The following is a 55,855-nucleotide window of genomic DNA, read 5'->3' as shown; positions in this document are numbered from 1 at the left end:
CGTCTGGGTGGCCTGGCGGGACCTGCCGGCGTTGATGACCTCGGGCTGGGGGGCGCCGGTGTGAGCATCGATCACGACGGACCCCGTCTGTGGGCGTTGGCGGGGATGGAGACTCTGACGCCGGGTTGGATGATTTGCGGTGGAGTGCGCCCTCTCAGCTCTGGGGAGGCCTTTGGCTTTGCGCGGCTCCCCAGGGTGGGTTTAACCAAATTGCCAAATTTAACCTAGTAGGTTAGCGTGACTTCCATGGAAAAAAGGACTCCACATTGCAAGCTTTCCGTCGTGAAAGCCTTGGTCGAGGCAGGGAAAGTACGCTCAACCCTGTCTGCGCTGGCTGGCGCGGCATCGCTGGGCTTCGACTTTGAAGGGATGGTCGGGATTGTCATGGCGCTGGTCCCGGCAGACTTCTACAAGAGCATGACCACGCATGCCGATCACAGGGTTTGGCAAGACGTGTACAGGACTCATACGGAAGCTGGGGAGGTCTACCTGAAACTCACGATCATCGATGACGTGCTCATCCTGTCCTTCAAGGAGCTATGAACATGAAATGTCCATTCTGTGCGGCGGCGGAACTGGTGCATGACACACGCGATATGCCGCACACCTACAAGGGCGAGTCGACCACCATTCCGGCCGTCACCGGTGACTTCTGCCCGGCCTGTGGCGAGACGGTTCTCGATGCGGGCGAGTCGACCCGAGTCAGTGCGGCGATGCTGGCGTTCAACAAGCAGGTGAACGCATCGATCGTCGATCCGAGCTTTGTCGCCCGTGTTCGCAAGAAGCTTGCGCTCGACCAGCGTGAAGCTGCAGAGATTTTCGGTGGTGGTGTCAACGCATTCTCCCGCTACGAGAACGGCAAGACCAAACCGCCGTTGGCTCTGGTAAAGCTGCTCAAGCTGCTTGATCGTCACCCCGAGCTTTTGGACGAAGTCAGGATGACCTAGTCGTGCCGGCACGGTTGGAAGCGGTGTATCGCTGCACGCCCTGCCGAGGAGTCACACCGCGCAACGCTGTTCATCAAGAGAAACGCCGCGACTCCTGGTGGAGCGCGGCGCATCCGGGGAATGACGTCAGGGCTCAGCTGCCATAGACCTTCTGCGCCGGCACCGCTTCGGCCAGCAGGCGGTCGATCACCTCGCCCACTTCCTCCGGCTGGTAGCGGCCGCCCTTGTCGAATTCCGGGCCCTTGCGCCAGCCATCGGCAAGGGAGAGCTTGCCGCCCTCCACCTCGAACATGCGCCCGGTGACGCCCCGGGAGGCCTCCGAGCCCAGCCAGACCACCAGCGGCGCGACGTTCTCGGGGGCGAAGTGGTCGAAGCCGTCCTCGGGCTTCTTCATCACCTCGGCGAACACCGCTTCGGTCATGCCGGTGCGGGCGGCGGGGGCCAGGGCGTTGGCGGTGATGCCGTAGCGCGCCAGTTCGGCCGCCTGCACCAGCGTGAGGGAGGCGATGCCGCCCTTGGCGGCGGCGTAGTTGGACTGGCCGATGGAGCCCTGCAGGCCGGCGCCGGAGCTGGTGTTGATGATGCGCGCATTGACCGCGACGCCGCCCTTGGCCTGTTCGCGCCAGTACTTCACCGCATGGCTGGCGAGGCAGAAGTGGCCTTTCAGGTGCACGGCCATCACCGCGTCCCAGTCGGCTTCGGTGAGGCTGGCGAACATGCGGTCGCGGCAGATGCCGGCGTTGTTCACCAGCACGTGGAGGTCGCCGAAGGCCTCCAGGGCGGCGCGGACGATCTCGCCGGCGGCGGCGTAGTCGGTGATGTCGCCGTTGCTGGCGAGGGCCTGGCCACCGGCGGCGCGGATCTCGGCCACCACCGCCTCGGCGGCGGGCAGGTTGATGTCGTTGACCAGCACCCTGGCGCCTTCGGCGGCGAAGGCCAGGGCGTAGGCACGTCCCAGCCCGCCACCGGCGCCGGTGATGATGACGGAACGGTCTTGGCAGATTGGCATGGGGAGTTCTCCGATGAGTTCGTGTGGGGTTGGCTGCCCTCACCCCGGCCCTCTCCCGGAGGGAGAGGGGGGGCAGGTGGCTAGAGCCGCTCGATGATCGTCACGTTGGCCTGGCCACCGCCTTCGCACATGGTCTGCAGGCCGTAGCGCCCGCCGCTGCGCTCCAGTTCATGCAGCAGCGTGCACATCAGCCGGGTGCCGGTGGCGCCCAGGGGGTGGCCGAGGGCGATGGCGCCGCCGTTGACGTTGGTGCGGTCGGAGGGGTAGCCGGTTTCCTTGAGCCAGGCCATGGCCACCGAGGCGAAGGCTTCGTTGATCTCCACCCGGTCGATGTCGTCCAGCGTCATGCCGGCACGCTTCAAGGCGTACTCGGTGGCCGGGATGGGGGCGGTGAGCATCCAGATGGGGTCCTCGGCGCGCACGCTGAGGTGGTGGATGCGGGCGCGGGGCGTCAGCCCGTAGCGCTTGAGGGCCGCCTCGGAGACCACCAGCAGCGCGCTGGCGCCGTCGCAGGTCTGGCTGGAGACGGCGGCGGTGACGCGGTCGCAACCGAACAGGGGCTCCAGCTCGGCCATCTTGTCCAGGCTGGTCTGGCGCGGCGTCTCGTCATGCTCGACGCCGGCCAGGGGCAGGATCTCGCGGGCGAAGCGCCCCTCTTCGATGGCCCGCAGGGCACGCCGATGGGATTCCAGGGCGTAGGCCTCCAGGGCCTCGCGGGACAGGCCCCAGCGCTCGGCGATCCTCTGCGCGGAACGGAACTGGGTGGGCGGCTGCGGGCCGTAGCGCTTCACCCAGCCTTCGGAACCGGAGAAGGGGTCGCTGAAGCCCAGCGGTTCGGCGGCGGTCATGGCCGAGGAGATGGGGATCTGGGTCATGGTCTGCACGCCGCCGGCGATGACCACGTCCTGGGTGCCGCTCATCACCGCCTGGGCGGCGAAGTGCACGGCCTGCTGGGACGAGCCGCACTGGCGGTCGATGGTGGTGCCGGGCACGGCCTGGGACAGGCCGGCGGCCAGCCAGGCCGTGCGGGCGATGTCGCCGGCCAGGGGCCCGATGGTGTCGACGCAACCGAAGATCACGTCGTCGTAGTCCTCATCGGGGATGCCGTTGCGCGCCACCAGTTCGCGCAGCACGTGGGCGCCCAGGTCGGCGGCGTGGATATGGCTCAGGCCTCCCTTGCGGCGGCCGGTGGGCGTGCGCAGGGCGTCGACTATGTAGGCTTCGGGCATGGGTTGCTCCAGGTGAAAAAGTGGGTACGGCCACCCTCGCCCTTCTCCCAAGGGTAGAGGGGAGAACAGCGGCCCGTGCCGGACTCAAGCGCCGCACGAGCTGCTCCCTCTCCCTCCGGGAGAGGGTTGGGGTGAGGGGACTCCGGTCAGAAGGTATTGCCGGCGCCCGGCACGACCGCACCGGAGAACAGCGCCTGGCGGATACGTGCCTTGTGCCAGCCACGGTCGCCCCAGACCTTGTCCAGGGCCCAGGCGCGCTTCATGAACAGTTGCAGGTCCACCTCCCAGGTGTACCCCATGGCGCCGTGGGTCTGGATGGCGTTCTTCGCCCCCAGCAGCGCCGCTTCGGCGCAGGCGAGACGGGCATGGGAAACCTGCACGTCCTGCTCCGGCAGGCCCTGGGCGACGGCATGGGCGGCGCGGTAGAGCGGCCCCTTGGCGAACTCGATCTGCACCGCGACGTTGGCCATCAGGTGCTTCACGGCCTGGAAGGAGCCCACCGGCTTGCCGAACTGCTTGCGCTCGAAGCTGTAGTCCACCGCCAGGTCCACCATGCGCCTGGCCAGGCCCAGCATCTGTGCGGCGGTACCCAGGGCGCCCCGGTTGAAGGTGTCGGCCCAGAGCCGGCGGCCCTGTTCGGCATCGGCCACGCGGGTGGCGTCGCCCGGCGTCCAGTCGACGCGGAACAGCTGGCGGCTCGGGTCCACCGATGCATTGCGGGTCAGGCGTACCTGCTCGGGCGACAGGGCATGCACTTCATCGCCGCAGGGCAGGAGCAGCAAGTCCGCCACATGCGCGTCGGCCACCAGCGGATTGCCCGGCTGCCCGATGGCCAGACGCGCCTTGCCTTCGGCGATGCGAGTCAGCCATTCGCCCTTCAGGTCGAGCTGGCCGGGCAGGTCGACGAGCATGGGCACCCCCAGCAGCATGGTGTCCACCAGGGGCTCGGGAAGACCGGCGTAGCCGCATTCCTGGGCGAGCAGGATGAAATCCAGTTCGTTCATGTCCAGGCCGCCGAAACCATCGGGCACGGTGACGGCGGTCAGGCCCAGCTCGGTGAGCTGGCCCCAGAGCCGGTCGCAACGACCACTCTCGGTCTGCCACAGCTCGCGGATGCGCTCAGGGGTCACCTCGTTGGTGAGGAAGGCGCGCACGTTCTCTTCGAACAGCAGTTGGTCGTCGCTGAAGGTGAAGTCCATGGGCGCTCCTCAGGCTCGCGGCATGCCGAGCATGCGCTCGGCGATGATGTTGCGTTGGATCTCGTTGGTGCCGGCGTAGATGGGCCCGGCCTGGGCGAAGAGGAAGCCGTCCAGCCAGCGGCCGACGTCTCCCGCGTCCGGCGCCTCCGGCAGCAGCTCGCCGCGCAGGCCGAGGATCGACAGGGCCGTCTCGTGCATGCGCTGGTCGAGTTCGGACCAGAAGATCTTGTTGGTGGAGGATTCCGCGCCGATCTTGCCGCCCTTGAGCAGCCGCGAGGCGGTCATGTAGGTGTTCAGGGTGTAGGCCTCGGCGTCCAGCCAGGCGCGCATCACCGCTTCGCCGATGGCCGGGTCGCGGTCGGCGCTTTCGCGGTTGTCCTGGTAGAGCTGCACCAGGCGCCGCGCGGTTTCCTGGAAGCGCGCCGGCGAGCGCAGCATCAGGCCGCGCTCGAAGCCGGCGGTGGACATGGCCACGTGCCAACCCATGCCCTCGCCGCCGAGCACGTTCTCCACCGGCACCTTCACGTCGTCGAAGAAGATCTCGGCGAAACCGGGCAGGCCGTCCAGCTGGGGAATCGGCCGCACGGTGATGCCCGGGCTGTCGAGCGGCAGGAGGATGAAGGTGAGGCCGTGGTGGCGGCTGGAATGGGGGTCGCTGCGGAACAGCCCGAACAGCCAGTCGGCCCACACGGCGCGGGTGGACCAGGTCTTCTGGCCGTTGATCAGGTAGTGGTCGCCCCGGCGTTCGGCGCGGCAGCGAATGGCGGCCATGTCGGACCCGGCGTTGGGCTCGGACCAGCCCTGGGCCCAGATGTCCTCGCCCGTGGCCATCTTCGGCAGGAAACGCGCCTGCTGCTCCGGGGTGCCGAACTCCATGAGGGTCGGGCCGAGGAGGAAGATGCCGTTCTGGTTGACCCGTGCCGGCGCCCCGGCGCGGTAGTACTCCTCCTCGAAGATCAGCCATTCGATCAGGTCGCAGCCGCGTCCGCCCAGTTCCCTGGGCCAGGTGACCATGCCCCAGCGGCCCTCGTTCAGGCGCGCCTCCCAGGCGCGGTGCTGGGCGAAGCCTTGCTCGCAGTCGAAGGACTTCAGCGGTTCGGCCGGCACATTCGCCGCCAGCCAGGCGCGGGCTTCCTCGCGGAAGGCCTGTTGCTCGGGTGTGTAGGAGAGTTCCATGGCGGTTCAGCCCCTGAAGTTGGCGTCGCGCTTGTCGACGAAGGCGTCGCGGGCTTCCTGGGAATCCAGCGAGCGGTAGGCCTGCAGGGTGAAGCCCTGCTCCCAGCGGTACTTGTCCTCGAGGTCGCCGTCCTCGATGCCGGTCAGCGCCTCCTTGGCCAGGGCGATCATGGCCGGGCTCTTGGCGGCGATCTTCCGCGCAATGTCCAGGGCCGCCTCGCGCAGCTCGGACCTTGGCACCACACGCTCCACGGCCCCCAGGCGCCAGGCTTCGGCGGCGTCGATCATCTCGCCGGTGAAGTACATGTGGCGCACCTTCTGCACCGGGAACAGGCGCTGCAAGTGGGCGCCGCCGCCCATGGCGCCCCGGTCCACCTCGGGCACGCCGAAGCGCGCGCAGTCCGAGGCCACCAGGATATCGGCGGCCCCGCAGAGGCCGATGCCGCCGCCGAGGACGAAGCCGTGGACGGCGACGATCACCGGCTTGGGATTGCGGTGGACGGCGCGGAAGCTGTCGTAGTTGCCCTTGTTCACGGCGACGATCAGGTCCGGGTTGCCGGCCAGCTCCTTGATATCGACGCCGGCGCAGAAGCCCCGCCCCTCGGCGCGGATGACGATGACCCGGACCTCCGGCGAGGCGCCCAGGCGCTCCAGCTCCGTCGCGATGGCGGCCCAGCCACGGCTGTCGAAGGCGTTCACCGGCGGGTGGTCGAAAACCAGCTCGGCGATGCCGTTGTCCTGCGTTACATGAAATGGAGTGTTCATCCGGCTACCCCTGTCGTTATTCGATTCTTCGTCTGTCGGGTGCGCCACGCGCACCGGCTGTTGGCGCGCAGGGCGCACCCTACGAAGGCTCCGTTTGGCGGCACAGCGCGGCGAGGCATTGCTCGGCCTGCTGCACGATGGATTCGATGAGTTCGGCGCAGGCCGGCAGCCCGTCGATGGCGGCGGCGATCTGCCCGGCGGGCAGCACGCCCTCGGCCGGCTGCCCGTCGACCATGGCCTTCTGGATGACCATGGGGGCGTTGGCGGCCATCAGCGTCTGGGCGGCGCTGAGGCCGTCGTCGCCTCGCAGCCTGAACGCGCTGCCGAGCAGCTGGACGAGGCTGGCGCCGCTGTGACGGCGGTAGGCCAGTGCGCTGCGCAGGGCCAGCAGCAGGCGCCTGAGGCCGCCGGAACGCTCCAGGCCGTCCAGCAGTTCGTTGCGGATCATCCGTTGCGGCAGGCCGTCGATGGCGCGGCTGACGATGATCGCCGCCGGGTCGCGCACCTTCAGGTAGCGCTCCAGGGTGGCGGCCGGCACCGGGCTTTCCGCGCTCATCAGAAAACGCGTGCCCATGGCGATACCCTCGGCGCCCAGGGCGAGCGCGGACACCAGGCCACGGCCATCCTTGAAGCCACCGGCGGCCACCACCGGCACGTCGAGGGCGTCCACCACCTGGCCCAGCAGGATCGAGGTGGGCACCGAGCCGGTGTGGCCACCGCCCTCCCCGCCCTGCACGGTGACGACATCGGCGCCCATCTCCACGGCCTTGAGGGCGTGCTTGAGGGCGCCGACCGTGGGCATGCAGACGACGCCGGCATCCTTCAGCCGGCCGATCATGGCCTTGCCCGGCGAGCGGCTGTAGCTGACCGCGCGCACGCCGTGGCGGATCACCAGGTCGACGATCGCGTCGGCGTTGCTCTGGTACATGTGGAAATTCACGCCGAAGGGCCGATCGGTCAGCGCGCGGGTCTCGAGGATGGCCGCTTCCATGCGCCCGGGCTCGATGGTGGCGCCGGCGAGGAAGCCGAAGGCGCCGGCATTGCAGCTGGCGGCCACCAGGCGCGGTTCGGCGACCCAGCCCATGGCGGTCTGGACGATGGGGTAGCGGCAGCCCAGCAGGCGGGTCAGGCGGGTGTCGAGGGAGAACGCCATCACGCCTCCAGGGGGTTGCGCTGGGACTGGGCCATGGCCCGGGCGTCGTAGCCGCCCAGCTTGTCGCCGCTGACCAGCTCGTTATGGACATGGGCGAAGTGGTGCAGGCCGAACACCATGTCCATGGTGGCGCGCTTGCCCATCAGGTCCTCGGCGTTGTTCACCGCCTGCTTGGTCAGCTGCAGGCCGAGGCGCGGCATCTGCGCGATGCGCCGGGCGACGTCGAGGGTGACGTCCTCCAGCACATCGCGCGGGACCACCTTGTTGACCATGCCCATCTGCCAGGCGCGCTCGGCGCCCATGCGCTCGCCGAGGAAGAGGAACTCCTTGGCGATGCGCGGATTGAGTTCGTGGACGTGGGCGAAGTACTCGACGCCGGGGATGCCCATGCGCACCACCGGGTCGGAGAAGAAGGCGTCGTCCGACGCGATGATCAGGTCGCAGACCCAGGCCAGCATCAGGCCGCCGGCGATGCAGGCGCCCTGGACCATGGCGATGGTGGGCTTGGGCATGTCGCGCCAGCGCCGGCACATGCCCAGGTAGACCTCCTGTTCGCGGGCGTAGAGGAACTCACCGCCGGGCTTGTTCACATGGTCGTACCAGAGGCTGGCGCGGTCGAAGCTCTGGTGGATGTCCCGGCCCGGGGTGCCGATGTCGTGGCCGGCGGAGAAGTGCTTGCCGGCCCCCCGCAGGACGATGACCTTGACCTCGTCGTCGTCGCAGGCGCGCTTGAAGGCCGCGTCCAGCGCGTAGGTCATCCGCGAGTTCTGCGCGTTGTGGTATTCGGGCCGGTGCAGGGTGACCAGGGCCACGGGACCCTGTACCTCGTAGAGGACCGGGTTGTCGGTGTTATCGGCGTGCTCGTTCATGGCGCGGCTCCGTCTCACGGGACTTCAGGCGGTGGTGCAGTGCGGGGCGCGGACGCCCGGCGGGTTGTCCTTGAGCTGGGCGGCACGCAGGTTGTGCGGGTCCAGTTGCTGGATGAGGATCAGCTGTTCCAGGGTCGGCGCCGCCGTGGTGGGGATGGTCGCCGGGATGTGCAGCGGGAAGCCGGTGGCCGCCTGGACCTCGTCCGCCTCGACGCCCGGGTGCAGCGATCGGATGCGCACCTGGCGGTCCGGGCCGAGGAAGTCGAGGACGCAGAGGTCGGTGACGATCAGGCGGATGTCGATGTCGTCCAGGGACCAGCCACGGGCCAGGCGCGCCGGGTTGTAGCCCACCGAGGACACCAGGTCGACCTCGCCCTCGACGAACACGCGGGGGCTGTGGTTCGGCACCAGGAAGGAGTTGGCATGGCTGATGGAATTGCCCGGGAAGCCGCGCACGCCGAGCATCTGCGACTTCGGCCGGGCATGGTCGCCAACGCAGGAGATGTTGGCCTGGCCGTAGCGGTCCACCTGAACCGGCCCCACCAGGGCGTGGCGCTTGCCGCTCCAGACGTTGTCGAAGATGCGCGAGAAGCCCATCCAGCTGTCGAACCTGGGCCGGTAGTCGCCACGCGGCCCCAGGGGCACGGGTTCGGCGACCATGAAGGCCTCGGAGTCGGTCATCATCAGTTCGGCGTTGGTGTTGAGCATGGCCAGGGAGGCGGCCAGGCGCTGCAGCACGCCGATGCCGGTGGCGAGCACCTCGCCGTCGTCGCGGAAGGCCTCGGAGGCGGCGCAGATCATCAGCTCCGCCAGGCTGTAGGGTTGTTTCGTGGCAGTCATGTCAACGTCCTCAGAAAACCGGCAGCGGCAGGCGGCGGATGGCATCCAGCCCCCCGACGCGGGCGAGGTACTCGGCTTCGCCGCAGTTCACGTAGCGCTCCAGGTAGGCCTGCCAGCCATCCGCCTCGCTGGCGGAGGCGTTGTAGGCCTTGAAGTGGGCGACATCGAAGCCGTAGAGCGGCGCGCAGGACGAGGGGTGGGCCCCGCCCGGCAGGTGCACCACGGCGCTGGTGCGGTTGCGCTCCCAGAACACCTGGCGGGCACGGGCCGGGTCGTCGTGGAACCAGGCGCTGTCCACCAGCTCGTCGCAACTGACGTAGGCCTTGTCGGCCGCACGGACGAACAGGTCGTCCATGTAGTGGTCGGGGCCGGCGATCTGGCAGAGGCCCCGGGCGTCCGCGCGGTCCACGTGGACCAGGGCGGCGTCCAGCTTCAGGGCCGGCATGGCGACCCACTCGCGCTCGGGTTCGTAGGGCGAGGTGACCAGGCGCAGCTGCGGGTTGATCCGCAGCACGTCGGTGCCCAGGCCCACGCGGGTGGGGATGAAGGGCACGCCCATGGCGGCGGCCTTGAGCCCCAGCAGCAGCATGCCCTCGTCGATCTCCATCACCTCCACCTCGCCCGCCTGGCGGGCCTTGCGGAAGTAGGGTTCGAGGGGAATGAAGTCGAGGGAGACGAAGGCGTAGACCAGCTTGCGCACCTTGCCGGCGGCGCAGAGCATGCCGACGTCGGCGCCACCGTAGGCGACGACGGTCAGGTCCTTGAGGTCCGAGCGGAGGATCTCGCGGATCAGCGCCATGGGCTTGCGCCGGGGGCCCCAGCCACCGATGCCGAGGGTCATGCCGTCCCGCAGCTGGCCGACCATGTCGCCAGCGGTCATGCGTTTGTCCATCTGCAGCTCCTTATCGGCGACCGACGCTGAAATCGTGGCCCCAGTGGCTGACCACCGTGCTCTCGAAGGGGGTGTGCCGCGACCAGTCCATGACCTTGCCGCCGCAGCCGAACTCCAGGTCGAAGCCGCCCGGGGTCTGCATGTAGAAGCTGGTCATCTCGTCGTTGGTGTGGCGGCCCAGGGTGGCCGAGAGCTTCACGCCGCTGGCGTGCATGCGGTCGAGGGCGCGGCCGACATCGTCCAGCTCGCGGACCTCCACCATCAGGTGCACGCAACCGGAGGGCACCGGGCACTCGAAGAGCGCCAGGGAGTGGTGGCGGCCGTTGTTGCAGTGGAGGAAGTGGATGCGCTTCTCCGGCTCGGCCGGGTCGGGGGTGAAGCGCACCTTCATCAGGTCCGACAGGCCGAAGCCCATGACCCGCTCGTAGAAGTCCAGGCAGCGGTCGAAGGACGGCGCCGGCAGCACCGCGTGGCCCATGCCCAGGTCGCTGGTGACGAAGCCGGAGACGCCGGCCGGGGACACGAAGGGCGCGAAGTCCTGGCGTGGCCCCCAGAAGAGCTCATGGCGATTGCCGTCGGGATCGGCGAAGCGCGCCAGCTCCTGGACCTGGCGCTGCGCGGCCTCGGCGGCGCTGGCCCGGGTCACGGCCACATCGGCCTCGCCCAGCTCGGCGATGGCCCGCTCGAAGTCGGCCTTGCCGGCCACTTCCCAGCCACAGGCGCCATAGCCATCGCGGTCGGCCTTCTCCACCAGGATGCGGTAGGGGCGCGCATCCATCTTCAGGTAGAGCCGCTCCTCCGATTCGGCGCCCACCATCATGCCGAGCACGCCGGTGGCGTAGCCGCGCCAGCGCTTCAGGTCTGTCGAGGCCACGGTGACGTAGCCCAGCCCACGGATATCCATGCGGTTCTCCTCAGTGTCGTTATCACCGCGCACAGCGGGCGCGGAGCGTCATGGGAGGGATTAAATCGGTGGGCCCGGCGGGGGGCATCGTCCAATGGGACTAGCGCAAGAGGCGCGTCGGACAGGGGCTTTGGCCCTTGCCGAGGGCCTGTTCGAGACAAGCCGGCAGGGCATCGGGTGAGAGCCCTCCGTCCGCGTCCACGCCCTCATTCAAAAGTCGGACCAGAGCGCCCGAAAGTTCATCCGTTTTTTGTTTCTGGATTGTTTCCATGAAACCGGACAGAAACAACCAACTTACAGACCATTACAAACTTCAATACAGTTCATTACACGCACTGAAAACGAGCAAAAGAACAGGAATAATGCATGCCAATCATTGGCTTACAAACTCGCCATTTATCTTGAAGTTCGCCACTTGTCAGCACTTCAAAGATAGTGCTGGCCAACTTTCTCAAGCCCCTTAATATCCGCACTCGGGGGGATTACCAGGAACTTTAGAGGAAGAAACAATGAAATCCGCTATTACCACCACTGCCTTGTCCAGCCTGCTGTTTTCCGTTGTCGCATTCACGTCGTCGCAGGCATTCAGTGCAGCGCTTCAACCGGCAGACCAACAACCGCTCCTGATGCTGGCCGAAGGCGGCGGCGATCGCCTGCTCCAGTACCGCGAGCTGCAGGTGCGGGGCATGCAGACGCTCGATGACGAAAGCGAACGTTTCGCCCGGCTGGTCGAGGACAGCCCCACCGCCGCCGGCTCGACCGACGCCCAGCCGATCGCGGCCCCCGCTACCCGTCATCAGTCGCGCACGCCTTATCGGCAGGTGGATGACCGGCACTGATCCGCGACGGCGGGCGTGCCCCGGTGCCACGGACGGACAGGACAAAGCCCCGGCCTTGCGCCGGGGCTTTCGTTTGACCCGGGACCTGCCGCTTCAGCCCGCGCCGGCCAACCGGCGCAGGGCGTCCTTGGTGACCTTCCCGGCGGCATTGAGCGGCATGGCGTCCACCAGCAGCGCACGGCGGGGCACCTTGTAGTTGGCCATCTGCTCGCGGCACCAGGCCAGGAAGGCGCCGGTATCCACCCGCTGGCCCTGGGCGGGCAGCAGGAAGGCCATGGCCACTTCCCCCAGGCGCTCGTCGGGGATGCCGATGACGGCGGCCTGGGCCACGCCCGGATAGCGCAGGATGACCTGCTCGATCTCCGCCGGATACACGTTGAAGCCGCCGGTGATGAACATGTCCTTGAGCCGGTCGGTGATGCGCAGGTAGCCCGCTTCGTCCAGCACGCCGATGTCGCCGGTGTGCAGCCAGCCGTCGGCGTCGATGGCTTCGGCCGTGGCCCCGGGGTTGTTGAAGTAGCCCTTCATCAGGTTGTAGCCGCGCACCAGCAGCTCCCCCGGTTCGCCCGCCGGCACCGGGTTGCCGGCACCGTCCACGCAGCGCACTTCCACGTCCGGGAAGGCGCGACCGGAGGTGGTGGCGACCCGCTCGGCGGAGTCGCCCGGTCGGCAGATGGTGACGAAGCCGCAGGCCTCGGTCAGGCCGTAGGCGGTGACTATCGTCTCGAACCCCAGTTCGCTGCGCATGCGCCGGACCATGTCCACCGGGACCGAGGCGGCGCCCGTGACCGCCACGCGCAGGCTCGACAGGTCGTGGTCCTGGCGGTCCGGGTGACTGAGGATCGACTGGTACAGGGTCGGCGGGCCAGGCAGCACGGTGATGCGTTCGCGGGCGACCCGCTCCAGCATCACCGGCACATCGAACACCTGTTGCGGCAGGATGCAGCAGCCGCGCATCAGCGCCGCCAGCCAGCCGGCCTTGTAGCCGAAGCTGTGGAAGAAGGGATTGACGATCAGGTAGCGGTCGCCGGCCCTCAGGCCGACCATGGCGCTCCAGTCGCGGACGATCCGCAGGTTCTGGCCATGGGCGGTCATCACGCCCTTGGGTTTGCCGGTGGTGCCGGAGGTGAACAGCAGGTCCGACAGGCTGTGCTCATGGACCTCCCCCTCGCGCACCACGAGCTCCGCCGGGGAGACTTCGGCGCCGAGGGCGAGGAAGGCATCCCAGTCCAGGCAACCCGCCGCCTCGCCGCGCAGGCAGACGCGCCGACGCAGCTCCGGCAGCGCCTCGCCGGCCAGCAACGCCGGGTAATCGGTGCCCAGGAACTCACCGATGACGAATAACAGGCTGGCGCCGCTCTCGCGCAGGATGAAGGCGGCCTCGGCGCCCTTCATCCGCGTATTCAACGGCACCAGCACGGCGCCGACGCTTTGCAGTGCCACGGCGGCGACTATCCACTCCTGGATGTTCGGCGCCCAGATCGCCACCCGCTCGCCAGCCTCGATCTCCAGCGCCAGCAGGGCGCGGGCCGCCTGGCGACGCAACTGGTCGAGCTGGTGGTAGCTGATGCGGACGTGGTCGTCCTCGATGGCCATGGCGTCGCCGTAGCGGGTCGCGGCGGCAGCCAGCAGTTCAGGAATGGTGAGGGCGCTTTCCAGATTGGACATGGGCTTTTCTCGGGCGCGACGGGACGACGGCCGGGAGAACCCGACCGTGGGAATGACGGTGGATCAGGCCTGTGGGGGCGCGAAGCGGCGGCCGGCGGAGAACCCGCCGTCCACGGCGATCATCTGGCCGCTGACGAACGAGGCTTCGTCGGACGCGAGGAACAGGGCCACGTTGGCCACCTCGTCCGGCCGCCCGGCGCGGCACAGCATGTGCTGCGACGCGAAGTAGGCGTGGAACGCCTTCTGCTCCTTGACCATCTGCGTCATCGGCGTGTCGATCAGGCCGGGGCAGAGGCCGTTGACGCGGATGTTGGCGTACCCGTAGTCGATGGCCATGGAGCGGGTGAGCTGGCTGATCCCCCCCTTGGCGGTGTTGTACGCGGCGTTGCCGTCGCAACCCTGGAGACCGAAGATCGAGCCGAAGTTGATGATCGAGCCGCTGCGCTGGGCGAGCATCGTCGGCAGCGCGTGACGGCTGGTGAGCATGCTGCCGGTGAGGTGGACGTCCAGGACGCGGCGCCATTCCTCGGTGGTGGTTTCGGTGATGCTGCCGCGACTCGCGATACCGGCGGCGTTCACCAGGGCATCGATGCGCCCGAAGCGCCCCACCACCTCCTCCATCACCGCCTGCACGCGCGCCTCGTCGCGCACATCCAGGGTCATGAACAGCGGCGCCGGCTGCAGCCCTTCCAGGCTGGCGACAACCTCGGGGCGCGGCTCGCCCATGTCCAGCCCGACCACCTGGGCGCCTTCCTCGGCGAAACGGCGGACGCAGGCCAGGCCGATACCCGAAGCGCCGCCGGTGACGACCGCGACCTTGTTGGAGAGACGTGCCATGGGGAAACCTCGCTGATTGTTCTTCGAATGGGGTTTTCGCCGGAGTGTACATAAGCCGGGGGACGGGATGATCGTCCGTTGAGACTACGCCCGAGCCTCCCGCAGGATCCGGCGATCCGCCGGCACACAGCCCATCCCGCACCTTGAATTCCGCGCCCCTGATAGCTGCGGAGCGCCCCAAAAAAGGTTCTTCGCAGACTCTCGGGGAAGGGGCTTGCTCAAGCCGGACTGTCAGTCCGGTGTCAGGTTTTGTGGGGGCTCGGCTCATTGCCGCGCAGGCTGCGAGTTGCTGTTTCGCCCTCCCGGGCGAGTCCCTTGTGCGCCCAGCATGGGCGCCATCCTAGAGGTGAAAGTCCTCTCTTGAGCTGGCCACAGCGAATGAAGTGAAGCGCAACTGCATGAAGGCGACTGAGTGTGGGGAGGAAGCGTGGAGCGTAAACCGCGAGCCGAGGTACACGAACTGCATCTGAGGCGTTACCGGACAGGGCGAGCAGCCAAGGTACTGCGAAGCTCTTGTGGCCAAAGCCCGGTGACGTAAATGCAGCGGTTGTGCGGTGAAGGATGGCGTTCTTACCTGGGGAGATCTCGCCTTATGCCTGAAAGGGCAACGACGTAAGTTGGAGCGAGAAGTCAGCAGAGGCCGTAGTAGTTGCGCTGCAGCGAAGGGCCGAACGAGAAGGAGTGAGGTTCACCATGGCGATACAGCAGGCCTTGCATCAGATGCCCGGGAAACCGGGGCGGGACGGAGCTGCAACGGGTGAAGCCCGACGCGGGGCGTCCAGCGATGAAGCCGGCTGTCCGCGCCATGACCAGAACCACACGGGGTCAGGGCTTCTGCAAGAAGTCCTGACAAGAGAGAACCTGCAACTGGCGCTCAAGCGCGTTCGGGCTAATAAAGGTGTTGCGGGCGTCGACGGTCTTGGGATCGATGAGACGGTCGAGCATCTGAAAACGGCCTGGCCCGCGATACGGGCACAGTTGCTGGCCGGGACGTATCGGCCAAGTCCGGTGCGTAGAGTCCTGATCCCCAAGCCGGAGGGTGGCGAGCGCAAGCTGGGCATCCCGACGGTGACGGACAGGCTGATCCAGCAGGCGCTGCTACAGATTCTGCAGCCGTTGCTGGACCCAGGGTTCAGTGATCATAGCTACGGCTTTCGTCCCGGTCGCAGCGCTCACCAAGCGGTACTGGCAGCGCAGCGATACATTCACTCGGGGCGGAACATCCTGGTGGACGTCGATCTGGAGCAGTTTTTCGATCGCGTCGACCATGACCTGTTGATCGCTCGACTGAGCAGAAAGGTGACCGACCGAGGCGTTCTGCGTCTGGTCCGGGCCTACCTGAACAGCGGGACGTTGATCGACGGCGTGGTGGTGGCCAGTGAACGAGGGACACCGCAAGGCGGCCCCCTTTCACCACTGCTGGCCAATGTATTGCTGGATGAGGTGGACAAAGAGTTGGAGCGACGAGGCCATTGCTTCGTCAGGTACGCGGACGACGCGAATGTTTACGTACGCAGCCTCAAGGCCGGTCAGCGGGTAATGGCAGTGCTCCGTCGCCTTTATGATCGACTCAGGCTGCAAGTGAACGAACGCAAGAGCGCGATTGCCAGTGCGTTTGGCCGCAAGTTCCTGGGCTACAGCTTTTGGCTGTCGGCTCAAGGCGAGATCAAACGCGGGGTGGCCAGCCAAGCACTGCAGCGGTTCAAAAGCCGCATCCGACAGCTGACGTCTCGAAACGGAGGCCGAAGTGTGTCGCAAGTGGTGGAAAGCCTGAGGCCTTACCTACTGGGTTGGAAAGCGTACTTCGGTCTATCGCAAACCCCTCGTCGTTGGCGGGGTTTTGATGAGTGGATACGCCGACGACTCAGGGCCATCCAGCTCAAACAATGGAAAACCGGACGGAGAACGTACCGTGAACTGCGCAAACTTGGAGCATGGCCTGATCTGGCAGCGGCGATAGCCGGCAACAGCCACAGGTTCTGGCACAACAGTGTCGGTCTGATCCATGGAGTGCTCACGGTGGCGTGGTTCGACCGGTTGGGTCTACCTCGACTCTGCTGACCTCAACTTCTCGAACCGCCCGGTGCGGACCCGCATGCCGGGTGGTGTGGCAGGGGCGCGGCCCGATGGCCGCCCCCTATGCCGATTCTCAATCGCCGAAAGGAACCAAAGGGCTTGCCCCTGCATCCGGGTTTGGCTGCGCCAAACTTCCCTCGCGGCGTCATCGTCTTCGCCGGGATTCAGATCGGTTTGCGCAGCAGGATGACTTGTACCCTGCCGGCGCGAGTCACCCCTCTCCTCTTCTGGGAGAGGGGCGGGGGAGAGGGAGGTATCCGCAGACTGGGAGTGGGTCAGGGCACCACGCAAAATCGCCAACCCGGTGTGAACAGGAATTCCCCGATAATCCGCGATAAAAAAAACCCGGCCAAGGCCGGGCATAAAGGCACAGACATTACACGCTCGACGCCGCCCCGGAGGGCGACGCGTCCCCGGCTGTCACCCCGGGAACTTCAGTTTCAGCCGCGCGCCGCCCGGCCGACCCTGGCACGCCAGGGTCCAGCCGTCGGCCAGCTCCGCAGGGCTGAGGATATCGTTGCGCAGGAGCACGACCTCGCCCTCCTCCACCTGACACATGCAGGCACCGCAGAAGCCCTCCTCGCAGGAATAGGGGGCATCCAGGCCGGCCCGGCGCATGCTCTGCAACAGGCTTTCGCCCGGCCGCCAGTCCAGCCTGTGGTCCACGCCATCCAGGGCGACCGCCAGTTCGGCGGCTTCGGCTTGCGCCGCCTCGACCGGGGCCGCCACCTCGTCCGGGTCCGGTGGCGAGGCGAAACGCTCCACATGGATGCGCGCGGCGTCTTCGCCCGCCCCCCGCAAGGCACGTTCCACGGTGTCCATGAAGGGGCCCGGCCCGCAGATGTAGAACTCGGCGCCGGCATGCCCGCGCACCAGCTGGCGCACCTCGCCCTCGCTGAGGAAGCCCTGCACCGAGTCCAGCACGTGGACCACTTCCAGTTGGTCGACATGGGCCTTGGCGAGCACCCGCAACTCATCGCGGAAGATCACCGACGCCTCGTCACGGTTGGCGTACACCAACTTGATCCGGCGCCGGCTGGTCTTCAGCGCCGACTTGAGGATGGAGAACACCGGCGTGATTCCGGAACCGCCGCCGAACAGCACCAGGTCGCGCTCGCCCGGCAACAGGTGGAAATGCCCGGCCGGCGGCAGCACGTCCAGGAGGTCGCCGGCCCGGACCTGCTCGTTGAACCAGTTGGATACCCGGCCGCCCTCCACCCGCTTGATGGTGACCTTGGGCAAGGCGTCGCAGTCGGGCGAGCTGGACATGGAGTAGCAGCGCGTCAACCGCTTGCCGCCGACCACCACGCGAAAGCTGAGGAACTGCCCCGGCTTGTAGCGAAAGCGCTCCTCGAGCCCCGCCGGGATCCGCAGGACCAGCGAACGGCTGTCGTGGGTCTCGGCGATCACCTCGGCCACTTCCAACTGGAAGCCGGCGGACTGCTGGGGTTGGATTGCGAGTGGCTGCGCGCTGCCCATGCTCATCTCCGGATCACAGAAGGCCGCTGACGGTCTGCGCGTTGTCGATGCGCAGCTCGCTGCCGTTGATGAAGCGCGACTCGTCCGAGGCGAGGAAAAGCACCAGGTTGGCGATGTCGCGCGGTGCGCACATGCGGTTCTTCGGGTCCTGGTCCAGCACCTCCTGCGGCACGCCCTGAAGACCGGTCAGGGGCTGAGTCATGGGGGTGTTGATGCCGTCCGGGTGCACGCTGTTGCAGCGGATCCGATACCCCTGCTGCTTGCAGTGCAGTGCCACGGCGCGGGTCAGCGCCGCCACCGCGCCCTTGGACGCGGAGTAGGCGCAGAAGGCCGGCATGCCGCCCAGGGCCGCCACCGAGGACATGTTGACGATGGAACCGCCGCCGCTGTCCTTCATGGCCGCGATGGCGTACTTGCAGCCCAGGAAATAACCGTCGCTGTTGACGCGCTGGACCTTCTGCCAGAGCTCCAGGCTGGTGTCCTCGATGCTCGCCAGGGCGAGGATGCCGGCGTTGTTCACCAGCACGTCGAGGCGGCCGAAGGTCTCCAGGGTGACCTTGATGACGTTCTGCCAGTCCGCTTCGCTGGAGATGTCCTGGCGGATGAAGATCGCGTTCGCACCGATCTCCGCGGCGACCTGGCGGCCGGCCTCTTCATTCAGGTCGGTGAGCACCACCCTGGCGCCCTCGCCGGCCAGCAGCAGCGCATCTTCGCGCCCCGCCCCGCTTGCGGCGCCGGTGACGATGCAGACCTTACCTTCGACTCGTTTCATTGCTGTTCTCCTTGGGAAGCCTTGGCAGCCCGGACCAACGCGGCCACCTGGGCGCCGGCACGGCGCCCCGAGTAGACGCAGTCGGCCAGGGACAGGCCGGATACGTAGAAATTGGAGGCCACGCCGATTGCGTTGCGCCCGGCGCTGAACAGGCCGGGCACGGGCCGGCCGTCCGGGTCCAGGACCTGGCCGCTGCGCTCGCAGACGCGCAGCCCGCCCAGGGTGATCACCGGACAGGGATAGAGCGTGCTGGCGAACGACAGGTCCATGGCGTACCAGGGCCCCCGCTCCAGGGACGCGAGAAAGCCAGGCGACTTGCCCAGTGCGTCCTCACGCTCGCCACGGGCGGCGGCGTTGTACTCCGCAAGCGTTCGCTCCAGCGCCTTCGCGGGCAGGCCGAGGCGCTCGGCCAACTGGCCGATGCTGTTGCCGCGCCGGGCGTTGAACAGCAGGTTGAGCAGCGCCGGCATGCGCTGGAACGACCAGACCTTGCCCGGGCCGATCTGCACGAAGGCCTCGCGCAGCAGCGCCCGGTTGAGGATCAGGATGGCCCGACCGCCCTGCTCCTCCACCATGGCGTGGCCCAGCTTGGCGCCATAGACCTCCTCATTGCAGTAGCGCTGCCCGTCGGCGTTGACGATCACGCCCCTGGCCCAGGCCAGCGGCGGATTGATGAAGCGCCAGGCGCTCACCTTGTCCATGCGCTCCAGCACGCCACCGGCCGCCTGCCCCAGGCGCATGCCGCTGCCGTTGCAGCCACTGGTGCCCAGTGGCAGGCCATCGAGGTAGCGCGGCGCATGCACGGTGAGCATGGCGCGGTTGAAGATGAAACCGCCGGCGGAAAGCACCACGCCGTGCCCGGCGCGAATCAGCCGGCGCTCGGCATGGGCCAGCTCCAGTGCCCGCACCTTGCGCCGCAGCCGTTCGGCGAGGGCCGGCACGTAGGGATGAATGGCATCGGTCCAGCGCGCCAGTCGCGCATGGCGCCGCGCGGCGCGGCTGCCGGCCGGGATCTCCCAGACCTCGACGCCGATCACCCGCCCCTCGTCATCGACCACCAGCCGGCGCACTTCGCACTGGCTGCGCAGGCGTACGCCCTGGCGCAGGGCGCTGGCCTTGAGCGGCGCATAGAGGTTGTAGCCCGACATGCCGGAGCCGAGGGCCCGATGCCCGCGCGGGGCCGGCCGGGCGTGGGCGGCGAAGCTCGGCACGGCTTCGTTGCCGGAGTAATAGAGGAAGTACTGGTCGCTCGGATAGGACGTCTTCACCGGCGGCACGCTGCCCTGGAAACCGGCACCCTGGCGTTCCAGCCAGGCCAGGTTGTCCCGGCTGCGCTCGCAGAAGTCCCGCAGCGTCTCGGCGGACACCGCGTCACCGACCTCCTGGCGGAGGTAGTCGAACATCGCCTCGGGCGAGTCCTCGATTCCGGCCTCGACCTGCTGCGGCGTACCGCCACCGGCATAGACCACGCCGCCGCTGCGGGCGGTGGCGCCACCGCCGGCGAAGCGATCCAGCGCCAGCACGCTGACGCCCTGGCCGCGCGCCTCCAGGGCGGCGCAGACGCCGGCCCCGCCGAAGCCGACCACCAGCAGGTCGGCCTCGTCATCCCACTCGATCCGGTTGGCGTCGGTGACCCGCAGCGGAGCGTCCGGGTTCTGTTCCATGGCGGTCATTGCAGATCCTCAGACGGCGGCGGCCAGGGACGACGCGGTGGTGGTGTAGGCGCCATCGAGGTAGACCAGCGGGCTGATCTCGGCGCTGTTGTGAATCTCCTGGATGCGGCCGATGAAGATGGTGTGGGTGCCGTAGCTGAACTTGCCGTCCTGCTGGCAGAGGATCGCCGACTGGGCATCGCCCAGGTAGGGAATGCCGCCGGAACCGGTGCGCCAATCGCCGCGCTGGAACCGTGCTTCGCCCTTCACCGGGCCGCTGCACAGGTGGGACAGCTCCTCCTGTTCGAGACCGAGGATGTTCACGCAGAAGTCCGCGCCCGCATCCAGCACCGCGTGCAGCGACGCGGTCTTGTTCACGCAGATCAGCAGCGACGGCGGCTCGGTGGAGAGCGAGTCCACGGCCGTGGCGGACATGGCGAAGCGCTCCTGGCCGTTGCTGGTGGTAATGATGGTTACGGACTTGGCCAGGCGACGCATCGCCTGGAGCATGTCGCCTTTCAGATCAGCCTGGCTCATGGGACGGCCCTCTTGTTGTTCTCAGGGTGAGGCCGATTCTTCGCCAGGGTCCGCGCCGCAACATCGTCCGAGGGGACTAGTTGGATCGCCGCCTTCGCGGTCGAGGTCGCGCCCGAGGGATATGGTCCGTTTGAAGGATGCCGCCCCCCTTGCCCATTGCTTGAATGGCCGGCGATGGGTGGAAAAAGCCTCAAACCGGAGAACACGACATGCTCGACCACGACCTGATCCGCCAACGCCTGAAACAGCGCGCCCGTGAGCTGGTGCCCGTACTGCGCGAACGCGCGCCCCTGGCCGCGAGGAATGGCCAGTTGCCCGAAGAGACGCTCCGCGATTTCCAGGAAGCCGGCTTTTTCCGCATCCTCCAGCCCGCCCGCTGGGAGGGCTACGAACTGGAGCCCAAGGACTTCTTCGAGGTCCAGATGACCCTGGCCGAAGGCTGCATGTCCTCGGCCTGGGTGCTCGGGGTGGTGGCCATCCACAACTGGCAGCTGGCGCTGTTCGATGACCGCGCGGCCCAGGACGTCTGGGGCGCGGACTCGAGCGTGCTGATCTCCTCGTCCTACATGCCGGTGGGCAAGGTCACCCGCGTGGATGGCGGCTTCCGCCTCAGCGGCCGCTGGGGCTTCTCCTCCGGCAGCAAGCACTGCCAGTGGGCGTTCCTCGGTGCGATGGTGCCGCCGGCCAAGGAAGGCGATGGCCCGGACTACCGCACCTTCCTGGTTCCCCGCAGCGACTACCGGATCCTCGACAACTGGGACGTGATGGGCCTCGAAGCCACCGGCTCCCACGACGTGGTGGTGGAAGACGCCTTCGTGCCCGAGTACCGCACCCACCGCTCCATCGACGGTTTCCTGCAGAACAGCCCCGGCAACGCGGTGAACACCTCGCCCCTGTTCCGGCTCCCCTTCGGGCAGATCTTCGTCCGCGCGGTGTCCTCGTCCACCATCGGCGCGCTCAAGGGCGCCATCGACCTGTTCATCGAGGCCAACAAGGGGCGCGTGGGCGTCAACGACGGTCGCCGCATCATCCAGGACCCGGGCGCCCAGGCCGCCCTGGCCAACGCGCTGGTCACGGTGGACGAGTGCCGCACCGTGCTGCTGCGCAATTTCGAGTTGATGATGCAGCGGGCTATCGCCGGCGAGCCGCTGACCATGGCCGAGCGGGTGAAGATGCGCTACGACTCCGCCATAGTCCCGGACAAGTGCGCCCAGGCGGTGGAAGCCCTGATGTACAACAGCGGCGCCTCCACCATCTTCCGCCAGCACGGCATCAACCGCGCCTTCCGGGATATCCACACGGGCCGTGCCCACGTGGCCAACTGCCCGGGCAAGTACGCGCTCAACCTGGGCGCAGTGGAGATGGGCCTGGACAGCACCGACTTCTTCCTCTGAGGCGGGCTTTCGCGGGCTCCGGCGCAGGCCCAGGCCTCGTAGGAGCCGGCTTGCCGGCGAACAGAACGGCTCCTTCGCGGGCGAGCCCGCTCCTACACGCTTCGTAAGGTTGGGTTGAGCGCAACGCGATACCCGTCCTGCGCAATGACGCCCGCCCCACGCGGGCGTCGTGCGTTTTGCCGGGCCAGGCCTCGTAGGAGCCGGCTTGCCGGCGAACAGAACGGCCCCTTCGCGGACGAGCCCGCTCCTGCACGCTTCGTAAGGTTGGGTTGAGCGCGACGCGATACCCATCCTGCGCAAAGACGCCCGCCCCACGCGGGCGTCGTGCGTTTTGCGGGGCCAGGATGACTAGTCCCTTTGGAGGATTCCGCGCCCCCGACGATCCCACACCATGCGCTCAAGGCCCGGGATCGCGGGTCGACCGAACCAGGAACAACAAGGGCCAAGCGCATGAAATTCTCCCTGATCTACGAGGCACAGACGATCGACGCCAGCCGCGAGGGCGACCGTCGCATCTTCGACGAGACCGTCGAGCAAGCCGTACTCGCCGACAAGCTCGGTTTCGACACCTTCTGGTGCGTGGAACACACCGCGCTGACCAACTACTCCCACATGTCGGCACCGGAGACCATGCTGGCCTTCGTCGCCGGCAGGACCGAGCGCATCGGCATCGGCCACGGCGTGGTCTGCCTGCCGCCGGCGATGAACCACCCGGTGAAGGTGGCCGAGCGCATCGCCACCCTCGACCTGCTGTCCAAGGGCCGCGTGCACTTCGGCGTAGGCAAGGGCGGCACCCAGCAGGAAGCCGGCACCTTCGGCTATGACCTGGCCACCCTGCAGCCGCAGATCGACGAAGCCATGTACCTGATCCCGAAGATGTTCGTGCAGGACGAGATCGAACATAACGGCGACTTCGTGAAGATCCCCAGGCGCCCCATCCATCCCAAGCCCTACCAGGACCCGCACCCGCCGATGTACCTGGCCTGCACCAATACCGAATCCCTGAAGAACGCCGGTGGCCGCGGCATGGGCGCCCTGGTCCTGGGCTTCGGCGGCCCCGAGGAAATCGCCAAGAAGGTGGCCGTCTACCACGAGGCCTGGGACCACCGTGACGAGAAGAACCAGGTGGGTTTCCGTCCCAACCGCCACATCGCCGCCCTGTGCCCGGCCATCGTCCTGGATGACAACGAAACGGCCCGCGCCATCGGCATCCGTGGCCAGCGCTACTTCATGGAGTCCCTGGCCTACTGGTACGCCGGCGGCGAGCGCCCCGACCCGGAGAAGTGGAAGGACGACACCTTCGTCGACGGCAACGGCCAGTCGGTGATCAAGTCGCGCTTCGCCTCCGAGGAAGTGACCGTGGACTTCTCCGACCCGACCATGGCGATGATGAACCCCAACCACGCCTACGGCACCGTCAAGGACTGCATCGGCTACGTGCAGCGCCTGATCGACGCCGGCGCCGACGAGATCCTCTTCATCTGCCAGATGGGCACCGTGCCCCAGTGGGCCCAGCTGGAGACCCTGAAGAACATCGGCGAGCACGTGATTCCCTACTTCCGCAAACAGCGGGAATCGGCCTGAACCGCCAGGGATGAACAGGGCGCGGGCTAAAAAGGCCCGCGTCCCTCGATGCACGAGCCGGCCGCCCGCCCGGGCGAAAGCCGACCACCTTCACTGCCTCATGAGGGCCATTGCCTTGGAAAAGATCGTCTACACCCTTTGGCGCGACCCGTCGGAAGACCTCGACGCCTTCTCCCGGCGCCTGCGTGGCGAAGTCGCTGAACAGCTCTTCACGCTGGGCGCCCGTGGCCTCCAGGTGAACCTTGCCGACGCCGATGTCGCGCCGGCCGCCGGCCTGCGCCAGGAAAACAATCGACCGCTGGCGGACGCCGTCCTGTCGCTCTGGGTCGACAGCGCCAACACCCCGGTCCGCCGCCCGTTCGACGAGGTCCTGGCGCGGGTGTCGAGCCGGCTGGCGGCCTATCTGGTGTGCGAGTCCGTGGCCATCCGCAACACCCGCTTCCCGGCCCATCCCGGCGAGCGCACCCACGGTTTCTCGCAGATCGCCTTCCTCAGCTGCCCCCCGCGCCTGACCCGGGAGGCCTGGCTGGATACCTGGCGCAACTACCACACCCAGGTGGCGATCGATACCCAGGACAACTTCCTCTACGTGCAGAACCTGGTGGTGCGCGCCCTGACCCATGGCGCGACGCCCCTGGACGCCATCGTGGAAGAAGCCTTCCCGCCGGCCGCCATGACCGATCCCATGGCCTTCTTCGATGCGCCGGGCGATGAAGAGAAATTCCGCAAGAACCTGGCGGCCATGATGGAAAGCTGCAATCGCTTCATCGACTTCGACAGGATCGACGTACTGCCCACCAGCCAGTACCTGCTGAAGACCGCCGTGGCGCCCTAGCGGGTCCGCCACGACCAGGCCCGACGATCGATGCCCTCGTCGGGCCCCGCGACGAGGGGGTCAGCCCTCCTCGTCCTCCCGCACCAGCACGCAATGCAGGCCGTCGTCGTCTTCCTGGCAGTCGTACAGGTAATACATCTGCACCTCGCCGGAAGCGCTGACCACCGCGACGAAGTCCCCGGCATCGGCGAGGAAGAACGCCGCGCTGGAAGGCTCGGCCTCGCACTCGATCAGGGCGGTGACGAACGCGGCGGGTTCAAGGTCGCCGAAGTAGTCCTCGCGCTCCTGGTCGCCCCACGCCTCGGGAGCCTGGAAGGGGCCGGTGAACAGGATGCGGGCGTCGCCCAGGTCCTCCTCCTCGGCATCCAGGTCATGTTCGTCGGGGCGGTAGAGGGTGCATTCCAGCGCATCGGCATGGCCGAGCACGGCCTGACGGGCGGCCAGGCGCTTCTGGGGGTCGAGGCCGGCGGCCAGGCAGATCTGCTCCCAGCTGTCTTGCGGGCGTGGGGACACGGGAAGATTCCTTATGAAAAGAGGGACAAGTGAAAGAGTCTAGTCTCAGGCACGGCCGAAGCGCGCCAACTGCATCTCCCGCAGGCGACTCAGGGTCCGGCGGAAGGGGAATTCCAGGTAGCCCTCGGTATAGAGGCGCTCCAGCGGCACCGCCGCCTCCAGGTAGAGCGGCACGCGACGGTCGTAGCATTCGTCCACCAGGGCGATGAACCGCCTTACACCGTCGTCATGCACGGATAGCCGGGGCAGCTCGCGGTCCCCCGCCAGCACGCGCTGGGCGGCATCCTCGGTGCCCCGGGCGATGCGCCCTTCGCGACGCGGCGCACTGAGGTCGGGCACGTCCCCCAGCAGGATCGCCGGGAAACGATCGCACAGGACGATGAAATCCAGCGCCGCCAGCGGCTGTTCGCAAAGGTCCGGGTAGCGGAACCAGACGGCGCCGGGGGCCCGCTTCACCACGGGGATCGGCCGGTGCCCCAGCTCCACCGGCTCGCGGGAGATCGCCTGTCCCGCCGCCAGCCCGTCGAACGCCCTTTCGAGCATGCCGGGCGACCCCGGGGCGGCGACCCAGAAACGCCGGCACTCGGCTCCAGGGTGCAGGCGATGGTCCTGCTCGCCGTCCACCGCGACGACCTCCATGTGCCGCTCGATGGCGTCGATGGCCGGCAGGAATCGATCACGGTTGAAGCCATCGGCGTAGAGCTGCCGGGGCGGCTGGTTGGAGGTGGCCACCAGGGACACGCCCTCGGCGAACATCACCTGGAGGAGCGGCCCCAGCAGCATGGCGTCGCCGATATCACTGACGAAGAGTTCGTCGAAACAGAGCACCCGCACCTCGCGGGCCAGCTCGCGGGCCAGGGCGCGCAGCGGGTCGGGCGTGCCGGTGAGCTGGAACAGGCGCCGGTGGACCCATTGCATGAAGTGATGGAAATGCTGCCGCCGGGACGGGACCCGCAGGCTCTGGTGAAAGCGGTCCATGAGCCAGGTCTTGCCGCGCCCCACGGGGCCCCAGAGGTAGACACCGGAGGCCGCGCCGTCCCGGTGCAGGGCGTCGTGGCAGGCCTGGAGCCGCTCCACCGCCCGCTGCTGGGCGCTATCCGGCACGAAGCCTTCCTGTTCCAGGGCACGGCGGTAGGCGGAAAGGGGGGAGTCGAGGTTCATGGGCCCGCATTGTGGCGGGCCACGGGCGACTTGGGTAGGCGCCTGTTCGCTCAGGAAGGGCCGCACGGCGGCCCGTGGGGATTGACGCCGATCAGAGTTCCAGCGCGAGCAGATCCGCCAGGGACTGGCGACGGCGGATCAGGCGGGTCTCGTCGCCGTCCACCAGCACCTCCGGCAGCAGCGGCCGGCTGTTGTAGTTGGAGGACATGGAGGCACCGTAGGCACCGGTGTCGTGGATCAGCAGCAGGTCGCCGACCCGGGCCGCCGGTAGCTCCCGGGGTGCCACCAGGCCGCCGTCATGCTGGGTGAACACGTCCCCCGACTCGCACAGCGGGCCGGCCACCACGGTGGGACGGGTCGGCGTGGTCGCCGGCTCGCCGGACGCGCCCAGCAGGCTCATGGCGTGGTAGCTGCCGTACATGGACGGGCGCATCAGGTCGTTGAACCCGGCATCCACCAGCACGAAGTGGTTCTCGCCCACATCCTTGGTGGCGCGGACCTCGCTGAGCAGGCAGCCCGACTCGGCCACCAGGAAGCGTCCCGGCTCCAGCTCCAGGCGCACCGGATGGCCGAGCAGGCTTTCCACCTCGCGACGGGCCTGGTTCCACAGCGCCGCGTAACGGGGGATATCCACCACCGGGTCGCCGTCGCGGTAGGGGATGGACAGGCCGCCGCCGGCGGAGATGGCTTCGAGGTCGCAGCCCAGGTCCCGCACCGCGCCCACCATGGCGCCGCAGACGTCCTCCAGGTGGCTGTAGTCCACACCGGAGCCGATGTGCATGTGCAGCCCCACCAGGTGCAGGCCGAACTCACGGATCACCGCCACCGCGTCCGGCAGATGGCTGTGCCAGATGCCGTGCTTGCTGTTCTCGCCGCCGGTGTTGGTCTTCTGGCTATGGCCGTGGCCGAACCCGGGATTGATGCGCAGCCAGACCCGATGGCCGGGGCTTCGCTCACCCAACTGCCGCAGCATGTCGATGGAGCCGACGTTGACCTCGATGCCCAGTTCCACCGCACGGGCCAGGGTGGGACGGTCCAGCAGGTCGCAGGTCAGCACCACGCCGGCGGGGTCGCCCTTGGGCGAGTAGCCGGCCAGCAGCGCACGCTCGATCTCGCCGAGGGAGACGGCGTCCACCTGGACGCCCTCTTCCCGCATCAAGCGCAGGATGGCGAGGTTGGAGCAGGCCTTCTGGGCGAAGCGGATCACGTCGAAGCCCTTGAGCTGGGCGATGCGTTCGCGGATCACCGAAGCGTCGTAGATCCAGAGCGGCGTGCCCTGTTCACGGGCGAGAGTGGCGAGGGTAGCGGCGGGAAAGGTCGGGCGCATGGCGGCCTCCGAAGTCGGGATGGCGCCATGATCGCAAGCCCACAGGATTCATAAAAATACCAATTTGTAGATGCATCATTCAGAATTGATATGGTTTTCCCGGAGCCCGCCCATGGACCTGTCCCTCCGCCATCTCGAGATCTTCCGTGCCGTCATGACCGCCGGCAGCGTCACCGGCGCCGCGCGCCTGCTGTTCACCTCGCAACCGACAGTGAGCCGCGAACTGGCGCGCTTCGAGCAGTTGCTGGGCTTTCGCCTGTTCGACCGCGACGGCGGCCGCCTGAATCCCACCGCCCAGGGCCTGCAGCTGTTCGATGAAGTGCAGCGGGCCTACACCGGCCTGGAGCGCATCGCCAGCGCCGCCCAGGCGATCCGCCGCTACGAGGCCGGGCAGTTGTCCATCACCGGCCTGCCGGTCTTCGCCCAGACCCTGCTGCCGGCCTTCGCCCAGGGGTTCCTCCAGCGCCATCCGGGTGTGCGCCTGGACATCGCCGCCCAGGAGTCGCCCTTGCTGGAAGAGTCACTGAGCGGCCAGCGCCACGACCTGGGCCTGTCGGAAACCGACCTGCTGCCCCGGGGCACCCGTGGCAGCACCCTGCTGGCGGCGGACATGGTCTGCGTGCTGCCCGACGGCCATGAGCTGCTTGGCCGGGATGGACTGGACCTGAACGACTTCCAGGGTCGGCCCTTCATCAGCCTGGCGGGACTGGATATCTACCGGCAGAGCCTGGACGCGCGCTTTCTCGCGGCGGGCGTCGAGCGACGGATGATCGTGGAGACCACCACCGCCGCGTCGGTCTGCGCCATGGTCCGCCAGGGCCTGGGCCTGGCCATCGTCAACCCGCTGAGCGCCCTGGACGAAGCCGGGCGCGGCCTGCAGGTACGCCGCCTGCGCGCCTCGGTGCCCTTCCGGGTGCAGCTGATCAGGCCGGAATTCCGGCCTGCGTCGGCATTGGTGGATGAAGCGGAAAGGGTATTGCGGGAGGTGGCGGACGCCTTGCTGGAGCGTCTGGAACGGCAACTGGGTCGCGCCCGCTAGGCGCGTCCGCACGCGCTCGATCAGCCGCGTGCGGAACCGCCCCCTGGATTCACTGCGTCGAGTTCTGCACCGTCGCCTGGCGGATCTGGCTGTCCTTGTACTGGCGATAGTGCTTCGCCGCCGCCGGCACCGGGCCGCTCTTTCCGGTTTCCAGCCAGCGGCGCATGCGGGTGGCATCGGCCACGTGGGTGTACTTGCCGAAGGCGTCCAGCAGCACCATGGCCACCGGGCGACCGTTCATCTGGGTGAGCATCACCAGGCAATGGCCCGCCTTGTTGGTGAAACCGGTCTTGGTCACCTGGATGCTCCAGTCGGCCTTGCGCACCAGGTTGTTGGTGTTGCGGAAGCCGAGGCTGTAGCGCGGCTTGGCGAAGGTGATGGTCTTCTCCGGGGTGGTGCTGAGCTGGCTCAGCATCGGGTACTTGCGGGACTCCTTCAGCAGCAGCACCAGGTCATGGGCGCTGGAGACGTTATGCAGGGACAGGCCCGTGGGCTCGGCGAAACGGGTGCGGGTCATGCCCAGGGCCCGGGCCTTGGCGTTCATCGCCTTGATGAAGGCGGGATAGCCGCCCGGATAGGCGTGGGCCAGGGCGGTGGCCGCGCGGTTCTCGGAGGACATCAGGGTCATCAGCAGCATGTCGTGGCGATTCACCTGGCTGCCCACCCGCACGCGGGAGTAGACGCCCTTCATGTCCGGGTTGTCGCGGATGGTCACCGGGATGATCTCGTCCATGGGCTGCCTGGCGTCCAGCACCACCATGGCGGTCATCAGCTTGGTCACCGAGGCGATGGGGGCCACGCGGTCGGGGTTGCGGGCATAGAGGACCTTGTCGGTCTTGAGGTCCAGCAGCATGACGCTGCCGGAAGCCAGGTGCAGCTGGGCCGGGTCGCGAACCGGTGCCGCAGCCTCCTGGGCCTGGACGGGCGAGCCTGCAAGAACGAACAGGCAGGAACCAAGGACGAACAGCTTGGTGATCGAATGACGAATTTTCACGATGCGTCCAGTAATGACAGTAAAGGAAACGAAGGAAATGAGGTGAAGGCCCTATGCCGGAGAAGTATAGGAACGAAGGCGCCCGAATACTCAGCGCCTTCCGTCGACGGGGCGCGATTTTGCGCCTTTGGTCAGATGGCCGCCAGAGGGAAATGGCGGTCCGAAATGGCCGTGAGGGATCGGCGACCCGAGGCGCGCGCTCGGCCGGCAAGGGCAACCTGGAGTCATGGCGCTCAGGGCGCGACTGCTCAGCGGCTGCTTCCCGGCAGATCGCGGAAGTCGGCGCTCCTGTCCATGGCCTGCAGGGCCTCCAGCAGCTTGTCGGTCGGCCTGACCAGCTTGCGCTGCTCCTGGTCGAACCAGCCAACGGTCGAGGTCACGCGCGCGGCCAGCACGCCCTGGCGGAAGAACTCGTTGCGCAGCAACATGCGGCTGCCATCCGCCGACAGCCCGGCCGCACTCATGGTGATGACCAGCTCATCGAGCAGGTGAAACTCGCGGAAATACTCGATTTCATCCTTCATCACCACCGGGCCCAGGCGCAGGCGTCGGAACTCGGACATCGGGAAGCCGAAGTCGGCGAAGTACATCATGCGCACGTCGGCGGACTTATCCAGGTAGGCGGTGTTGCGCATGTGGGAATTGAAGTCCATGTCGCCCCAACCGGCGATGAGGGTCTTCTGGTACATGAGATGGCTCCACGATGAGTGGGTGTGAGGCCGAGGGTCTGGCGCCCGGACCCTTTGCAGTACTGGCGTGACTGACAACTCTAGTCGCGATCCGGCCGGTTCGCGCCCCGTGGAGCGGCCCTGGCACAGGCACCCTTAGTCTTCTCGGACGATGCCCCGCCGCGCCGTCGATGCGAGCTTCCCCGCACCTGCACCCACGCAGGCCGGATAAGGAGGCTCAAGGCATGTCCGAGGCATCGCACAAGCAAGCGCTCTATGAACTCGTCTGTCGCTACGCGCAGGCGGTGGATCAACGGGACTGGACGGCGCTGGCCCGCCTGTTCACGTCCGACGCCGTACTCCAGGGCCCCGGCTTCGACTTCCAGGGGGTCGAGGCGATCGTCGCGGGAATGAGCGGCCTCGGTCGCTTCAGCCTGACCCAGCACCACGTCCACAACCACCTGGCCGACGTCGAGGAACTGGAAGCGCAGGCGGAAACCTACTGCGTCGCCAACCACCTGTACGAAGCGGACACCGGTACCCGCAAGCTCGACTGGGGCATCCGCTACCGGGACCGCTTCGCCTGCATCGACGGCCTGTGGCGCATCACCCGGCGCGAACTGCTGCTGGACTGGAGCCAGGACCTGCCCCTGCAGGGAGCCGCCCAATGACCGCCACCCCCATGAAGCGCGTGCAGGACAAAGTTGTACTGATCACCGGCGCCGCCAGCGGCGTGGGCAAGGCCGATGCGCTGCTGCTGGCGGCCGAAGGCGCCCGGGTCGTGCTGGCGGACATCGACCGTGACGCTGGCCAGGCCCTGGCCGCCGAGATCGGCGCCAACGCCCTGTTCATCGAACTGGACGTCGCCGAGGAAGTACAGTGGCGGCGCGCCATCGCACAGACCCTGGAGCGCTTCGGCCGCCTCGATGTGCTGGTGAACAACGCCGCGATCTGCCCCCTCGGCACCATCGAGGAGGCGAGCCTGGCGCAGTGGCGCACCGTGCAGCGGGTGAACGCCGATGGCTATTTCCTTGGCTGCAAGTACGGCCTCGCGGCCATGAAGGACAACCCTCGGGGCGGCTCGATCATCATGATGTCGTCCATCGCCGCCCTCGGTGGCCTGCCGCCGATGTGCGCCTACAGCGCCTCCAAGGGCGCGGTCACCGCGCTGACCCGCAGCGTGGCGGTGCACTGCAAGAGCAGCGGCTATCGCATCCGCTGCAACTCGATCCACCCGGATGGTATCTGGACCCCCATGACCCAGGCCCTGGTGCCCGGTCTCGACCCGGTGGCGCTGGGCATCGCCGACAACCCCATGGCGCGCATGTGCATGCCCGAGGATGTGGCCAACCTGGTGCTGTTCCTCGCCTCGGACGAATCGCGCTTCATCAACGGTGCCGAACTGCGCATCGACAACGCACAACTGATCTCCGGCATCGCCGCCGGCACCACTCACCCCTGAAGGAGTTATCCATGAACATGCTGAACGGCAAGGTGGCGCTGGTCACCGGTGGCGGCCAGGGCGTCGGCCAGGGCATCGCCCATGCACTGGCGGCCGAGGGCGCCCGGGTGGCCGTCGCCGGCCGCACCCGGGCGACCCTGGAGGCGACCTGCGAGGACATCCGGCGCCGTGGCGGCACGGCCCTGGCGGTCGAATGCGACGTGATGAGCCAGGCCGACATCGACCGTTGCGTCGCCCAGGTGGTGGAGGCCTTCGGCGGCCTGAACATCCTGGTCAACAATGCCCACATCGTGCCGCTGGGACGCATCCTGGAGGTCAGCGACGAGACCTTCATGCTGGGCATCGATTCCGGCCCGCTGGCCACGCTGCGCCTGATGCGCGCCTGCTACCCCCACCTCAAGGGCGATGGCGCGGTGGTCAACCTGGCGTCTTCCGCAGCCGTGCGCTGGGACGCTTCCGGCTATGGTCACTACGCCGCCACCAAGGAGGCGATCCGCGCCCTCAGCCGTGGCGCGGCCTGCGAATGGGGCGTGGACGGCATCCGCGTCAACGTCATCGCCCCCCACGCCCTGTCACCGGGCCTGCGGGGCTGGGTGGACGCCAACCCGGTGGAAGCGGAAGCCTTCTTCAGCAGCATTCCACTGCGCCGGGTCGGCGACTGCGAAGCGGATATCGGCCGCGCCGTGGCCTTCCTCGTCAGCGACAACGCCCGCTACCTGACCGGCGCCACCATCCCGCTGGATGGCGGCCAGGCCCGCTGGGCCTGAACGGGTTCAGCCAGGGACGCCCCGATACCGGTCGCCCGGTATCGGGGTCCATCCCTCAGCCGCGATACTGCGCCACCACTTCGTTCACCGCGCGCTGGATGTCATTGCGCACATAGCCCAGCAGGGCCGTCTCGGCCGCATCCGGCTCGTAGCGCAGGGTGTTGCCGCGCCCGGTGTAGAGGGCCATGTCCGGCAGCAGCGGGTGCTCCTGATCCAGCGAGGGCACCTCGGCCTCGTTGCCCACCGCCCGCAGGAAGGCCTGGAAATACTCCGCGTAGCTGAGGTTCTGGTCGCCCACCAGATAGGCCTTGCCCGGCTCGCCATGCAGCAGCGCGCCGAGGATGGCCTGGGACAAGGAACGCGTGGAGATGAAGTTGCTGCCGCCCGCCGGCCCGAAGTACGGCAGGGGCGCGAACCGGCCCTCGGCATAACGGGTGTAGGCCTCGAACATCTCCACCCTGAGGCCCGGCACGGCGCCGACGACGAAGGGTGCGTTGATGCTGCAGACCCGGAAATCCGTCCCGGACAGGGCACGCACCGCCTGGTCGGACAGGTGCCGCGAACGCACGTAGGGAATGCGGTCGATCAGCTCCGGCGCCACCTGGGGGTAGAAGCTGCCCACCAGCACGGCCTGGCGAATGCCGGCGCTGCGCGCCAGCTCGAAGAAACGCGGAATGGCCTCGACATTGGCGCGCTGCCAGTGGGCGTCCAGGTCCCCGCCCTGGGGCGCATGGCGGATGTCGCTGCCGGCGGCGAACACCAGGGCGTCGAAGCCGGCCAGGTCGTCGCGAGCGAAGGTGCCGGCGACATAGTCGCCCTGCAGTTGCCCGAGTTGCGCCAGCGCGCTGCCGGCGGCGGCCGGCTTGCGGCCGGCGATGGTCACGTCGTGACCCTGATGCTTGAGGTAAAGCGCCGCGTGACCGCCGATCAGGCCGGTTCCGCCCACTACGAGAATCTTCATCCTGTGTTTCCTCCTGCTGGGGCCGGACGCGGCCCCGGATTCGAGTGTTCCCGGCCTGGCCGGGGTCGATCAGATGACCCGCGCGGGGTGCTGCGGGCGCGGCGCGCCGAGCATCTCGCGGTAGGACGGCGGCTGCCGGCCCTCGGCTTCGCTGATGCCGTAGCCCGGCGCCAGCTCGGCGGTGATCAGCGTCTGCCCGCTGAGCGCCTGGAGGTTCGGGTCGTTGAGCAGCGCGTGGATGACCCGGCCGTTGAACTCCGGGGTTTCCGCCATGGCCATGAAGGCTTCGTACTGGTCGGCTCGCTCGGCACCGGCTATGGCCGTGCGCTCGGTGCGCTGCGGCCCCAGCCAGAGCGACAGGGCCGCGACCCCCGTGCCTTCCAGGTCCACCGCCATGTCCGCGGCGAACTTGTCGCAGCCGGCCTTCTGGGCGCCGTAGGCGGGACCGTGCATGTAGCAGCCAGCGCCGAAGGACGACACGAAGGCGATCAGGCCCCGGCCGTTGCGCACCAGCAGGGGGGCCGCATGGTAGCTGGCGACATAGGCCGAACGCAGGCCGATGTCGAGTATGTCCACCAGCTCCAGGGGCTTCTCCCAGAAGGGGCCCGGGTCGATCAGGTTCTCGTGGAGGAAGGCGGCGTTGTTCACCAGCAGGTCGAGGCGCCCCTGCTCGCGCTCGATGCGGGCGAACAGTTCGCGAACCTGTTCATCGTCACGGTGGTCGCAGGGCACGGCGATGCCCTTGCCGCCGGCCCGGGTCACGGCATCGGCGGTTTCCGCCAGGCTGCCCGGCAGGGTCTGGCCACGCAGCTGGCTGGTGCTCCGGGTGGCCGAACGGCCACTGAGGTAGACCGTCATGCCCGCCGCGCCGAGGGCGATGGCGATGCCCTTGCCGACGCCACGACTGGCGCCGGTGACCAGGGCGACGGGAGTGTTGTTCAGGTTCATCTGGGGTTCCTTGCTGCAATCAGCGGATGCTGGGGTCGGAAGTCGAGCCGATGCCGGGGCCGCTTCGGGCCCCGGCAACGAGCGATGGCGAAGCTCAAGCCTGATGGGCGATGGCGGTCGCTTGCGGCAGGTCCTGGGCGGCACCGTGGATGTGGTTGGCCGCCACGAAACCGAAGGTCATGGCCGGCCCGATGGTGGAGCCGGCACCGGGGTAGGTCCGTCCCATCATCGAAGCGGCGCTGTTGCCGATGGCATAGAGCCCGGCAATGGGCGAGCGGTCCTCGCGCAGCACCCGGGCATGCGGGTCGGTGAGCAGGCCGCCCTTGGTGCCGATATCGCCGGCATTGACCTGGATCGCGTAGAAGGGCGCCTTCAGCAGTGGCGCCAGGCAGGGATTGGGCGTGACCGTTGGATCGCCGTAGTAGCGGTCGAAGAGCGACTCGCCCTTGTGGAAGTCGAGATCCCGGCCCGCTTCGGCCATGGGGTTGAAGCGCTCGAGGGTGCGCAGCAGGCCGGTGGCGTCGATGCCGGTCTTCAGCGCCAGTTCGCGCAGGCTGTCGGCCTTGTGGAAGTAACGCTGCAGGTGCCTGGGGATGCGGCTGTCAGGCATGGCGTAGCCGGGCAACAGCGCGCCACAGGGATACTTGCGGCGGAACTCGGCGTCGAAGACCAGCCAGCAAGGCACGCTGGTGGCGCCCTCGCGGTTGTGTTCGTACATGGCGTAGACGATGTCGGTATAGGGCGCCGCTTCGTTGACGAAGCGCTGCCCCGCGGAGTTCACCATGATGCAGCCGGGCAAGGTGCGCTCGACGAACAGCGCGCGCCCCTTTTCCTCGCCCTCGACATGGGTGGTCGGCGCCCACCAGCTGTGGTCCATGAGCGCGGTGGCGGCGCCCAGGGCCTGGCCGGCGCGAATGGCGTCCCCCGTGTTCCAGGGCGGCGTGGCGCTCCACTCGGCCCGCGAGGGCTGGGGATGGTACTGGCTGCGCATGAGCGGGTTGCGCTCGAAGCCGCCGGCGCCGAGCACCACGCCCCGCTGCGCGCGAACCCGCAGCCGTCGTCCGGCGCGGACCAGTTCGGCCCCCACCACCCGCCCCTCTTCCTCGATCAGGCGCTCCAGCCGGCATTCCAGCCACAGCGGTACCTGACGGTCCAGCAACGAGCAGCGCAGCGCGGCGACCAGGGCGTTGCCCAGGGTGAGGAAGCGGTCGCGCCGCGAGCGCAGGCGCCCCGGCAGGTCGCGCCAGTAGCGCCAGAAGATCTTCAGGGTCAGGCCGACCCAGCCGGGACCGCGACAGAGCAGCACCTGGGCTTCCTTCATGGTCATGCCCATGCGCCCCATCATCAGCGTGCCGGGAGACGGCTCGCGCATGCGGGCGAACTCGGCGCCGAGGTGGCGCGCGTCGAAGGGCAGCGGGTCCATGGAACGGAAGCCGGGTTTTCCGCCGGGGACTTCCGGGTAGTAGTCGGCGTAACGCGGCTGGGCCTCGAAGTGCACGCGCGAGTGTTCGTCGAGGTAGCGCACCATCCGCCGGCCCTGCTCCACATAGGCCTCGATGCGTCCGTCGTCGATTTCGCCCTGGGTCACGGCCCGGATGTAGGCGACCGCTTCTTCGGCCGAATCCTGTCCGCCCAGGGCTTCGATGCGGTGGTTGCAGGGAATCCAGATACCGCCACCGGAGATGGCCGAGGTACCGCCGTAGCGGTCGCTCTTCTCCACGACCAGGACCCTGGAACCCAGGTCATGGGCGCGCAGCGCGGCGGTCATGGCGCCGGCCCCCGACCCCACCACCAGTACATCGCAACTCTCATCCCATTGCAGGCTGTTCGCGCTCATCGGGGTACTCCCTTGTTGTTCTGTTTGCGCATTCCAGCCGGATTCTCGGCAGCCCCGCCCGCCACCGGCATCGTCCGTTGGGACTAACGCCAGGGCCGGGGGGATAGCACGAGACGCTTAGTCTTTTCGGACGATGTTGCCCGCTTGCCGTGACCACATAGTCAGGCCGCCACACTCAACTCCACCTTGGGCCTGGCAGACCGCGCTGTGCCCAGCCAAGCCGAGAGCGACACCATGATAAAAACAAGAAAGGGCCACCCCCTGAAGCCGCTTCACCTTGCCATCCGTGCCGCCTGCGTGGGCCTGATGCTCGGCCACGCCGGGCAGGGCCAGGCCATGGCCTTCCAGCCCACCGACGACCTGAAGATTTCCTGGGATACCACCCTCACCTACGCCGTGGCCTGGCGCACCGAGTCCCGCGATCACGCCCTGTCCAACGGTTTCCCCAACCCGGCCATCGCCAACATCGACGACGGCAACAACGCCTTCGACAAGGGCAGCCTGATCACCAACCGAGCCAGCTTCCTCACCGAGGCCAACTTCAACTGGAAGGAGGACTTCGGCCTGTTCATCCGCGCCAGCGGCTTCTACGACGAGGTCTACAACCGCAGCAACGACAATGGCACCGGTACCTCCAACTGCTTCGCCGGCGGCCGCTGCTCGCAGCCCAACCACTTCCCCCACGACACCATCGACCAGCACGGCAAGGACCTGCGCCTGCTCGACTCCTACGTCTACGGTGCCTGGGACCTGGGCGGCCACAACCTGAACCTGCGGGTGGGCGACCAGGTGGTGAGCTGGGGCGAGAGCCTGTTCATCGGCAACGGCATCTCCAGCGGCATGGCCCCGGTGGACGCCACCAAGGCCAACACCCCGGGCGTGGAGCTCAAGGAGCTGTTCCTGCCGGTGGGCCAGGTCTTCGGCCAGATCGACCTGACCGACAGCCTGAGCCTCCAGGCCTACTACCAGTACGAATGGAAGAAGACCGAGATCGATGGTGTCGGCAGCTTCTTCTCCGTCACCGACCAGATGGATGAAGGCGGCTTCACCGACGCCTTCGGCATCACCCGCCGCCTGCACGACGACAATCCCGGCGACAGCGGGCAGTACGGCGTCGCCCTCAACTACGTGGCCGAGTCGCTGAACAACACCGAGTTCGGCCTGTACTACCTGCGTTTCCATGACAAGGCACCGCAGCTGGACTTCCTCACCGACTGGAACACCGCCAACTACCGGGTGCGCTACTTCGACGAGATCGATCTCTATGGCGCGAGCTTCTCCACCGTCGTGGGGGACACCAACTTCAGTGGCGAAATCAGCTACCGCGACGGTCAGCCGGTGCTGGCGGATACCGGCCTGGTCCCGCACCCGGTCCGCGCCGAGACCCTGCAGGCGCAGGTGTCGTTCATCCACTCCATCGGCACCACCCCCCTTGCCGACAACGCCACCCTGACCGGCGAGGTCGGCTACAACGAAGTGCTCGACAACGACAGCGCCCCGAGCTTCACCGCCTTCGTGCCGGACGGCGCCGGTGGCGTATTCCCGCTGGTCACGCCGAACACCGACGAGCTGTTCTTCGACAAGAGCGCCTGGGGCTACACCCTGAACCTGTCGCTGGAGTACCTGAACATCTTCAACGGCTGGGACCTCACCGTACCGCTGATCTTCAGCCAGAACCTGGGGGGCGATTCCTCCATGCCGGGCACCTTCGGCATGGGCGAAGGCGACCACCGCCTGGGCGTCGGCACCACCTGGCGCTACCTCAACAACTTCACGGTGGAGGCCCGCTACAACGCCTTCCTCGGCGATGCCGGCGACACCCCGTTCGCGGATCGCGACAACTTCGGCATCAACCTCAAGTACAGCTTCTGATCCACTGCCGCAGGAGATCCCACGATGCAACCGAACAACACGATCACGCTCCTCGCCGGCGTTCTCGCCGCCGCCCTCGCCAGCACCCCGGTCATGGCCAAGGTCAGCCCGGAAGAAGCCGCACGACTGGGCAAGGACCTCACCCCCATGGGCGCGGAAATGGCCGGCAACGCCGACGGCAGCATCCCTGCCTGGAGCGGCAAATGGCTGGGCGCCCCGCCCCATGTCAACTACGCCGGATCGGGCACTGCCTACGGCGATCCCTACGCCGGCGAAAAGCCGCTGTTCGTCATCACCGCCGACAACATGGCGCAGTACGCCGACAAGCTCTCCGACGGCCAGAAGGCGCTGTTCAAGCGCTATGCGGGCACGTTCAGGATTCCCGTCTATGCCAGCCACCGAGATTTCCGCTACTCCGACCGGGTCCAGCAACGCACCCTGGCCAACGCCACCAGCGCCGAACTGGTCAGCGACGGCAACGGCGTGGTCAACGCCATCGGCGCCTCGCCCTTCCCCATCCCGAAGAACGGTTACGAGCTGATGTGGAACCTCAACCTGCCGGCCCGCGCCTGGAAGGAGGACGCCATCTACACCATGGCGCTGACCCTCTCCAACGGCACCCGCTCGCTGGAGTCCATGGACTACAAGATCCTTTCGGTGTGGGACTCGCCCAAGGAGACGGTGGAGTCCTTCGGCGGCCAGCAGGCCTTCGCCCTGGTCCAGACCCTGGAGCCGACCCGCAAGAAAGGCGAGATCATCCTCGCCCATACCTTCACCGACCCGATCGCCTCGCCGTCGCAGTCCTGGCAGTACCTGCCGGGCAACCGCCGCGTGCGCCGCGCGCCAACCGTGGCCTATGACACCCCCTTCGGTGCCGGCGGCTTCCGCGTGATGGACGAGGACCGCCTGTTCAACGGCGCGCCGGATCGCTACGACTGGAAGCTGGTGGGCAAGCGGGAGATGTACATCCCCTACAACAACTACAAGCTGGACGACCCCAATCTGTCGCTCGACGACCTGCTCGCCACCAACGGCCACGTCAACCCCGAGCACATGCGCTACGAGCTGCATCGCGTGTGGGTGCTGGAAGCGAACCTGAAGCCGGGCAAGCGCCACATCTATGGCAAGCGCGTGCTCTACATCGACGAGGACTCCTGGATCGCCGTGATGGCCGACAACTACGACGGCAAAGGCCAGCTGTGGCGCAGCAACATGCAGACCACCGCCTACGCCTACGACCTGCAGGGCTTCCAGGCCCGCGTGGCGGTCTTCCACGACCTGATCGCCGGCTCCTACCTCACCGACCGCCTGCTCAACGGCAAGCCACCGGCGAAGCTCAACAGCAGCGACTACGAGGCCGACTACTTCACCGTGGCCAACCTGCGCAAGCTGGGCAAGTAACCCTGGTACCGCCCTGGCACCCGTGTCGTCCACAGCGACCCGGCCAGGGCTTTTCCCCCACCCCCTCCAGGCATGCCGGCAGGCGGGCGCCGCAATGGCCCCACCGGCCGGCAGCAGTTGCCGCGGCCCCCTCGAAGCCCGCACCAGACGGACCCAGGGTCAGTGAACTCCGAACCTCCCAACCCACGAGGAATCAACCATGAACATGCTGTTTCACGCCGGCATCGGCCTGGCCGCACTCGGCCTCTCCCTGCACGCCAGCGCCCTGAACATCCTCCTGACCAACGACGACGGTTGCCGCGCCCCCGGCATCAACGCCGTCTACCAGGCCCTGGTCGCCGGCGGCCACCAGGTGACCCTGGTGGGTCCGCTGAACGACAGCAGCGGCATCGGCGCGGCCAGCGTGGTGGTGCCCGGCCAGCCGGTCGCCATCACCCAGCTGGCCCAGGACAAGTACTGCGTCGGCCCGCCCGCCGGCTACGTCGCTCCGGCCGGCAAGACCTCGGCCATCGGCACCCCGGTGGACGCGGTGAACGTCGGCCTCGACCTGCTGCTCAAGGACAACCGTCCGGACCTGGTGGTCTCCGGCACCAACTTCGGCGACAACGTCGGTCCGCTGACGCAGATGTCCGGCACCGTGAACGCCGCCGTCCGCGCCATGTTCAAGGGCGTGCCGGCGGTCGCCGTCTCCACCGCCATCGACCTGCAGCTGATCAGCCAGGACCCGCAGGCCGGCTACCTCAAGACCCTCAACGCCATGGACGACACCGCGCGCTTCGCGGCCGCCGTGATCGACCGCGCCGCCGCCATCGGTGCCGAGGCCCGGCGCATCTGCCAGAAGAGCAAGGGCAAGGCCAAGGCCCAGTGCGAGACCAACGTCATCGGCCTGCCGGGCGTCACCGGGCTGAACATCAACTACCCGGCACTGGAGTCCGGCGAGGTCAAGGGCGTGGCCTTCGCGCCCATCGGCGACTGGGGCAATGTGGTCTTCGCGCCGCAGCAGGGAGCCGATGGCGTGGTACGGGTCAACCTGGTGCCACCGTCGGCACCGACCGCCGAACAGAAGCAGGGTGACGCCTACCAGCTTTCCCTCGGCAAGGCGGTGATCACCCCCATCGACGGCAATTACACCGCATCACCGCTTGTCCAGGCCCAGGCGAAGCTGATGCTGGGTAACCTCGCCCCCTGATTTCCCCCAGAAAGGAAAGCCCCCGCTGCCGCAAGGCGCGGGGGCTTTTTCATGCGACGCGCCTGGCCCGTAGGAGCCGGCTTGCCGGCGAATGACGCAAACCCGTTCGCGAGCAAGCTCGCTCCTACAGCGAATGCGCCGACCCGTTCGTCGTAGGAGCCGGCTTGCCGGCGAACGCGCCGACAGCTTCGCGAGCAAGCTCGCTCCTACAGCGAATGCTGTGGACCCGTTCGTCGTAGGAGCCGGCTTGCCGGCGAATGCGCCGACAGCTTCGCGGGCAAGCTCGCTCCTACAGCGAATGCGTGGACCCGTTCGTCGTAGGAGCCGGCTTGCCGGCGAATGGGCGGACAGCTTCGCGGGCAAGCCCGCTACAGCGAATGGGCGGGCTGGTTCAGGGTGCAACGAATGCCACCCGGCAGGCCCATGCTGGCCACGCACTGGTTGCAATGGGTGCAGGCGCTTTTCCACGCCGGGCCCTGTTCAGCCAGGCGCTGCAGCAGGTTAGGGTCGTTGAGCAGGGCACGCCCCATGGCGATGAAGTCGAACCCCTCGGCCATGGCCCGGCCCATGCTCTCGGCCGTGGCCACGCCCCCGAGGTAGACCAGCGGCATGCGCACGGCGCGGCGCATCTCGCGGGCCATTTTCAGGAAGTACAGTTCCTCGTAGGGCATCGACGGGAACGCCGCGGCACCGAACCATTTCATCGCCGTGCGCTGCAGCCGGTTCTTCTCCAGCGGAATCATGCTGGGCAGCGGGCTTTCGCCCCGGAACAGGAACATCGAGGTCCGGCTGACCAGGCCACCGCTCATGACGATGGCGTCCAGCCCGCCCTGCTCCAGCCATTGCGCGGCGCGGCAGGATTCGTCGATGCCGAGTCCTTCGGCCAGGCCGTCGCTGAGGTTGAGCTTGGCCAGCAGCGGGAAGTCCTTTCCCACCGCCGCGCGCACGGCCGCCAGCACCTGGAGCGGCAGACGCATGCGGTTCTCCAGGCTGCCGCCATAGTCGTCGCGGCGCCTGTTCAGCAGTGGCGAGATGAACTGGCTGAGCAGGTAGCCGTGGCCCATGTGGATCTCGATGGCGTCGAAGCCGGCATCGCGCACCAGGCTGGCGGCGGCGGCGTACTCGGCCACCGTGCGATCGATGTCCTTCCGGTCCATGGCGCCACCGAAGGGCACGCCGGAAAACACGCCGTACTGGTTGATGCAGGCGCTAGGACCTCGGGGACGCGGGATGCCGCGCGGCTTGTTGCGGCTGAAGTAGCCGCAGTGCGCCAGCTGCGCGGAAACCGCGCCGCCCTCGGCATGCACCGCCTCGGCCAGGCGCTGCAACTGCGCAAAGACGCCGCCGTGCATCCACATCTGGTCGGGGAAGGTCAGGCCATCGGGCGACACGCCGCAGTAGGCCACCGTGGTGAGGCCGACACCGCCGCGCGCCATGCCGGCATGGTGGCGGATAAGGTCGTCGCCCGGGACGCCGCCGGGACACATGCCTTCGAAGGTCGCGGTCTTGATCACGCGATTGCGCAGCGTCAGGCCCGCCAGCCGCGCGGGGCCGAGCAGCCTGTCCAGTTCGTTGCTCATGTTCACTCCTGCGGTTCGAAGGGGACGAACTCGGTGACTTCCAGCTCGAAGCCGGAGACCGCCTTGTAGCTCACGGGGAAACTCATCAGGCGCATCTTGCGCACGCCGACATCACGGAGGATCTGCGCACCGATGCCCAATGTGCGTTGTGGAAAGCTCGGCGGACGCGGTCGCTGTCCGGCGCGCTGCTGAAGCTGTTCGATCAGCGCACCGGGCGTTTCCCTCTGGGCCAGCAGGACGATCACGCCGGCGCCTTCGCGGGCCACCTTCGCCAGGGAGCGTTCCAGGTTCCATTGATCGGGGTGGCTGTCCAGAAGGTCACGCAGGGTCTCCACGGCCTGGACCCGCACCAGGGTCGGGGCGTCGCGGCGCACCTCGCCCCGCACCAGCGCCAGGTGCAGTTGGCCCTGGTAGTCATCCAGGTAGGTGATGACGCGGAAGTCGCCATGCCGGCCGCCAACCGGGTATTCGCCGGAGCGGCGGATGGTGCCCTCGTGGAGGATGCGGTAGTGGATCAGGTCGGCCACGCTGCCCAACGGCAGGCCATGGCGCCGGGCGAAGTCCCGTAGCGCGTCGCCCCGTGCGGGCTCGCCCTGTTCGTCGAGAATGCTTACCAGCACGGCGGCGGGCATCAGTCCGGCCAGCCGCGCCAGGTCGCAGGCGGCCTCCACATGGCCGGCGCGCTGCATCACCCCGCCGGGTTGGGCGCGCAGGGGAAAGACGTGTCCGGGCTGCACCAGGTCGGCCGCCGTGCTGGCCGGGTCCACCGCCACCGCGATGGTGCGGGCGCGGTCGGCGGCGGAGATGCCGGTGGACACCCCGCTGCGCGCCTCGATGGACAGGGTGAACCCCATGCCGTGACGGGCCCGCGAGTTGGGCACCATGAGTTCCAGGCCCAGGGCCTGGCAGCGCTCTTCGGTCAGGGCCAGGCAGATCAGCCCGCGCGCCTCGCGCGCCATGAAGTTGATGGCGGCGGCATCCGCGCGGCCGGCCGCGATCACCAGCGAGCCTTCGCCGTCGCCTTCCTCATCGGTGACGATCAGCATGGCGCCGCTGGCCATGGCCTCGATCAATAGTTGCGGGCTGTCCATGGTGGTCCTCTTCAGTTCAGCGCGTGGCGCAGGTCGGCGGCGGCGGACTCCAGCACGCCCCGGGCGCCGTCGACGAAGGCGGCCATGCTGACGAAGCCGTGGACCATGCCGGCGCAGCGTTCCAGGCGGGTCTTCACGCCCGACTGCTGGAGGCGGCGCGCGAAGACCTCGCCTTCGTCACGCAGCGGGTCGTACTCGGCGCTGAACAGCGTGGTGGGCGGCAGGCCGGCCAGGTCTTCGGCGCGCAGCGGCGAGGCCAGGGGGTCATCGACCTGCTCCGGGCGCGGCAGGTACTGGCGCCAGAACCATTGCATCTGTTCGCGGGTGAGGAAGTAGCCCTCGGCGAATTCCTGCTGGGACGCGCTGTCGCAGCGGGCGTCGACGGCCGGGTAGAACAGGCACTGGCAGGCGATGCGCGGCCCCTTGCGGATCTGCGCCAGACGGCTCACGGCAATGGCCAGGTTGGCGCCGGCGCTGTCGCCGGCAAGGGCCAGGCGGCTGGCGTCGAAGCCCAGTTCGCGAGCCCGTTCCACCAGGTCGCAGGTGGCGCGGTAGCAGTCATGGGGGGCGGCCGGGAAGCGGTGCTCGGGGGCCAGCCGGTAGGCCACCGAGACCACCACGGCGCCGGTCAGGCGGGCCAGGCTGCGACAGAGGTTGTCATGGGTGTCGAGGTTGCCGATGACGAAGCCGCCGCCGTGGAAGAACACCAGCAGCGGCAGGTCATGACGATCCTCCGGGCGGTAGAGGCGTGCGTCCAGCTCGCACTCGGCACCGGCCAGGCGCAGGTTGCGCACCTCGAACACCGCCTCGCCGGGCATGGGCGGCATGAGGTTGTCGCAGAACTGGCGGTATTGCTGCGGATCGAGCTGGCTGTAGTCGGGCTGGGGCATGCTGCTGAACTGCTGCAGCACGGCGGCGATCTGGGGGTCGAGGGACATGTTGGATTGCCTCAGGCGTCGGCCATCTGGAAGACCGGGTTGGTTTCGTCGAGGATGCTGGACAGGCGCCGTTCCAGCGCCGGTTTGAACTGCTTGTGGGGCAGCAGCCAGAAGTGCCCGGCCTCGAGGCCGGCGAATACCTGGCGGGCCAGCTCGCGGGGGTCCATGCCCTGCTGGATGCTACTGCCCAGCAGGTCGTCGAGTTGCTGCGTGGCGCCACCCGGATGGTTGGAGGCCATGATGTCGCTGGCTACCGGCCCGGGGCAGAGCACGGCCACGCCAACCGGGGACTGCAGCATGGCCAGCTCGTAGTGCAGGGTTTCGGACAGCGCCACCACCGCCTGCTTGCTCACGGTGTAGGGGCCGAGCATGGGACTGCAGATCAACCCCGCGAGGGACGCGGTATTGACCACCCGGGCCGGGCGCTGCTGTTCGAGCAGCAAGGGCAGGAAACTGCGCACGCCATTGATCACGCCGCCCAGGTTGATGGCCAGCAGGCGCTGCCACTGGGCAGCGTCGATTTCCCAGCTGAAACCGGTCTGCATCACGCCGGCATTGTTGAACAGCAGGTCGACGCCACCGAAGCGTTGCACGGCCAGGTCGCGCAGGGCCTCGACGTCCTGCGCCTGGCCGACGTCGCCCACCAGGCTGGCGACCCCCACGCCCCGTTCTTGCAGCGTCGCCACCAGGGCCGCCAGGCGCTCCCCGCTGACGTCGCTCAGCACCAGGCGCAGGCCGCGCGCGCCGGCTTCCTCCGCCAGGCCTCGACCTATGCCGCCGGCCGCACCGGTAATCACCGCCACCTGGCCCCGTTCGATTCGCATGGCTGACTCCCCTTCCCGTTGTTGTGGTGCTCGCCAGTAGAGCCGCTTCGTTACCGCCGGCCATCGTCCGTGCGGACGAGGGCGCTTCAGCCGGTCACCCGCAGCACCTGCTTCCGCCGCGCCCGGCCGTGCTGGAGTCGATCATGGGCGAGGGCCACGTCGGCCAGGGGCAGCAGGTCGAGGACGGGCGGCCGCACCCTTCCGGCGGCCAGCAGGCGGGCGATGCGCCCGAGCAACTCGCCACTGGGCATGCGGCTGTAGGCCACCGCCGTGCGCACTCCGCGCCGGGCGGCACCGGCATGGTCCGGTCCGGCATCCCCCGGCGCCAGGGTGAGGATGGCGACCAGGATGCCGCCCGGTCGCAGCAGGTCCAGACCTTCGGGCAGGCTGCCGCCGCCGATGCAGTCGAGCACCAGGTCGACACCCTCCGGCGCCCATCGGCCCAGCGCCGCCTGGATATCCCCGGTGCGGTAATCGAGGGTGCATTCGGCGCCCAGCGCCTGCGCCCGGCTGGCGCTGTCGGCACCGCAGGTGGTGGCGATGCGCGCGCCGGCGCAACGGGCGAACTGGATGGCGAAGCCGCCCACCGCGCTGCCACCGCCGTGAATCAGCACGCTCTGCCCGGGACGCAGGGCGCCCTCGTCGAACAGGCCGGTCCAGGCTGCCAGGGCCGGCGTGGGGACGGCCGCCGCCTCGGCGAAGTCGAGGTTGTCCGGCATGGGCACCAGGGAAGCGCGGGACACGCAGGCGAACTCGGCGTAGGCCCCCCACTTGCCGGCGCCGACGTCACTCTGGGCGAAGACCCGGCTGCCAGGGGCGAGGTCGTTCACCCCGTCGCCCAGGGCCTCGACCGTGCCGGCCAGGTCGAAGCCGAGGACGAAGGGGAAACGGTAGGTCAGGAAGCCGTCGAGGTAACCCTCGCGGCATTTCCAGTCCGCCGGATTGACGCCGGCACAGACCACCCGGACCAGCACCTCGCCCGGGCCGGGCTGGGGACGCGGGAGTTCCTTGAGTTGCAGCACCTCGGCTCCGCCGAGGCGTTCGATGACCACTGCGCGCATGCAAGTCTCCTGGTCAATGATGGGAATGGGGCGCGGCCCGGCCGAGCAGGCTGGACGCGAAAGGGCAGAAGGCGTGGGCGATGGCGTCTACCGTCCAGTCCGGGCAGTCGGGATCGAACCAGCGGTCCACCCAGGCCCAGTGATAGGGATGCGCGAGGTACTCCCCCAGCAGGTCGTCGACGCGGGCGAACTCCTGCTGCCAGACGTGCGTCCAGGGCCCCGGTGCCGGCACCCGGGACAGCTGCCAGTTGCGGATGCCGGGCATGTAGGCGGGCATCCGCAGCAGGTCCTGTTCAAGGGCGCGGATCTGTTCCGCCGAGGCCTGCGGACGGACCCGCAGCAGCAGGGTGCGCCAGATCCCGCCCGCCAGGCCGGGCTCACGCACCCCGCCGCCGATGCGCTGGTAGCGCAGGCGCCGGATGCTGGCGACACCTTCCAGGCGGTTCAGGAGGTCGTCGAGGTGCGCGGGCGGTGCGTCGGCGAACAGCAGGTCCAGGGTGCAATCAGCGGCGCCCCAGCTACCCGGCAGGTTGCGGCCGAAGGCGAGGTGAAGCAGGCCGGCCCCAGCCTGGAGGGCCTCGCGCAGCTGGGCTTCGACGGCCCGTTCGTCGACGTCGCCGGCCAGGTCGAGTTGCAGCGTTTCACTCCACATGGGGCGTCTCCAGTCGCTGGTCCGCCGAACCGAGCACATGGCGACGCCGCGAACCGCAGGCCGCCTCGACCTGGTCCCAGAAGGCCCGCGCCTCGGCGCCCGTGGCACTGCGCATGGCGTAGTAGGCGGGGACATCGGCCACCTGCCAGAGCAGCCAGAGGATGTTGCACTGGCCCGGCACCGCCACCGGTGGCGACACCCAGCGCTGCTCCAGGGCCAGGCCACGGGCCTCGCAGGCCGGCAGGTAGAGCCGATCCAGCGCCTCCAGCACCGGCGCGATGCGGTCGGCGGCGAGTGGAATCTCGTCGAGTATGCGGATCACCTTCAGGCGCTCCCGGTCGTTGTCCTGCCGCGCAGTAAAACCGGGGCGTCATCGGGGGCCATCGTCCGATCAGACGATGCCGGAAACGCCGCGCACCGCAGAATCCCGAACCTGTACGAGCTGCGGCGGCGCGTCCGGGCCGACCGCGGCGCCCAAGGACCCCGATGGGAGAACAAGAAAATGACAACCCTGCACCGAATCGAGACCCGGCAGTTGGAGCCGCGCTATGCCCGTGGCTGGCACTGCCTGGGCCTGGCCGCCCCCTACCGTGACGGAAAGCCCCATCGGCTGGATGTATTCGGCACCCGCCTGGTGGCCTTCGCCACGGAAGATGGCCAGATACGCATCCTCGATGGCTACTGCCCGCACATGGGCGCCGACCTCAGCGAGGGGTGCGTGGAGGGTGACGCCGTTCGCTGCCCCTTCCATGACTGGCGCTGGCGCGGCGACGGCGTCTGCGACGACATTCCCTACGCCAGGCGCATTCCGCCCCGCGCCAGGATCAAATCTTGGCCGGTGATGGAAGAGAACAGGCTGCTCTTCGTCTGGAACGACCCGGAAGGCAATCCGCCCATCGCCGAACAGGCCATTCCGCGCATCGACGCCTGCTTCGACGACCAGTGGGCCGACTGGGAAGTGGCCGAGCTGAAGATCGACACCAACTGCCGCGAGCTGATCGACAACGTCGCCGACATGGCGCACTTCGACTCGGTACACGGCACCGAGCTGACCCATTTCAGCAACAGGTTCGACGGGCATCTGGCGATCCAGTACATGCGCGGAGGCAGTGCGCGCCTGTCCGGCGACAGCGAGCTGACCACGGTCGCCACCTACTACGGCCCGGCCTACCAGATCACCGAGATGACCGGTGCCATGGGCGGCATGCCGATTCATTCGATCCTGCTCAACTGCCACGTGCCCATCGACCTGCACAGCTTCACCCTGCGCTATGGCGTCCTGGTGAAGAAGGTGCCGGGCCTGACCGATGAACAGAATCGCGAGATGGCCAGGGCCTATGTGAAGCAGGCCCAGGATGCCTTCTACGAGGACGTGGCGATCTGGCACAGCAAGACCCGCGTGGACAACCCGTTGCTGTGCGACGGCGATGGTCCGGTGTACCAGCTGCGCAAGTGGTACGAGCAGTTCTACACCGATGTCGCCGAACTGCCCGCGAGCCTCGCCGAGCCTCGCTCTTTCGTGGTGCTGGACGTGACCGAGACCGCCTGAGTCCGGTGGGGATCGATCGTCTCCCGATCATCGGGGGACGATCTGCCTTGATGAACGATCCCACTAGTCTGTATGAAGCACCCTACAACAATAAAAATCGGTTCAGACATGGCACAGACACTTTCGCTCGACACTTTCAGCGGAATGCTCCGCAACCTCTACCAGGGGCCGCTGGAAAACATTCCCTGGACCACCTTTCTCGACCAACTCAAGCTCTGCCTCGCCTCACGCTACGCCACCTTCATCCTGCGGCCTCCCAGCCAGCACGTGGAAGGCCTGACCATCAATACCGACGGCGCCTCGGCAGCGGTCACGGACTCCTACAACCAGAGCTTCTACAACCTGGACCCCTTCGTCGGCCTGCCCAATCGGACGGTGATCACCCTGGCGGAGTTCGTCACCGACAGCGACTGGCTGAATTCGGAGTTCTACAGGAACTTCCTGGAGCCGGTGGACGTGTTCCACATCCTCGGCGCCGATATCAATACCAGCGACGGTGCCCAGTGCCGTATCCGCATCTCCCGCGGCAAACAGGACCCGGCCTTCACCCAGGACGACAAGGACCTGCTGACGCTGTTCCTGCCCCATCTGGAACAGGCGGTTCAGTTGCACATGCACCTGAACCGGGTGGAAAGCGAGCGCAACCTCTATGCCGGCGCGGTGGACCAGCTGGCGGTGGGGACCATCATCCTCGACCAGGACGGCAAACTGCTGCAGAAGAACCGGCTGGCCGAACACCTGCTGGAGGAAAAGGACGGCATCAAGGTGGTCAACGACACCCTGCAGGTGGGCACGGCCCGCGACTCCCAGGCATTCCGGCAACTGGTGAAGCAGGCCCTGCTGTCGCAGAAGAGCAACCACCCCTCGGTGGTGGAGGCCATGCGTGTGCAGCGCCCGTCCGGCCGCGCCGATCTCGGCATCATCGTGCGTTCCATTCCTCCCACCACCTGGAACGAGGGCAAGCTCTGCCCCTCGGTGGCCATCTTCATCAGCGACCCGGAGCAGGAATCCAGCGCCCCCCAGGAGATCGTCAAGGCGCTGTTCGACCTGACCCCGGCCGAGGCGCAACTGGCCATGCTGCTGGCCAACGGCCTGACGCTGGACGAAGCCTCGGATGCGCTGGGCATCAGCCGCAACACCGCGCGGGCGCACCTGCGCTCGACCTTTTCCAAGACCGGGGTGACGCGGCAGACCATGCTGGTTCGGCTGATCCTGAGGAGCGTGGCGACCCTGGGGTGAGCCCCTGTCGCGTCCCTTCGCCCTGAAAAGGCTGAGGGGCGCCTGGCGCGGTTAGTCCGTCCAGACGATGCCCGTTTTCCCGTGGCGCGCGACGCTTTGCCGGGACACGCCACGGGAGCCCGCCATGCGCAGCCTGCCCACCATCCTGAAAACCGAACTCCTGGCCAAGAGCGACTGGTTCCAGATCGAGTCCCTGCACCTGGAGTTCAGCAACGGCCAGCAACGGGTGTACGAGCGCCTGCGCGGTTCCGGCTACCAGTCGGTGCTGGTGGTGGCCCTGCCCGATCCGCAGCATGTGTTGCTGGTACGCGAATACGCGGTGGGGGTGGAGCAACGGGTTCTCGGCCTGCCCAAGGGCGGCGTGGAAACCGGCGAAACCACCCTGGAAGCGGCCAATCGCGAGTTGACGGAAGAGGTCGGCATGCGCGCCGGCCGCCTGCGCGAACTGGGGAGGCTGAGCCTGGCGCCCGGACACCTGTGCCACAGCTGCCAGGTGGTGCTGGCCGAGGAGCTGGCGCCCTGCACCGCCCGGGGCGATGAACCCGAACCGCTGGAGATCGTGCGGGTTCCCCTGGCGCGGATTCCCGGGCTGGTGATCTCGGGTGAACTCCACGAAGCACGTGCCATTGCGGCCCTTTTCATGGCGCTGAGCCGAAAATCCCTCATCTAGTCCGTTTGGACGAGGCGGCCGGCCAAAGGGCTTCCTAGTCTTGCCTGCAAAACAAGATCTACCTCCCATGCAGAGGCCTGAAGATGAAGAAGAAATCCAAACTTTGCCTGCTCCTGATCGCCGGTGCATTCGCCGCCGCCTACCTCGGCATCATCACCCGGCCCCTGCCTCCGCCCCTGGCCCTGCATCAGCTGTGCACGGCCAGCTACCAGCCCTGTTACATGCCCGTTCCGACCTTCGCCTCGCTGCTGCCCTGAAGCTCGCCCCCGCCAGAGCAGGGATCGCTCTCCGGCCCCGGCCATCTGATATGGTTTTTGCCGTCTGATCTGAAGCTGTTTTGCCCATCAGCGACTTTCTATAGTCCGCCTCGCCGCAACAGCCTGATGGGCACTGATCATGAGCGAAAGAATTCCCGTGCAGGTGATCGAGGTCACCCCGAGCCTGCCCCCCATTGCCAACAAACCCCTGTCCGCCTCCAGCGGCCCCATCCACACCCGCCGCTTCACCGGTTTCTACCGCGACCTGCGCCGCCTCGGCGCGGGCCTCCTGTGCCTGCTGTTCTTCGGCACGCTCTGGCTGGATTGGGACGGCCGCCAGGCGGTGCTGTGGAGCCTGGAGGAAAGCAAGTTCTACATCTTCGGCGCCACCTTCTGGCCCCAGGACTTCATCCTGCTCTCGGGCCTCCTGATCATCTGCGCCTTCGGCCTGTTCTTCATCACGGTGTTCGCCGGTCGGGTCTGGTGCGGCTACACCTGTCCGCAGAGCGTCTGGACCTGGATGTTCATGTGGTGCGAACAGCTCACCGAGGGCGACCGCAACCAGCGCATCAAGCTGGCGGCCGCGCCCTGGAGCCTCGGCAAGCTGCTGCGCAGGAGCGCCAAGCACGGGCTCTGGCTGGGCATCAGCCTGGCCACCGCCATCACCTTCGTCGGCTACTTCACGCCCGTGCGTGAGCTGGTGGCCAACCTGGTCACCTGGGAGATCGGCGGAACCGCGCTGTTCTGGGTGATCTTCTTCGCCGCCGCCACCTATATAAATGCCGGCTGGATGCGTGAGCAGGTGTGCATCCACATGTGCCCCTATGCCCGCTTCCAGAGCGTGATGTTCGACAAGGACACCCTGATCGTCTCCTACGATTCGGCCCGGGGAGAGTCCCGGGGACCGCGCAAGAAGGGCAGCGACCCGAAAGCCCTGGGCCTGGGGGATTGCATCGATTGCCAGATGTGCGTGCAGGTCTGCCCCACCGGCATCGACATCCGCGATGGCCTGCAGATCGCCTGCATCGGCTGCGCGGCCTGCATCGACGCCTGCGACGACATCATGGAACGCATGGGCTACGCCCCGGGCCTGGTGGGCTACAGCTCGGAACGTGCCCTGGAAGGCGGGAAGACCCGGTTGCTCCGTCCGCGCCTGATCGGCTACGCCGTCGCCCTGGTGCTGATGATCATCGCCCTCGCCTGGCTGGGCGCCACCCGGGCGCAACTGTCGGTGGACGTGATCAAGGATCGCGGCATGTTCCGCGAGAACGCCGCGGGCGAGATCGAGAACATCTACAACCTCAAGCTGATCAACAAGACCCAGCGGGAGCAGCGCTACCGGGTGGAGCTGGCCGACGACGCGGGCTTCCGCCTCCAGGGTGACCAGGAGGTGCGCATCGGCGCCGGGGAGATCCTGTCCCTGCCGGTGTCCGTGGCCCTGACCGAGGACAGCGGTCCGGCCGGTTCGCGCCCGCTGCGCTTCGTGGTGCGCAGCCTGGATGAACCGGACACCGAGGCCAGCGCCAGCAGCACCTTCGTCAGCCCGAGGCACTGAGGATGGGCCGGGATCATGGCGGCGACCGGGCCGAGCGCTTAGAGTGGGGCTCCGCCCTGCCGCCGATCCAGGAAAAGATGAAGCGCTACGAGAAATTCGCCGACGACATCGCCGAGCTGATTCGTACCGGGGTCCTGGCCCCTGGGCAGAAGGTGCCCTCGGTGCGACACGCCAGTCGCACCTACGGCGTGAGCGCATCCACGGTGTTCCAGGCCTACTACCTGCTGGAAAGCCGGGGCCTGATCATGGCCCGGGCGCGCTCCGGCTACTTCGTCTGCGAGCATGTGCGCCGGCCGCTTCCGGAACCCCAGGCGACGCTGCGGGAAGCCTCCACCACCGAGGTGGACGTCAGCGAACTGGTGTTCTCGGTGCTCAGCTCCATCCGCGACCCGGATACCGTTCCCTTCGGTTCGGCCTTCCCCAGCCCCGAACTCTTCCCCCTGCCGCGCCTGGCCCGCTCCATGGCCCACGCGGTGAGGGACATGGATCCGCGCTCCACGGTCGCGGACATGACGCCGGGCAACCACGCCCTGCGCCGGCAGATCGCCCTGCGCTACATGGTCGGCGGGCTGCCGTTGCCCATCGAGGAACTGGTCATCTGCAACGGCGCCCTGGAAGCCCTGAACCTCTGCCTGCAGGTGGTGACCCGCCCGGGCGACCTGGTGGCTATCGAGGCGCCGGCCTTCTATGCCAGCCTGCAGGTGCTGGAGCGGTTGAAGCTGAAAGCGGTGGAGATCCCCGTGCACCCCCGCGAAGGCATCGACCTGGAAGTGCTGGAGGACCGCCTGGAGCGGCTGCCGATCAAGGCCTGCTGGTTCATGAGCAACTTCCAGAACCCGCTGGGGGCGAGCCTCCCGGAAGAGCGCAAGCGCCGCCTCGCGACCCTGCTGGCCCGGCACCAGGTGCCGCTGATCGAGGATGACGTCTACGCCGAGCTGTATTTCGGCCAGCACGCGCCCAAGCCGGTGAAGGCGTTCGACAGCGAGGGGCTGGTGATGCACTGCAGCTCCTTCTCCAAGAGCCTGGCCCCAGGTTACCGGGTGGGCTGGGTGGCCGGCGGGCGCTACGCCGGACAGATCGAGCGACTGAAGCTGATGACCAGCCTCTCCGCCTCGGTCCCGGCCCAGGCGGCCATCGCCGACTACCTGCAGCACGGTGGCTACGATCGGCACCTGCGCAAGCTGCGCTACGCCCTGGAGAGCCAGCGCAACGCCATGCTGGCGGCGGTGGCCAGGCACTTTCCGGAGGAAACCCGGGTCAGCCGCCCGGAAGGCGGCTATTTCCTCTGGGTGGAGTTTCCCGAACAGGTCGACTCCCTGCGCCTGTTCCAGCTGGCCCTGGCCCAGGGGATCAGCATCGCGCCCGGTCCCATTTTTTCCGCGACACGGCGTTTCGGCCATTGCGCACGACTCAATTATGGGCATCCCTGGAGTCTCGCCAGTGAACAGGCGATGGAAACTCTGGGCCGTATTATCCGTTCACTTCCCGGCACCAACTGAAGTAGACGAAGTTCACTTCTTTCGCTCTGAACGGTGATTCCCCCAATGGAGCTTTTCGTTGGGGTTGTTATACTTTGCAATGTTCTTTTCGGGATTCCAGTGCAATCGACTGCGAACCCCGGATCTCTCGCAGGGTCTTTCTGTAATGCGTAAGGAAAGCACCCGTTAGTTGCGAACCAAGAACTTTGTCCTACAAGAAGGCCGCGCCGACGGCCTCGACGGGCGAACGACGCTATGGAGGCAAAGGCCTCTGGATCGCCCTTTCCTGACAAGACCATTGATCTATAGAGACGGATATACCACGTGACGAAAGACGAACTGCGTGCCGAACTCGAGCGCCAGGCGAAGCGTTACAAGGATGTTTACGGTGGGGAAGTCACCACCTATGTCGCTCAAAGGGAGCCTGAACGCAAACCCTGGCGCAAGAAACCCAGCCTGCTGGACAAGAGTTTCGAAAGAGAGATCGAAAAGATCGAAAAGGAGCTCAATCGGGAAGCGCCCTGACAAGATGTCGCACCTTGTTCCTTTGTGAAGCGCTCTTATTGATTTGCGACAACTCCAGTGTGACTGAGCGAAAACCGCTCGACGTCCGGGTCTGGGCGGCGAGCGGTTTTCTGGCATAATCGCGGCCCCTTCATGAGCCAGTCACATAACCTTCATGTTCGATCTATTCAGCGGGCTAGATGCCTGGCTGGTGCTGAGCCTCTGTCTCGCCCTGGCATTCGTCCTGACATTCGAATTCATCAACGGTTTCCATGACACCGCCAACGCGGTCGCCACGGTCATCTATACCAAGTCCATGTCGCCCTACCGGGCGGTGTTCCTCTCGGGGATCTTCAACTTCCTCGGTGTGCTGCTCGGCGGCGTCGGCGTGGCCTACGCCATCGTCCACCTGCTGCCGGTGGAACTGCTGATCAACGTGAACACCGGACATGGCCTGGCCATGGTGTTCAGCCTGCTGACCGCCGCCATCGCCTGGAACCTGGGCACCTGGTACTTCGGTATCCCGGCCTCCAGTTCCCACACCCTGATCGGTTCGATCCTCGGCGTGGGCCTGGCCAATGCGATCCTCACCGACGTCCCCCTGGGCGAAGGCGTGAACTGGGGCAAGGCCATCGACATCGGCCTGTCGCTGATCTTCTCCCCGGCCGCCGGCTTCATGGTCGCGGCCCTGCTGCTGCTCAGCCTGAAATGGCTGTACCCCGTCTCGAAGATGCACAAGACCCCGGAAACCCGGAAGGAACTGGACGAGAAGAAGCACCCGCCCTTCTGGAACCGCCTGGTACTGGTGCTTTCCGCCATGGCGGTGAGCTTCGTGCATGGTTCCAACGACGGCCAGAAAGGTATCGGCCTGATCATGCTGGTACTGATCGGTATCGTGCCGGCCAAGTTCGTGCTGGACCTGAACAGCACCACCTACCAGATCGAGCGTACCCGCGACGCCGCGACCCACCTGAGCCAGTTCTACCAGCGCCATACCGACACCCTTGGCGAGATGCTGGCGCTGGGCCGTGGCAACGGTGGCGAGATGCCCAAGCTCTACCGCTGCGATCCGAAGCAGACCGAGCCGACCATCGCCGCCCTGCTGAAGACCCTGGAAGGCGTCTCCAACTACAGCGACCTGAGCGAAGAGAACCGCATCGAGGCCCGCCGCTACCTGCTCTGCCTGGACGACACCGCGAAGAAGGTCGGCAAGCTGTCCAGCCTGCCGGCACGCGAGAAGGCCGACCTGGAGAAGCTGCGCAAGGACCTGACCGCCACCACCGAGTACGCGCCCTTCTGGGTGATCCTCGCCGTGGCGCTGGCCCTGGGCATCGGCACCATGGTGGGCTGGAAGCGCGTGGTGCTCACCGTCGGCGAGAAGATCGGCAAGCAGGGCATGACCTATGCCCAGGGCATGAGCGCCCAGATCACCGCCGCCTGCGCCATCGGCATGGCCAACATCTACAGCCTGCCGGTGTCCACCACCCATGTGCTGTCTTCCGGCGTCGCCGGCACCATGGTGGCCAACCGCAGCGGCCTGCAGGGCGGCACCATCCGCAATATCCTGATGGCCTGGGTACTCACCCTGCCCACCACCATCCTGCTGTCCGCCGGCCTGTTCTGGCTGGCGATCACCTTCATCGTCTGATCAGGACGAGAACG

General features: G+C 67.5%; 54 protein-coding genes (1 of these 54 running past the window's edge). 23 read left to right on the top strand and 31 right to left on the bottom strand.

The genetic code is table 11. From position 1 onward, the window contains the following. From KF707C_RS06060 to KF707C_RS06050, 3 genes are all read left to right on the top strand, one after another. Nucleotides 1-64 carry the 3' end of a BRO-N domain-containing protein gene (locus KF707C_RS06060; protein ID WP_003453719.1) on the top strand. Its footprint begins 404 nt before the window's first position, so 64 of the gene's 468 nt are visible here — the last part of the coding sequence; its start codon lies off the left edge, out of view; the stop codon is at nt 62-64. 182 nt (nt 65-246) lie between these two features. Beyond that, a complete protein-coding gene (locus KF707C_RS06055) occupies nt 247-543 on the top strand; it encodes a type II toxin-antitoxin system MqsR family toxin (RefSeq protein WP_036993337.1) in 297 nt (98 codons plus the stop codon). A 2-nt stretch (nt 544-545) separates the two neighbouring features. Beyond that, on the top strand, nt 546-947 hold the full coding sequence (locus KF707C_RS06050; protein ID WP_003453714.1) for a type II toxin-antitoxin system MqsA family antitoxin: 402 nt from the start codon (nt 546-548) through the stop codon (nt 945-947). A 133-nt stretch (nt 948-1,080) separates the two neighbouring features. Here KF707C_RS06050 and KF707C_RS06045 read toward each other — a convergent pair whose 3' ends face one another. The 10 genes from KF707C_RS06045 to KF707C_RS06000 all read right to left on the bottom strand — a co-directional run bounded on the left by KF707C_RS06045 (nt 1,081) and on the right by KF707C_RS06000 (nt 10,983). Then, the gene (locus KF707C_RS06045; protein ID WP_003453711.1) at nt 1,081-1,956 is read right to left on the bottom strand and encodes an SDR family oxidoreductase; all 876 of its coding nucleotides are present in this window, start codon (nt 1,954-1,956) and stop codon (nt 1,081-1,083) included. An 80-nt stretch (nt 1,957-2,036) separates the two neighbouring features. Beyond that, entirely contained in the window at nt 2,037-3,185 is a 1,149-nt protein-coding gene (locus tag KF707C_RS06040) for an acetyl-CoA C-acetyltransferase (RefSeq protein WP_003453708.1), read from the bottom strand. Between the two features lie 146 nt (nt 3,186-3,331). Beyond that, on the bottom strand, nt 3,332-4,384 hold the full coding sequence (locus KF707C_RS06035) for an acyl-CoA dehydrogenase family protein (RefSeq protein WP_003453692.1): 1,053 nt from the start codon (nt 4,382-4,384) through the stop codon (nt 3,332-3,334). A gap of 9 nt (nt 4,385-4,393) precedes the next feature. Further along, complete coding sequence (locus tag KF707C_RS06030; RefSeq protein WP_003453687.1) at nt 4,394-5,560, bottom strand: acyl-CoA dehydrogenase family protein; 1,167 nt, start codon at nt 5,558-5,560, stop codon at nt 4,394-4,396. 6 nt (nt 5,561-5,566) lie between these two features. Further along, complete coding sequence (locus KF707C_RS06025) at nt 5,567-6,325, bottom strand: enoyl-CoA hydratase family protein (protein ID WP_003453685.1); 759 nt, start codon at nt 6,323-6,325, stop codon at nt 5,567-5,569. 79 nt (nt 6,326-6,404) lie between these two features. Continuing rightward, complete coding sequence (locus KF707C_RS06020) at nt 6,405-7,478, bottom strand: NAD(P)H-dependent flavin oxidoreductase (RefSeq protein WP_003453682.1); 1,074 nt, start codon at nt 7,476-7,478, stop codon at nt 6,405-6,407. Then, the gene (locus KF707C_RS06015) at nt 7,478-8,347 is read right to left on the bottom strand and encodes an enoyl-CoA hydratase (protein WP_003453680.1); all 870 of its coding nucleotides are present in this window, start codon (nt 8,345-8,347) and stop codon (nt 7,478-7,480) included. The genes KF707C_RS06020 and KF707C_RS06015 overlap by 1 nt, the downstream gene beginning before the upstream one ends. Nucleotides 8,348-8,371: 24 nt before the next feature. Then, entirely contained in the window at nt 8,372-9,187 is an 816-nt protein-coding gene (locus tag KF707C_RS06010; protein WP_003453678.1) for a CoA-transferase subunit beta, read from the bottom strand. Between the two features lie 10 nt (nt 9,188-9,197). Beyond that, entirely contained in the window at nt 9,198-10,079 is an 882-nt protein-coding gene (locus KF707C_RS06005) for a CoA transferase subunit A (protein WP_003453675.1), read from the bottom strand. 10 nt (nt 10,080-10,089) lie between these two features. After that, the gene (locus KF707C_RS06000) at nt 10,090-10,983 is read right to left on the bottom strand and encodes a VOC family protein (RefSeq protein WP_003453674.1); all 894 of its coding nucleotides are present in this window, start codon (nt 10,981-10,983) and stop codon (nt 10,090-10,092) included. Nucleotides 10,984-11,492: 509 nt separating this feature from the next. Between KF707C_RS06000 and KF707C_RS05995 the strand changes: the two genes are divergently transcribed. Next, nucleotides 11,493-11,822 carry a hypothetical protein gene (locus KF707C_RS05995; RefSeq protein WP_003453665.1) on the top strand — a complete coding sequence of 110 codons (330 nt, stop codon included), beginning with the start codon at nt 11,493-11,495 and terminating at the stop codon, nt 11,820-11,822. A 93-nt stretch (nt 11,823-11,915) separates the two neighbouring features. On the opposite strand, the gene KF707C_RS05990 is transcribed toward KF707C_RS05995, so the two are convergent. Both KF707C_RS05990 and KF707C_RS05985 read right to left on the bottom strand, forming a co-directional pair. Next, nucleotides 11,916-13,490, bottom strand: a complete 1,575-nt coding sequence (locus KF707C_RS05990) for a FadD3 family acyl-CoA ligase (RefSeq protein ID WP_003453664.1) — start codon at nt 13,488-13,490, stop codon at nt 11,916-11,918. A 63-nt stretch (nt 13,491-13,553) separates the two neighbouring features. Next, nucleotides 13,554-14,327: an SDR family NAD(P)-dependent oxidoreductase gene (locus KF707C_RS05985; RefSeq protein ID WP_003453663.1), complete on the bottom strand. Its 774-nt coding sequence runs from the start codon at nt 14,325-14,327 to the stop codon at nt 13,554-13,556. Between the two features lie 693 nt (nt 14,328-15,020). On the opposite strand from KF707C_RS05985, the gene ltrA reads away from it, so the two are divergent. Further along, nucleotides 15,021-16,388 carry a group II intron reverse transcriptase/maturase gene (gene ltrA / locus KF707C_RS05975; RefSeq protein ID WP_003453656.1) on the top strand — a complete coding sequence of 456 codons (1,368 nt, stop codon included), beginning with the start codon at nt 15,021-15,023 and terminating at the stop codon, nt 16,386-16,388. Between the two features lie 435 nt (nt 16,389-16,823). On the opposite strand, the gene KF707C_RS05970 is transcribed toward ltrA, so the two are convergent. From KF707C_RS05970 to KF707C_RS05955, 4 genes are read right to left on the bottom strand one after another with little or no spacing between them, the layout of a single operon-like run. After that, entirely contained in the window at nt 16,824-17,882 is a 1,059-nt protein-coding gene (locus KF707C_RS05970) for a ferredoxin--NADP reductase (protein WP_003448995.1), read from the bottom strand. Nucleotides 17,883-17,895: 13 nt separating this feature from the next. Next, the gene (locus KF707C_RS05965) at nt 17,896-18,654 is read right to left on the bottom strand and encodes a glucose 1-dehydrogenase (protein ID WP_003448994.1); all 759 of its coding nucleotides are present in this window, start codon (nt 18,652-18,654) and stop codon (nt 17,896-17,898) included. Then, a complete protein-coding gene (locus tag KF707C_RS05960; RefSeq protein WP_003448991.1) occupies nt 18,651-20,327 on the bottom strand; it encodes an FAD-binding protein in 1,677 nt (558 codons plus the stop codon). The genes KF707C_RS05965 and KF707C_RS05960 overlap by 4 nt, the downstream gene beginning before the upstream one ends. 9 nt (nt 20,328-20,336) lie before the next feature. Then, entirely contained in the window at nt 20,337-20,843 is a 507-nt protein-coding gene (locus KF707C_RS05955; protein ID WP_003448988.1) for a flavin reductase family protein, read from the bottom strand. A 209-nt stretch (nt 20,844-21,052) separates the two neighbouring features. On the opposite strand from KF707C_RS05955, the gene KF707C_RS05950 reads away from it, so the two are divergent. The 3 genes from KF707C_RS05950 (at nt 21,053) to KF707C_RS05940 (ending at nt 24,656) form a co-directional block, all read left to right on the top strand. Continuing rightward, a complete protein-coding gene (locus KF707C_RS05950) occupies nt 21,053-22,237 on the top strand; it encodes an acyl-CoA dehydrogenase family protein (protein WP_003448983.1) in 1,185 nt (394 codons plus the stop codon). A 450-nt stretch (nt 22,238-22,687) separates the two neighbouring features. Next, nucleotides 22,688-23,821 carry an LLM class flavin-dependent oxidoreductase gene (locus tag KF707C_RS05945; protein ID WP_003448980.1) on the top strand — a complete coding sequence of 378 codons (1,134 nt, stop codon included), beginning with the start codon at nt 22,688-22,690 and terminating at the stop codon, nt 23,819-23,821. Nucleotides 23,822-23,936: 115 nt separating this feature from the next. Further along, nucleotides 23,937-24,656 carry an EthD domain-containing protein gene (locus KF707C_RS05940; RefSeq protein WP_003448977.1) on the top strand — a complete coding sequence of 240 codons (720 nt, stop codon included), beginning with the start codon at nt 23,937-23,939 and terminating at the stop codon, nt 24,654-24,656. A gap of 60 nt (nt 24,657-24,716) precedes the next feature. Here the strand turns inward: KF707C_RS05940 and KF707C_RS05935 are convergent, their stop codons facing one another. The 3 genes from KF707C_RS05935 to lysA form a co-directional block, all read right to left on the bottom strand. Further along, entirely contained in the window at nt 24,717-25,169 is a 453-nt protein-coding gene (locus KF707C_RS05935) for a hypothetical protein (protein WP_003448975.1), read from the bottom strand. A 45-nt stretch (nt 25,170-25,214) separates the two neighbouring features. Then, entirely contained in the window at nt 25,215-26,330 is a 1,116-nt protein-coding gene (zapE, locus tag KF707C_RS05930) for a cell division protein ZapE (protein WP_003448972.1), read from the bottom strand. Nucleotides 26,331-26,421: 91 nt separating this feature from the next. Beyond that, the gene (gene lysA, locus KF707C_RS05925) at nt 26,422-27,657 is read right to left on the bottom strand and encodes a diaminopimelate decarboxylase (protein WP_003448971.1); all 1,236 of its coding nucleotides are present in this window, start codon (nt 27,655-27,657) and stop codon (nt 26,422-26,424) included. Between the two features lie 112 nt (nt 27,658-27,769). Between lysA and KF707C_RS05920 the strand changes: the two genes are divergently transcribed. Beyond that, nucleotides 27,770-28,696, top strand: a complete 927-nt coding sequence (locus KF707C_RS05920; protein WP_003448968.1) for a LysR family transcriptional regulator — start codon at nt 27,770-27,772, stop codon at nt 28,694-28,696. Between the two features lie 49 nt (nt 28,697-28,745). Here KF707C_RS05920 and pbpG read toward each other — a convergent pair whose 3' ends face one another. Together pbpG and KF707C_RS05910 are read right to left on the bottom strand one after the other, a co-directional pair. Continuing rightward, nucleotides 28,746-29,690 (bottom strand): D-alanyl-D-alanine endopeptidase, encoded by a 945-nt coding sequence (gene pbpG, locus KF707C_RS05915; RefSeq protein WP_003448965.1) that lies wholly within the window; start codon nt 29,688-29,690, stop codon nt 28,746-28,748. 248 nt (nt 29,691-29,938) lie between these two features. Further along, on the bottom strand, nt 29,939-30,379 hold the full coding sequence (locus KF707C_RS05910; protein ID WP_003448964.1) for an acyl-CoA thioesterase: 441 nt from the start codon (nt 30,377-30,379) through the stop codon (nt 29,939-29,941). 224 nt (nt 30,380-30,603) lie between these two features. Here KF707C_RS05910 and KF707C_RS05905 point away from each other — a divergent pair, with 224 nt between their 5' ends. The 3 genes from KF707C_RS05905 to KF707C_RS05895 are packed head-to-tail and all read left to right on the top strand — an operon-like array spanning nt 30,604 to nt 32,587. Beyond that, nucleotides 30,604-31,029 carry a nuclear transport factor 2 family protein gene (locus KF707C_RS05905; RefSeq protein WP_003448962.1) on the top strand — a complete coding sequence of 142 codons (426 nt, stop codon included), beginning with the start codon at nt 30,604-30,606 and terminating at the stop codon, nt 31,027-31,029. Between the two features lie 11 nt (nt 31,030-31,040). Continuing rightward, complete coding sequence (locus tag KF707C_RS05900) at nt 31,041-31,820, top strand: SDR family oxidoreductase (protein ID WP_036991455.1); 780 nt, start codon at nt 31,041-31,043, stop codon at nt 31,818-31,820. A gap of 11 nt (nt 31,821-31,831) precedes the next feature. Further along, the gene (locus tag KF707C_RS05895) at nt 31,832-32,587 is read left to right on the top strand and encodes an SDR family NAD(P)-dependent oxidoreductase (protein ID WP_003448960.1); all 756 of its coding nucleotides are present in this window, start codon (nt 31,832-31,834) and stop codon (nt 32,585-32,587) included. Nucleotides 32,588-32,642: 55 nt separating this feature from the next. Here the strand turns inward: KF707C_RS05895 and KF707C_RS05890 are convergent, their stop codons facing one another. From KF707C_RS05890 to KF707C_RS05880, 3 genes are all read right to left on the bottom strand, one after another. Next, the gene (locus KF707C_RS05890) at nt 32,643-33,548 is read right to left on the bottom strand and encodes an NAD-dependent epimerase/dehydratase family protein (protein WP_003448959.1); all 906 of its coding nucleotides are present in this window, start codon (nt 33,546-33,548) and stop codon (nt 32,643-32,645) included. Between the two features lie 69 nt (nt 33,549-33,617). After that, the gene (locus tag KF707C_RS05885) at nt 33,618-34,496 is read right to left on the bottom strand and encodes an SDR family NAD(P)-dependent oxidoreductase (RefSeq protein WP_003448958.1); all 879 of its coding nucleotides are present in this window, start codon (nt 34,494-34,496) and stop codon (nt 33,618-33,620) included. Between the two features lie 94 nt (nt 34,497-34,590). Continuing rightward, nucleotides 34,591-36,333, bottom strand: a complete 1,743-nt coding sequence (locus tag KF707C_RS05880) for an FAD-binding protein (protein ID WP_003448957.1) — start codon at nt 36,331-36,333, stop codon at nt 34,591-34,593. 234 nt (nt 36,334-36,567) lie between these two features. Here KF707C_RS05880 and KF707C_RS05875 point away from each other — a divergent pair, with 234 nt between their 5' ends. From KF707C_RS05875 to KF707C_RS05865, 3 genes are all read left to right on the top strand, one after another. Further along, on the top strand, nt 36,568-38,205 hold the full coding sequence (locus KF707C_RS05875; protein ID WP_003448955.1) for a DUF1302 domain-containing protein: 1,638 nt from the start codon (nt 36,568-36,570) through the stop codon (nt 38,203-38,205). A 24-nt stretch (nt 38,206-38,229) separates the two neighbouring features. Then, nucleotides 38,230-39,606, top strand: a complete 1,377-nt coding sequence (locus KF707C_RS05870) for a DUF1329 domain-containing protein (protein WP_003448954.1) — start codon at nt 38,230-38,232, stop codon at nt 39,604-39,606. Nucleotides 39,607-39,805: 199 nt separating this feature from the next. After that, a complete protein-coding gene (locus KF707C_RS05865) occupies nt 39,806-40,795 on the top strand; it encodes a 5'/3'-nucleotidase SurE (protein ID WP_003448953.1) in 990 nt (329 codons plus the stop codon). Between the two features lie 368 nt (nt 40,796-41,163). Here the strand turns inward: KF707C_RS05865 and KF707C_RS05860 are convergent, their stop codons facing one another. The 7 genes from KF707C_RS05860 to KF707C_RS05830 all read right to left on the bottom strand — a co-directional run bounded on the left by KF707C_RS05860 (nt 41,164) and on the right by KF707C_RS05830 (nt 47,263). Continuing rightward, nucleotides 41,164-42,375, bottom strand: coding sequence for an NADH:flavin oxidoreductase (locus tag KF707C_RS05860; RefSeq protein WP_003448952.1), 1,212 nt, complete (start codon nt 42,373-42,375; stop codon nt 41,164-41,166). Between the two features lie 2 nt (nt 42,376-42,377). Beyond that, nucleotides 42,378-43,466 (bottom strand): 3,4-dihydroxy-2-butanone-4-phosphate synthase, encoded by a 1,089-nt coding sequence (gene ribB, locus KF707C_RS05855; protein WP_003448951.1) that lies wholly within the window; start codon nt 43,464-43,466, stop codon nt 42,378-42,380. 11 nt (nt 43,467-43,477) lie between these two features. Then, on the bottom strand, nt 43,478-44,404 hold the full coding sequence (locus KF707C_RS05850) for an alpha/beta hydrolase (RefSeq protein WP_003448950.1): 927 nt from the start codon (nt 44,402-44,404) through the stop codon (nt 43,478-43,480). 11 nt (nt 44,405-44,415) lie between these two features. Continuing rightward, nucleotides 44,416-45,228, bottom strand: a complete 813-nt coding sequence (locus KF707C_RS05845; protein WP_003448949.1) for an SDR family NAD(P)-dependent oxidoreductase — start codon at nt 45,226-45,228, stop codon at nt 44,416-44,418. A gap of 86 nt (nt 45,229-45,314) precedes the next feature. Beyond that, nucleotides 45,315-46,289 carry an NADP-dependent oxidoreductase gene (locus KF707C_RS05840; protein WP_003448948.1) on the bottom strand — a complete coding sequence of 325 codons (975 nt, stop codon included), beginning with the start codon at nt 46,287-46,289 and terminating at the stop codon, nt 45,315-45,317. 13 nt (nt 46,290-46,302) lie between these two features. Then, nucleotides 46,303-46,941: a Dabb family protein gene (locus tag KF707C_RS05835; RefSeq protein WP_003448947.1), complete on the bottom strand. Its 639-nt coding sequence runs from the start codon at nt 46,939-46,941 to the stop codon at nt 46,303-46,305. Next, entirely contained in the window at nt 46,931-47,263 is a 333-nt protein-coding gene (locus tag KF707C_RS05830; RefSeq protein WP_003448945.1) for a hypothetical protein, read from the bottom strand. The genes KF707C_RS05835 and KF707C_RS05830 overlap by 11 nt, the downstream gene beginning before the upstream one ends. Nucleotides 47,264-47,443: 180 nt before the next feature. Between KF707C_RS05830 and KF707C_RS05825 the strand changes: the two genes are divergently transcribed. From KF707C_RS05825 to KF707C_RS05795, 8 genes are all read left to right on the top strand, one after another. Further along, a complete protein-coding gene (locus KF707C_RS05825) occupies nt 47,444-48,490 on the top strand; it encodes a Rieske 2Fe-2S domain-containing protein (protein WP_003448943.1) in 1,047 nt (348 codons plus the stop codon). A gap of 108 nt (nt 48,491-48,598) precedes the next feature. Beyond that, complete coding sequence (locus KF707C_RS05820) at nt 48,599-49,729, top strand: helix-turn-helix transcriptional regulator (RefSeq protein WP_036991434.1); 1,131 nt, start codon at nt 48,599-48,601, stop codon at nt 49,727-49,729. A gap of 124 nt (nt 49,730-49,853) precedes the next feature. Beyond that, nucleotides 49,854-50,399: an ADP compounds hydrolase NudE gene (gene nudE, locus KF707C_RS05815; protein ID WP_003448939.1), complete on the top strand. Its 546-nt coding sequence runs from the start codon at nt 49,854-49,856 to the stop codon at nt 50,397-50,399. 83 nt (nt 50,400-50,482) lie between these two features. Beyond that, nucleotides 50,483-50,656: a hypothetical protein gene (locus KF707C_RS29310; RefSeq protein ID WP_003448937.1), complete on the top strand. Its 174-nt coding sequence runs from the start codon at nt 50,483-50,485 to the stop codon at nt 50,654-50,656. Nucleotides 50,657-50,795: 139 nt separating this feature from the next. After that, nucleotides 50,796-52,211 carry a cytochrome c oxidase accessory protein CcoG gene (gene ccoG, locus KF707C_RS05810; protein WP_036991430.1) on the top strand — a complete coding sequence of 472 codons (1,416 nt, stop codon included), beginning with the start codon at nt 50,796-50,798 and terminating at the stop codon, nt 52,209-52,211. A gap of 77 nt (nt 52,212-52,288) precedes the next feature. After that, nucleotides 52,289-53,710, top strand: a complete 1,422-nt coding sequence (gene mapR / locus KF707C_RS05805; protein ID WP_003448932.1) for a GntR family transcriptional regulator MpaR — start codon at nt 52,289-52,291, stop codon at nt 53,708-53,710. A 303-nt stretch (nt 53,711-54,013) separates the two neighbouring features. Continuing rightward, a complete protein-coding gene (locus tag KF707C_RS05800; RefSeq protein WP_003448931.1) occupies nt 54,014-54,214 on the top strand; it encodes a hypothetical protein in 201 nt (66 codons plus the stop codon). Nucleotides 54,215-54,368: 154 nt separating this feature from the next. Continuing rightward, nucleotides 54,369-55,841: an inorganic phosphate transporter gene (locus KF707C_RS05795; RefSeq protein WP_003448930.1), complete on the top strand. Its 1,473-nt coding sequence runs from the start codon at nt 54,369-54,371 to the stop codon at nt 55,839-55,841. Nucleotides 55,842-55,855: the final 14 nt, after the last annotated feature.

The sequence above is a fragment of the Pseudomonas furukawaii genome (genome assembly GCF_002355475.1).
GTDB classification, from domain to species: Bacteria; Pseudomonadota; Gammaproteobacteria; order Pseudomonadales; family Pseudomonadaceae; genus Metapseudomonas; species Metapseudomonas furukawaii.
This window is presented reverse-complemented; position numbering and strand designations above follow the sequence as displayed.

Bases quoted from the DNA above. Each gene is read 5' to 3' on its own strand.
- KF707C_RS06055 (WP_036993337.1), top strand. From the start codon at position 247: ATGGAAAAAAGGACTCCACATTGCAAGCTTTCCGTCGTGAAAGCCTTG.
- KF707C_RS06050 (WP_003453714.1), top strand. From the start codon at position 546: ATGAAATGTCCATTCTGTGCGGCGGCGGAACTGGTGCATGACACACGC.
- KF707C_RS06045 (WP_003453711.1), bottom strand. From the start codon at position 1,956: ATGCCAATCTGCCAAGACCGTTCCGTCATCATCACCGGCGCCGGTGGC.
- KF707C_RS06040 (WP_003453708.1), bottom strand. From the start codon at position 3,185: ATGCCCGAAGCCTACATAGTCGACGCCCTGCGCACGCCCACCGGCCGC.
- KF707C_RS06035 (WP_003453692.1), bottom strand. From the start codon at position 4,384: ATGGACTTCACCTTCAGCGACGACCAACTGCTGTTCGAAGAGAACGTG.
- KF707C_RS06030 (WP_003453687.1), bottom strand. From the start codon at position 5,560: ATGGAACTCTCCTACACACCCGAGCAACAGGCCTTCCGCGAGGAAGCC.
- KF707C_RS06025 (WP_003453685.1), bottom strand. From the start codon at position 6,325: ATGAACACTCCATTTCATGTAACGCAGGACAACGGCATCGCCGAGCTG.
- KF707C_RS06020 (WP_003453682.1), bottom strand. From the start codon at position 7,478: ATGGCGTTCTCCCTCGACACCCGCCTGACCCGCCTGCTGGGCTGCCGC.
- KF707C_RS06015 (WP_003453680.1), bottom strand. From the start codon at position 8,347: ATGAACGAGCACGCCGATAACACCGACAACCCGGTCCTCTACGAGGTA.
- KF707C_RS06010 (WP_003453678.1), bottom strand. From the start codon at position 9,187: ATGACTGCCACGAAACAACCCTACAGCCTGGCGGAGCTGATGATCTGC.
- KF707C_RS06005 (WP_003453675.1), bottom strand. From the start codon at position 10,079: ATGGACAAACGCATGACCGCTGGCGACATGGTCGGCCAGCTGCGGGAC.
- KF707C_RS06000 (WP_003453674.1), bottom strand. From the start codon at position 10,983: ATGGATATCCGTGGGCTGGGCTACGTCACCGTGGCCTCGACAGACCTG.
- KF707C_RS05995 (WP_003453665.1), top strand. From the start codon at position 11,493: ATGAAATCCGCTATTACCACCACTGCCTTGTCCAGCCTGCTGTTTTCC.
- KF707C_RS05990 (WP_003453664.1), bottom strand. From the start codon at position 13,490: ATGTCCAATCTGGAAAGCGCCCTCACCATTCCTGAACTGCTGGCTGCC.
- KF707C_RS05985 (WP_003453663.1), bottom strand. From the start codon at position 14,327: ATGGCACGTCTCTCCAACAAGGTCGCGGTCGTCACCGGCGGCGCTTCG.
- ltrA (WP_003453656.1), top strand. From the start codon at position 15,021: ATGGCGATACAGCAGGCCTTGCATCAGATGCCCGGGAAACCGGGGCGG.
- KF707C_RS05970 (WP_003448995.1), bottom strand. From the start codon at position 17,882: ATGGGCAGCGCGCAGCCACTCGCAATCCAACCCCAGCAGTCCGCCGGC.
- KF707C_RS05965 (WP_003448994.1), bottom strand. From the start codon at position 18,654: ATGAAACGAGTCGAAGGTAAGGTCTGCATCGTCACCGGCGCCGCAAGC.
- KF707C_RS05960 (WP_003448991.1), bottom strand. From the start codon at position 20,327: ATGACCGCCATGGAACAGAACCCGGACGCTCCGCTGCGGGTCACCGAC.
- KF707C_RS05955 (WP_003448988.1), bottom strand. From the start codon at position 20,843: ATGAGCCAGGCTGATCTGAAAGGCGACATGCTCCAGGCGATGCGTCGC.
- KF707C_RS05950 (WP_003448983.1), top strand. From the start codon at position 21,053: ATGCTCGACCACGACCTGATCCGCCAACGCCTGAAACAGCGCGCCCGT.
- KF707C_RS05945 (WP_003448980.1), top strand. From the start codon at position 22,688: ATGAAATTCTCCCTGATCTACGAGGCACAGACGATCGACGCCAGCCGC.
- zapE (WP_003448972.1), bottom strand. From the start codon at position 26,330: ATGAACCTCGACTCCCCCCTTTCCGCCTACCGCCGTGCCCTGGAACAG.
- lysA (WP_003448971.1), bottom strand. From the start codon at position 27,657: ATGCGCCCGACCTTTCCCGCCGCTACCCTCGCCACTCTCGCCCGTGAA.
- KF707C_RS05920 (WP_003448968.1), top strand. From the start codon at position 27,770: ATGGACCTGTCCCTCCGCCATCTCGAGATCTTCCGTGCCGTCATGACC.
- KF707C_RS05910 (WP_003448964.1), bottom strand. From the start codon at position 30,379: ATGTACCAGAAGACCCTCATCGCCGGTTGGGGCGACATGGACTTCAAT.
- KF707C_RS05905 (WP_003448962.1), top strand. From the start codon at position 30,604: ATGTCCGAGGCATCGCACAAGCAAGCGCTCTATGAACTCGTCTGTCGC.
- KF707C_RS05900 (WP_036991455.1), top strand. From the start codon at position 31,041: ATGAAGCGCGTGCAGGACAAAGTTGTACTGATCACCGGCGCCGCCAGC.
- KF707C_RS05895 (WP_003448960.1), top strand. From the start codon at position 31,832: ATGAACATGCTGAACGGCAAGGTGGCGCTGGTCACCGGTGGCGGCCAG.
- KF707C_RS05890 (WP_003448959.1), bottom strand. From the start codon at position 33,548: ATGAAGATTCTCGTAGTGGGCGGAACCGGCCTGATCGGCGGTCACGCG.
- KF707C_RS05885 (WP_003448958.1), bottom strand. From the start codon at position 34,496: ATGAACCTGAACAACACTCCCGTCGCCCTGGTCACCGGCGCCAGTCGT.
- KF707C_RS05880 (WP_003448957.1), bottom strand. From the start codon at position 36,333: ATGAGCGCGAACAGCCTGCAATGGGATGAGAGTTGCGATGTACTGGTG.
- KF707C_RS05875 (WP_003448955.1), top strand. From the start codon at position 36,568: ATGATAAAAACAAGAAAGGGCCACCCCCTGAAGCCGCTTCACCTTGCC.
- KF707C_RS05870 (WP_003448954.1), top strand. From the start codon at position 38,230: ATGCAACCGAACAACACGATCACGCTCCTCGCCGGCGTTCTCGCCGCC.
- KF707C_RS05865 (WP_003448953.1), top strand. From the start codon at position 39,806: ATGAACATGCTGTTTCACGCCGGCATCGGCCTGGCCGCACTCGGCCTC.
- KF707C_RS05860 (WP_003448952.1), bottom strand. From the start codon at position 42,375: ATGAGCAACGAACTGGACAGGCTGCTCGGCCCCGCGCGGCTGGCGGGC.
- ribB (WP_003448951.1), bottom strand. From the start codon at position 43,466: ATGGACAGCCCGCAACTATTGATCGAGGCCATGGCCAGCGGCGCCATG.
- KF707C_RS05850 (WP_003448950.1), bottom strand. From the start codon at position 44,404: ATGTCCCTCGACCCCCAGATCGCCGCCGTGCTGCAGCAGTTCAGCAGC.
- KF707C_RS05845 (WP_003448949.1), bottom strand. From the start codon at position 45,228: ATGCGAATCGAACGGGGCCAGGTGGCGGTGATTACCGGTGCGGCCGGC.
- KF707C_RS05840 (WP_003448948.1), bottom strand. From the start codon at position 46,289: ATGCGCGCAGTGGTCATCGAACGCCTCGGCGGAGCCGAGGTGCTGCAA.
- KF707C_RS05835 (WP_003448947.1), bottom strand. From the start codon at position 46,941: ATGTGGAGTGAAACGCTGCAACTCGACCTGGCCGGCGACGTCGACGAA.
- KF707C_RS05825 (WP_003448943.1), top strand. From the start codon at position 47,444: ATGACAACCCTGCACCGAATCGAGACCCGGCAGTTGGAGCCGCGCTAT.
- KF707C_RS05820 (WP_036991434.1), top strand. From the start codon at position 48,599: ATGGCACAGACACTTTCGCTCGACACTTTCAGCGGAATGCTCCGCAAC.
- nudE (WP_003448939.1), top strand. From the start codon at position 49,854: ATGCGCAGCCTGCCCACCATCCTGAAAACCGAACTCCTGGCCAAGAGC.
- KF707C_RS29310 (WP_003448937.1), top strand. From the start codon at position 50,483: ATGAAGAAGAAATCCAAACTTTGCCTGCTCCTGATCGCCGGTGCATTC.
- ccoG (WP_036991430.1), top strand. From the start codon at position 50,796: ATGAGCGAAAGAATTCCCGTGCAGGTGATCGAGGTCACCCCGAGCCTG.
- mapR (WP_003448932.1), top strand. From the start codon at position 52,289: ATGAAGCGCTACGAGAAATTCGCCGACGACATCGCCGAGCTGATTCGT.
- KF707C_RS05795 (WP_003448930.1), top strand. From the start codon at position 54,369: ATGTTCGATCTATTCAGCGGGCTAGATGCCTGGCTGGTGCTGAGCCTC.